The organism is Achromobacter dolens (assembly GCF_902859745.1).
Lineage (GTDB): Bacteria > Pseudomonadota > Gammaproteobacteria > Burkholderiales > Burkholderiaceae_B > Achromobacter > Achromobacter dolens.
This window is the reverse complement of record NZ_CADIJW010000048.1, coordinates 1-42848: the sequence shown is the minus strand read 5'-3', so window position 1 is coordinate 42848 and position 42848 is coordinate 1. Positions and strand designations below refer to the sequence as shown.

General features: G+C 64.9%; 39 protein-coding genes and 2 tRNA genes. 32 read left to right on the top strand and 9 right to left on the bottom strand.

The window, feature by feature from the left end:
* The first annotated feature begins 105 nt into the window (after nt 1-105).
* Nucleotides 106-897: a twin-arginine translocase subunit TatC gene (tatC, locus tag HV783_RS24095; protein ID WP_054503741.1), complete on the top strand. Its 792-nt coding sequence runs from the start codon at nt 106-108 to the stop codon at nt 895-897.
* Nucleotides 898-1002: 105 nt separating this feature from the next.
* The gene (locus HV783_RS24090; RefSeq protein WP_054503742.1) at nt 1003-1404 is read left to right on the top strand and encodes a helix-turn-helix domain-containing protein; all 402 of its coding nucleotides are present in this window, start codon (nt 1003-1005) and stop codon (nt 1402-1404) included.
* A 78-nt stretch (nt 1405-1482) separates the two neighbouring features.
* Here the strand turns inward: HV783_RS24090 and HV783_RS24085 are convergent, their stop codons facing one another.
* Nucleotides 1483-2643: a trypsin-like peptidase domain-containing protein gene (locus tag HV783_RS24085; RefSeq protein WP_116791672.1), complete on the bottom strand. Its 1161-nt coding sequence runs from the start codon at nt 2641-2643 to the stop codon at nt 1483-1485.
* A gap of 19 nt (nt 2644-2662) precedes the next feature.
* On the opposite strand from HV783_RS24085, the gene HV783_RS24080 reads away from it, so the two are divergent.
* Nucleotides 2663-3439: a Nif3-like dinuclear metal center hexameric protein gene (locus HV783_RS24080; protein ID WP_175190017.1), complete on the top strand. Its 777-nt coding sequence runs from the start codon at nt 2663-2665 to the stop codon at nt 3437-3439.
* Between the two features lie 491 nt (nt 3440-3930).
* On the opposite strand, the gene mscL is transcribed toward HV783_RS24080, so the two are convergent.
* Entirely contained in the window at nt 3931-4383 is a 453-nt protein-coding gene (mscL, locus tag HV783_RS24075; RefSeq protein WP_006388043.1) for a large conductance mechanosensitive channel protein MscL, read from the bottom strand.
* A 140-nt stretch (nt 4384-4523) separates the two neighbouring features.
* On the opposite strand from mscL, the gene petA reads away from it, so the two are divergent.
* From petA to HV783_RS24005, 14 genes are all read left to right on the top strand, one after another.
* The gene (gene petA / locus HV783_RS24070) at nt 4524-5165 is read left to right on the top strand and encodes a ubiquinol-cytochrome c reductase iron-sulfur subunit (protein WP_006388042.1); all 642 of its coding nucleotides are present in this window, start codon (nt 4524-4526) and stop codon (nt 5163-5165) included.
* Nucleotides 5166-5239: 74 nt separating this feature from the next.
* Nucleotides 5240-6628, top strand: a complete 1389-nt coding sequence (locus HV783_RS24065; RefSeq protein WP_049070550.1) for a cytochrome b — start codon at nt 5240-5242, stop codon at nt 6626-6628.
* A gap of 25 nt (nt 6629-6653) precedes the next feature.
* On the top strand, nt 6654-7508 hold the full coding sequence (locus tag HV783_RS24060; RefSeq protein ID WP_054503745.1) for a cytochrome c1: 855 nt from the start codon (nt 6654-6656) through the stop codon (nt 7506-7508).
* Nucleotides 7509-7661: 153 nt separating this feature from the next.
* The gene (locus HV783_RS24055; protein WP_006388039.1) at nt 7662-8273 is read left to right on the top strand and encodes a glutathione S-transferase N-terminal domain-containing protein; all 612 of its coding nucleotides are present in this window, start codon (nt 7662-7664) and stop codon (nt 8271-8273) included.
* A gap of 12 nt (nt 8274-8285) precedes the next feature.
* Complete coding sequence (locus HV783_RS24050; protein WP_054503746.1) at nt 8286-8729, top strand: ClpXP protease specificity-enhancing factor; 444 nt, start codon at nt 8286-8288, stop codon at nt 8727-8729.
* A 218-nt stretch (nt 8730-8947) separates the two neighbouring features.
* Nucleotides 8948-9592 carry an imm11 family protein gene (locus HV783_RS24045; RefSeq protein ID WP_054503747.1) on the top strand — a complete coding sequence of 215 codons (645 nt, stop codon included), beginning with the start codon at nt 8948-8950 and terminating at the stop codon, nt 9590-9592.
* A 73-nt stretch (nt 9593-9665) separates the two neighbouring features.
* Nucleotides 9666-9741 (top strand) — tRNA-Thr (locus HV783_RS24040).
* A gap of 121 nt (nt 9742-9862) precedes the next feature.
* Entirely contained in the window at nt 9863-10948 is a 1086-nt protein-coding gene (locus HV783_RS24035; RefSeq protein ID WP_175190016.1) for a site-specific integrase, read from the top strand.
* 593 nt (nt 10949-11541) lie between these two features.
* Nucleotides 11542-11859, top strand: coding sequence for a helix-turn-helix transcriptional regulator (locus HV783_RS24030; RefSeq protein WP_175190015.1), 318 nt, complete (start codon nt 11542-11544; stop codon nt 11857-11859).
* On the top strand, nt 11825-12937 hold the full coding sequence (locus HV783_RS24025; RefSeq protein ID WP_175190014.1) for a reverse transcriptase family protein: 1113 nt from the start codon (nt 11825-11827) through the stop codon (nt 12935-12937). Before HV783_RS24030 ends, HV783_RS24025 begins: the two co-directional genes overlap by 35 nt.
* A 538-nt stretch (nt 12938-13475) precedes the next feature.
* Nucleotides 13476-13748 carry a hypothetical protein gene (locus HV783_RS24020; RefSeq protein ID WP_175190013.1) on the top strand — a complete coding sequence of 91 codons (273 nt, stop codon included), beginning with the start codon at nt 13476-13478 and terminating at the stop codon, nt 13746-13748.
* Nucleotides 13745-16471, top strand: coding sequence for a DotA/TraY family protein (locus HV783_RS24015; RefSeq protein ID WP_175190012.1), 2727 nt, complete (start codon nt 13745-13747; stop codon nt 16469-16471). The genes HV783_RS24020 and HV783_RS24015 overlap by 4 nt, the downstream gene beginning before the upstream one ends.
* 16 nt (nt 16472-16487) lie before the next feature.
* On the top strand, nt 16488-17006 hold the full coding sequence (locus HV783_RS24010) for a hypothetical protein (protein WP_175190011.1): 519 nt from the start codon (nt 16488-16490) through the stop codon (nt 17004-17006).
* An 8-nt stretch (nt 17007-17014) separates the two neighbouring features.
* On the top strand, nt 17015-17260 hold the full coding sequence (locus HV783_RS24005) for a hypothetical protein (RefSeq protein WP_175190010.1): 246 nt from the start codon (nt 17015-17017) through the stop codon (nt 17258-17260).
* A gap of 311 nt (nt 17261-17571) precedes the next feature.
* Here the strand turns inward: HV783_RS24005 and HV783_RS24000 are convergent, their stop codons facing one another.
* The 3 genes from HV783_RS24000 to HV783_RS23990 all read right to left on the bottom strand — a co-directional run bounded on the left by HV783_RS24000 (nt 17572) and on the right by HV783_RS23990 (nt 19796).
* On the bottom strand, nt 17572-17796 hold the full coding sequence (locus HV783_RS24000) for a hypothetical protein (protein WP_175190009.1): 225 nt from the start codon (nt 17794-17796) through the stop codon (nt 17572-17574).
* A gap of 680 nt (nt 17797-18476) precedes the next feature.
* Nucleotides 18477-19427 carry a replication protein RepA gene (locus HV783_RS23995; RefSeq protein ID WP_175190008.1) on the bottom strand — a complete coding sequence of 317 codons (951 nt, stop codon included), beginning with the start codon at nt 19425-19427 and terminating at the stop codon, nt 18477-18479.
* A 3-nt stretch (nt 19428-19430) separates the two neighbouring features.
* Complete coding sequence (locus tag HV783_RS23990; RefSeq protein WP_175190007.1) at nt 19431-19796, bottom strand: helix-turn-helix domain-containing protein; 366 nt, start codon at nt 19794-19796, stop codon at nt 19431-19433.
* A 1002-nt stretch (nt 19797-20798) separates the two neighbouring features.
* On the opposite strand from HV783_RS23990, the gene HV783_RS23985 reads away from it, so the two are divergent.
* Complete coding sequence (locus tag HV783_RS23985; protein WP_054503748.1) at nt 20799-21200, top strand: VOC family protein; 402 nt, start codon at nt 20799-20801, stop codon at nt 21198-21200.
* Between the two features lie 233 nt (nt 21201-21433).
* Here the strand turns inward: HV783_RS23985 and HV783_RS23980 are convergent, their stop codons facing one another.
* The gene (locus HV783_RS23980) at nt 21434-22822 is read right to left on the bottom strand and encodes a GntP family permease (protein WP_054503749.1); all 1389 of its coding nucleotides are present in this window, start codon (nt 22820-22822) and stop codon (nt 21434-21436) included.
* A 153-nt stretch (nt 22823-22975) separates the two neighbouring features.
* Between HV783_RS23980 and HV783_RS23975 the strand changes: the two genes are divergently transcribed.
* The 5 genes from HV783_RS23975 (at nt 22976) to HV783_RS23955 (ending at nt 26449) form a co-directional block, all read left to right on the top strand.
* Nucleotides 22976-23051 (top strand) — tRNA-Asn (locus HV783_RS23975).
* A 187-nt stretch (nt 23052-23238) separates the two neighbouring features.
* A complete protein-coding gene (locus HV783_RS23970) occupies nt 23239-23652 on the top strand; it encodes a hypothetical protein (protein WP_054503750.1) in 414 nt (137 codons plus the stop codon).
* Nucleotides 23653-23716: 64 nt separating this feature from the next.
* Complete coding sequence (gene gcvA, locus HV783_RS23965) at nt 23717-24619, top strand: transcriptional regulator GcvA (RefSeq protein WP_116791554.1); 903 nt, start codon at nt 23717-23719, stop codon at nt 24617-24619.
* A 106-nt stretch (nt 24620-24725) separates the two neighbouring features.
* Nucleotides 24726-25199 carry a RidA family protein gene (locus HV783_RS23960; RefSeq protein ID WP_054503752.1) on the top strand — a complete coding sequence of 158 codons (474 nt, stop codon included), beginning with the start codon at nt 24726-24728 and terminating at the stop codon, nt 25197-25199.
* A 47-nt stretch (nt 25200-25246) separates the two neighbouring features.
* Nucleotides 25247-26449 carry an aminotransferase class V-fold PLP-dependent enzyme gene (locus tag HV783_RS23955; protein WP_175190006.1) on the top strand — a complete coding sequence of 401 codons (1203 nt, stop codon included), beginning with the start codon at nt 25247-25249 and terminating at the stop codon, nt 26447-26449.
* A gap of 42 nt (nt 26450-26491) precedes the next feature.
* Here HV783_RS23955 and HV783_RS23950 read toward each other — a convergent pair whose 3' ends face one another.
* Entirely contained in the window at nt 26492-27385 is an 894-nt protein-coding gene (locus tag HV783_RS23950) for a DMT family transporter (RefSeq protein WP_116791556.1), read from the bottom strand.
* A gap of 170 nt (nt 27386-27555) precedes the next feature.
* Here HV783_RS23950 and HV783_RS23945 point away from each other — a divergent pair, with 170 nt between their 5' ends.
* From HV783_RS23945 to HV783_RS23910, 8 genes are all read left to right on the top strand, one after another.
* Nucleotides 27556-28443, top strand: a complete 888-nt coding sequence (locus tag HV783_RS23945) for a helix-turn-helix domain-containing protein (protein ID WP_064527550.1) — start codon at nt 27556-27558, stop codon at nt 28441-28443.
* Between the two features lie 77 nt (nt 28444-28520).
* Entirely contained in the window at nt 28521-29951 is a 1431-nt protein-coding gene (locus HV783_RS23940; RefSeq protein WP_064527548.1) for a DUF2868 domain-containing protein, read from the top strand.
* Nucleotides 29944-31314 carry a GTPase/DUF3482 domain-containing protein gene (locus tag HV783_RS23935; protein WP_064527545.1) on the top strand — a complete coding sequence of 457 codons (1371 nt, stop codon included), beginning with the start codon at nt 29944-29946 and terminating at the stop codon, nt 31312-31314. Before HV783_RS23940 ends, HV783_RS23935 begins: the two co-directional genes overlap by 8 nt.
* A 210-nt stretch (nt 31315-31524) precedes the next feature.
* The gene (locus HV783_RS23930; RefSeq protein ID WP_064527542.1) at nt 31525-33132 is read left to right on the top strand and encodes an ABC transporter substrate-binding protein; all 1608 of its coding nucleotides are present in this window, start codon (nt 31525-31527) and stop codon (nt 33130-33132) included.
* 157 nt (nt 33133-33289) lie between these two features.
* Complete coding sequence (locus tag HV783_RS23925; protein ID WP_024067408.1) at nt 33290-34261, top strand: ABC transporter permease; 972 nt, start codon at nt 33290-33292, stop codon at nt 34259-34261.
* A 12-nt stretch (nt 34262-34273) separates the two neighbouring features.
* Entirely contained in the window at nt 34274-35200 is a 927-nt protein-coding gene (locus HV783_RS23920; protein ID WP_054503759.1) for an ABC transporter permease, read from the top strand.
* A 7-nt stretch (nt 35201-35207) separates the two neighbouring features.
* A complete protein-coding gene (locus HV783_RS23915) occupies nt 35208-36935 on the top strand; it encodes an ABC transporter ATP-binding protein (protein WP_054503760.1) in 1728 nt (575 codons plus the stop codon).
* Nucleotides 36936-36963: 28 nt separating this feature from the next.
* Nucleotides 36964-38172: a metal-dependent hydrolase family protein gene (locus tag HV783_RS23910; RefSeq protein ID WP_175190005.1), complete on the top strand. Its 1209-nt coding sequence runs from the start codon at nt 36964-36966 to the stop codon at nt 38170-38172.
* A 30-nt stretch (nt 38173-38202) separates the two neighbouring features.
* Here HV783_RS23910 and HV783_RS23905 read toward each other — a convergent pair whose 3' ends face one another.
* Both HV783_RS23905 and HV783_RS23900 read right to left on the bottom strand, forming a co-directional pair.
* Nucleotides 38203-39642 carry a YdgA family protein gene (locus HV783_RS23905; protein ID WP_254604014.1) on the bottom strand — a complete coding sequence of 480 codons (1440 nt, stop codon included), beginning with the start codon at nt 39640-39642 and terminating at the stop codon, nt 38203-38205.
* 151 nt (nt 39643-39793) lie between these two features.
* Entirely contained in the window at nt 39794-41266 is a 1473-nt protein-coding gene (locus HV783_RS23900) for a YdgA family protein (protein WP_054503762.1), read from the bottom strand.
* Nucleotides 41267-41570: 304 nt separating this feature from the next.
* Between HV783_RS23900 and HV783_RS23895 the strand changes: the two genes are divergently transcribed.
* Nucleotides 41571-42848, top strand: a 1278-nt coding sequence (locus tag HV783_RS23895; protein WP_175190003.1) for a DEAD/DEAH box helicase, incomplete at its 3' end; no start/stop codon positions are given.

The window sequence follows — 42848 nt, the reverse complement described above, 5'->3', positions numbered from 1 at the left end:
CGCCCAGCCCGCGCCCGCCCCGCAACCGGCGCCGGCGCCCGGCGCCCCGGCCGCCAGCGAGACCCCGCCGGCCAACAAGCCCGCCACGCCCTCCGGAACGACAACGTGACCCAGGACGCCTCCCAAGAAGACGGCCAGCAGGAAAGCTTCATCTCCCACCTGGTCGAACTGCGCACCCGCCTGCTGCGCGCCGTCGGCGCGGTGGTGGCGGTGTTCATCATCCTGTTCATCTACCCCGGCGCGTCCGCCATCTACGACGTGCTGGCCCAGCCCATGCTGGCCTCGTTGCCGCAAGGCACGCGCATGATCGCCACCGGCGTCATCACGCCCTTCATGGTGCCGGTCAAGGTCACCATGATGGCCGCCTTCATCGTCGCTTTGCCGGTGGTGCTGTACCAGGCCTGGGCCTTCGTCGCGCCCGGCCTGTACAAGCACGAGAAGCGCCTGGCGCTGCCGCTCATCATCTCCAGCACGCTGCTGTTCATCGCGGGCATGGCGTTCTGCTATTTCGTGGTGTTCCGCACGGTCTTCCACTTCATCGCCACCTTCGCGCCGCAATCGATCACGCCGGCGCCGGACATCGAGGCCTACCTGAGCTTCGTCATGACCATGTTCATGGCGTTCGGCATCACCTTCGAGGTGCCGGTGGCGGTGGTGCTGCTGGTGCGCATGGGCGTGGTGGAACTGTCCAAGCTCAAGAGCGCGCGCGGCTACGTGGTGGTCGGCGCTTTCATCATCGCCGCGGTGGTGACGCCGCCCGACGTGGTCAGCCAGTTCATGCTGGCGGTGCCGCTGTGCCTGCTGTACGAGTTGGGACTGATCTGCGCGCGCATGGTCACGCCCAAGCCCGGCGCCGACGACGCCGTGAACGACGGCTCGCTGACCGAGCGCCACTGAACCCTCGCTGCCGACCCTGACGGGGCCCCTTGCGGGCCCCGTTGTCATTGCATAAACGGACTGTTTCCGCTTGTCCGGCGGCGACTGCAAACTTACATTGCAGCCATGTCGCTCGCCCTACGCCTGCGCACCCTGATGCGGTGGCGCGGCATCAAAAGCCAGAACCAGCTTGCCCGCATCTCCGGCGTGCCGCAGTCCTGCATCCACCGTATCCTCACCCGCGATGAACACTACGCGCCCACCCGCGCCACGCTGCAACGGCTGGCGCGGGCGCTGGACACGCAGGTCCCCTGGCTGGCCGACGGCATGGTGGCGCAGGCCGGCGCGGCGCCCCTGGCCCAGGAAGACGCGCACTCCGACGCCTACAGCGCCGAAATCTGCGCGCTGCTGCGGCATCAACCCGAAGCCGTGCGCAAGCGCGTGCTGCAGGTCGTGCGCCTGGTGCTCGACGCCCCGTGCCGTCCGCGACGCGCCGCCGCGTCGCGACAGCCTCAGGCCCGACCGTAGCGGCATCGGCGGCCAGCGTGCCACCTGCGCCGCCCATCCACGGCCATCACCGGGCTGGCGTGCCAGGTGACCGCCCCGTTATCGCGGCAGCCCCGGCCGCGTGCCCACCATCACCGTCAGCTCGGCCACCTTGCCGCCGCGCAACACGCTCAGCGTCGCGCGCTGTCCCGGCGTCAGTTGCGCGATCTCGGCCAGCAGCGCCGACGTATCCATCATCGGCTTGCCGTTCACCGTCTGCACGATGTCGCCAACCCGCAGGCCGCCCTTGGCGGCCGGGCCGTCGCGCAGCACGCCGGCGATGATCACGCCGCGCGCATCGCGGTCCAACTGGAACGCGCGCGCCAGCTCGGGCGTCAGGTCCTGCGGCTCCACGCCCAGCCAGCCGCGCTTGACGCCGCCGGTCTTGACGATCTCGTCCATCACTTTGCGGGCGATGTCGATGGGCGTGGCGAAGCCGATGCCCATCGAGCCGCCCGACTCGGAATAGATCGCGGTGTTGATGCCCACCAGGTTGCCCTGCGCATCCACCAGCGCGCCGCCCGAATTGCCCGGATTGATGGCGGCATCGGTCTGGATGAAATTCTCGTAGGTATTCAGGCCCAGTCCGTTGCGGCCCAGCGCCGACACGATCCCCTGCGTGGTGGTCTGCCCCACGCCGAACGGATTGCCGATGGCCAGCACCACGTCGCCGACCCGCAGGCCGCGGTCCGGCGCCAGCGTGGCCGCGGGCAGGTTGCGCAGGCTGGCCAGCTTCAGCACCGCCAGGTCGGTGTCCGGATCGGCGCCCACGACCTTGGCCGTATCCTTGCGCCCGTCCGCCAGCGCCACCTCGATGGCGTCGGCCGCCTGCACCACGTGATAATTGGTCAGCACGTACCCGTCATGATTCACCACCACGCCCGAGCCCAGGCTGGTGCTGGCCTGGCGCCGGCTGACGCCAGGCACCTGGCCGAACAACTGGCGCAGGATCGGATCGTCCGGCAGCGGCACCAGCGGCACATCGACGTGCTTGGTGGTGTAGACATTGACCACCGAGGGCGCCGCGCGCGCCACGCCATCGGCGTAGGAAACCGCCCCCGCCAACGGCCGCACGGTCGCGGCAACCGGCTGCGGCGTCGCCGCGGGCGCGGCGTCCGGCCCGACCAGCCGCAGCAGATCCGGCCGCAAGGTGGTGACGACGAATAGAATACCCAGGCAGACCGTGACGGCCTGAGCGAAGATCAGCCAATATCGGCGCATGTTTCTGATAGGACTAGCAATGAGTAAAGTGGACTCCCACGTCCTGGCCGCCTGGCTGGACGACACCCTGCAAGCCGCCCGTTTCAAGGACTACTGCCCCAACGGGCTGCAGGTGGAAGGCCGATCCGAAGTCGGACACATTATCACCGGTGTCACCGCCAGCGAAGCCCTGTTGCGCATCGCCGTGGAACGCGGCGCCGACGCGGTGCTGGTCCACCACGGCTGGATGTGGCGCAACGAGGACCGCCGCATCATCGGCACACGCCGCACCCGCATGGCGCTGGCGCTGAAGAACGACCTCAACCTCTACGCCTACCACCTGCCCCTGGACGCCCATCCCACCCTGGGCAACAACGCCCAGTTGGCCCGCGTCCTCGGCCTCGAACCCGAACGCCGCGACGACGGCGCCCCCCGCACCTGTGGCCCCGACAACCTGGTCTGGCTCGGCGCCGCCCCCGACGTGGCCACCGTCGGCCAACTCGCCGCCCGCATCCAGCAACGCCTGGGCCGCCAACCCCTGGTCGTCGGCAATTCCGACCAGCCCGTCGCCCGCATCGCCTGGTGCACCGGCGGCGCCCAGGGCATGCTCGCCGACGCCATCGACGCCGGCGCCACCGCCTACATCACCGGCGAAGCCTCCGAATCCACCTTCCACCTCGCCCAGGAAACCGGCGTCGCCTTCCTCGGCGCCGGCCACCACGCCACCGAACGCTACGGCGTCCAGGCCCTCGGCCAGGCCGTGGCCGAACGCTTCGGCATCAAGGTGGAATTCGTGGACCTGGACAACCCGGTGTAACGGAAGAAAACAGGGCATGGCCGCAACGCTGATCCCAGGCGAAACCTTGCCCGCCGACGCGCGCCGCCTGCAAGACCACGGCGGCCACCCACAACACTCACCGCCAGCGCGCAGCGCACACCCTCCCACTCCCCAGAAGCACGTATGCCACAACCGGCTGCCCGCGCAGCCGGTTGTGGCGGGCAACCCAAGCCTCTCCCACGCCCCCTCGGTCCAGCAGCGCATGAAACCTCGAAACCGGTAGCCCGGCGCGGGTGGTCGCGGGCGGGGCGCGCCGTCAGATGCGCCCGGCGGAAACCGAAGGCAGCCGCCGGCAGGCGGCAACGAGGTTGAGCTCGGGGCAGTCCGGAGCGAACGCTCCGGACCGCAATCGCAGGCGCGCCCCGCCCGCGACCACCCGCGCCGGGCGGCCTACGAAGCCCACACCCCCGCAAGCAACCAACCACTGAACCAATAAAAAAGCGCCCCGCAGGGCGCTCTTCCATTTCAGCTCAAGGCTGCTTCTTCAACAAATCCCGAATCTCGCGCAACAACGCCACATCCTCGGGCGTCGCAGCAGGCGCCGCCGGCGCTTCCTCGGCCTTGGTCCGCGCCTTGTAGATCGCCTTCACCATCCAGAAGATCACAAACGCCAGCAACACGAAATTGATGATGATCGTGATGAAGTTCCCCCAGGCGAAAACGTTGGCTCCCGCCTTGGTCAGATCGGCATACGTCATCGGCCCGTTGTAACCGGCCGGCATCGACAGCACCAGGAACTTGTTCGAAAAATCGACGGATCCGCCAAGCACGAAGTTCACCAGCGGCATGACGATATCCTTGACCAGTGAGTCGACGATTCTGCCGAAAGCCGCCCCAATGATCACACCAACCGCCAAATCAACCGCATTGCCTTTGACAGCGAAATCTCGGAATTCTTTGACGAAACCAGTCGCTTTGCTCATAAAAGCACTCCCTTCGTGATACGCCCACCAGTAGGCTGGCGCTATAATACGCGGTTGCTATGTTGTTACATATTCCCGCGAAGCCGATGCCGCAGAAGTGATGCTACTCGTAGAGCGGGCGCATCAACAAGGATAGGAAGATGAGTCAGGATACGCTGGTGCATGATGATGACGGTGCGGTTGATCCAAATCTGCCGCCCGATCCTTCGCGACGTTTCTGGGTAACCACCGCCTGTGCTGTGGGTGGCGTAGCAGGTGTCGCAACGGCAATACCGCTTGTGAGCACGTTTTCCCCTTCTGAAAAAGCCCGCGCGGCCGGCGCCCCCGTCGAAGTCGACATCGGCGATATCCCGGTCGGCACCATGAAAACCGTGGAATGGCGTGGCAAGCCGGTCTGGATCATCCACCGGTCTCCTGAACAGATCGCCGGCCTCAAGACCCAGGACGCGCTCCTGGCGGACCCTCAATCCAAACGCCCCGGCTTCACTCCCAAATACGCAGAAAACGAAGGTCGCTCGCGCAAGCCCGAGATCTTCGTCTGTGTTGGCATCTGTACCCATCTGGGCTGCTCGCCCACCTCGCACTTCGAAACGGGCGGCGGTGGCGGCATGGGCGCCTCCTGGCAAGGCGGATTCCTCTGTCCGTGCCACGGCTCCACGTTCGACCTGGCAGGCCGGGTCTACAAGAACAAGCCCGCTCCCGATAATCTCGAAGTCCCGCCGTACCAGTATCTCACCGACTCCCGCATCATCGTGGGCGTCGATGAAGACAACAAGGCCTGACGCTCGCGTCGCGCTTTTTTCCCGAATTACGTAAGTAAAACAAATACGCCACGTATTAGAGAAGGAGCCGTTACATGGCTGGCGAGAAAACCGTCGAGACGACAGGCCTGTTGGGCTGGCTGGATCGGCGCTTCCCGGTGACCTCCACCTGGAAAGCGCATCTGTCCGAATACTACGCACCGAAAAACTTCAACTTCTGGTATTTCTTCGGCTCACTGGCGCTGTTGGTGCTGGTGCTGCAGATCGTGACCGGCATCTTCCTGGTCATGCATTACAAGCCGGACGCCGAACGCGCGTTCCAATCCGTCGAATACATCATGCGCGAAGTCCCGTGGGGCTGGCTGGTGCGCTACATGCACTCGACCGGCGCCTCGATGTTCTTCGTCGTCGTCTACCTGCACATGCTGCGCGGCCTGCTCTACGGCTCGTACCGCAAGCCGCGTGAACTGGTCTGGATCTTCGGCGTCGCGATCTTCCTCTGTCTGATGGCCGAAGCATTCTTCGGCTACCTCCTGCCGTGGGGCCAGATGTCCTACTGGGGCGCACAGGTGATCGTGAACCTGTTCGCGGCCATCCCGTTCATCGGCCCCGAGCTGTCGATCTGGATCCGCGGCGACTACGTCGTCTCCGACGCCACGCTGAACCGCTTCTTCGCCTTCCACGTCATCGCCATTCCGCTGGTGCTGGTGGGGCTGGTGGCGGCCCACCTGGTGGCGCTGCACGAAGTCGGCTCGAACAACCCGGACGGCATCGAGATCAAGGAAGGCCCGAAGGACAAGTACGGTCGCCCGAAGGACGGCATTCCGTTCCATCCGTTCTACACGGTGCACGACCTGGTCGGCGTCGCGGGCTTCCTGCTGGTGTTCGCCTTCATCGTGTTCTTCGCGCCGGAAATGGGCGGGTACTTCCTGGAGTTCAACAACTTCATCCCGGCCGACTCGCTCAAGACGCCGCCGCACATCGCCCCGGTCTGGTACTTCACGCCGTTCTACTCGATGCTGCGCGCCACCACCGACGAGTTCACGTGGGTGCTGGCCGGCGCTTCGGTGCTGGGCGCCATCGCGCTGCTCGTCAAGAGCAACCTGAAGGGCTTCATGCGCATCGCGGTGCCCGGCATCCTGATCGTCGTGGCCGTGCTGCTGCGCGTGATCGACGCCAAGTTCTGGGGCGTGGTCGCCATGGGCGGCACCGTGGTCATCCTGTTCTTCCTGCCGTGGCTGGACCATTCCCCGGTCAAGTCGATCCGCTACCGCCCCACCTGGCACAAGTGGATCTACGGCATCTTCATGGTCAACTTCCTGGTGCTCGGCTACATCGGTACGCAGCCGCCCAGTCCGCCGTTGAACATCACGTCGCAGATCGGCACGCTGCTGTACCTGGCATTCTTCTTCCTGATGCCGGTCTGGAGCCGCCTGGGCACTTTCAAGAAAGTGCCTGACCGCGTGACGTTCCACGCCCACTGAGCCCCACGAAAATAACGGACTGACCATGATCAAGAAGCTGATTGGTGCCGTGGCGTTGATGATGCTCACGTGTACCGCCACGTTCGCCGCCGAGGGCGGCTATCCGCTGGACAAGGCGCCTTACCGCGTCAACGACATGGCGTCGCTGCAAAACGGCGCCAAGCTGTTCGTCAACTACTGCCTGAACTGTCACAGCGCATCGTCGATGCGCTACAACAAGCTCAAGGACATTGGCCTGACCGACCAGCAAATCAAGGAAAGCCTGCTGTTCACCGGCGAGAAGGTCGGCGACATGATGAATGTCGCCATGACGCCCAAGGACGCCAAGAAGTGGTTTGGCACCACGCCCCCGGACCTGTCCGTGATCGCGCGCGCCAAATCCGTCAACGCCGGCCCCTCGGGTTCCGACTACATCTACACCTACCTGCGCACGTTCTACCGCGACACTTCGCGTGCCACGGGCTGGAACAACCTGGTGTTCCCGGCCGTCGGCATGCCGCACGCGCTGTGGGAACGGCAGGGTCCGCGCGAGCTGACCACGGTGGCGATGCACGAGGTCGAAGGCAAGGACGGCGCGCCGAAGTCGTGGGAACGGGTCACGACGGTGTACGATGCGCAAGGTTTTGCCACGGTCAAGGCCGAGCCGGTAGCCAGCTACCACGGCCATGCCACCTTCGAGGCCAAATTCAAGGCCGCCAACCCGGCCCAAACCGCAACATACGACAACGACGTCGCCGACCTGACCGCGTTCATGTCCTGGATGGCCGAGCCCGTCCAGACTTTCCGCGTCCAGCTGGGCGTCGGTGTCATGTTGTTCCTGCTCTTGTTCTTCCTGGTGATGTGGCGCCTGAACGCCTCTTACTGGAAACACGTGCGCTAACCGCAACGCCCCGCCAGGCTTATCCGCCCCCATTTTCGCCAGGGTGGATAATGGCGGGTTAGGGCTGTATGCCTACCCCCCGCCTGGCAATCGGGGCCAGCGCCTGCTAGATTAGGGCGCTGGCCTTTCGTTTTTCATAAAGGATTTTTCGCCATGATGGTGCTCTATTCCGGAACCACGTGTCCGTTTTCGCAACGCTGCCGCTTCGTGTTGTTCGAAAAGGGCATGGATTTCGAGATCCGCGACATCGACCTGTACAACAAGCCCGAAGACATCTCGGTGATGAATCCGTACGGTCAAGTGCCCATTCTGGTCGAGCGCGACCTGGTCCTGTACGAGTCGAACATCATCAACGAGTACATCGACGAGCGCTTCCCGCACCCGCAGCTCATGCCGGCCGATCCGGTCATGCGCGCGCGCACCCGCCTGTTCCTGTACAACTTCGAGAAAGAGCTGTTCGTCCACGTCTCGACGCTGGAAGACCGCAGCGCCAAGCCCGACGAGAAGAAGCTGGCCAACGCCCGCCAGAACATCCGCGACCGCCTGGCCCAACTGGCCCCGATGCTGCTCAAGAACAAGTACATGCTGGGCGAGGAATTCTCGATGCTCGACGTGGCCGTGGCCCCGCTGCTGTGGCGCCTGGACCACTACGGCATCGAGCTGCCCAAGAACGCGGCTCCGCTGCAAAAGTACGCCGAGCGCATCTTCTCGCGCCCGGCCTACATCGAAGCGCTGACGCCTTCGGAAAAAGTGATGCGTCGCTAAGGTTGTTGCGTGATGGGTGAAACTTCGACCAAACCGTATCTGATCCGCGCGCTGCACGAATGGTGCACCGATAACGGCTACACGCCGTACATCACCGTGCAGGTCGACGAGCACACCATGGTGCCCGTCGCCCACGTGCGCGACGGCCAGATCACCCTGAACGTGGGCACGCTGGCCACCAACCGCCTGGTGCTGGGCAACGAATTCATCGAATTCCAGGCCCGCTTCAGCGGCGTGACCGAAAACGTCTACGTGCCGGTGGGCGCCGTCAGCGCCATCTATGCGCGCGAAACCGGCGCCGGCATGGGCTTCGAAGTGCAGCCCTACGAACCGCCGGCCCCGGGCGCGCAGAACGCCTCCGAGACCGTCCCGTCCGAAGCCGAGGCGGATGCCGCCCCCGGCGATGACGGCGGCGACGACGAGCCCAAGCGTCCGCACCTGACGATCGTCAAGTAATCCGGCAGGTCCCCCGCGCCGCCCCGGCCCCAGGCCCGGGCGGCGCGGTCACGTCTGGCCGCCGCCGATGTGACGCCCGATTGCATGGCGATCTTCTGAAGCACGGGATAAGAGTGCGTATCATTTGCATATCCAGGAAAAATCCCGTCTCATACGCTTGAACCGGGTCCGCTGCGGCACGCGCCGCTCCCCGGCTTTCCAGGAGTGATGCACCGCCCATGCCGTACCTGATCGGAATGACGCCCGCCGGCGGCGTATCGACCCAGTTCATGCCGCAGATAGACCGCCAACTGGTTGCCAAGCTGTGCCTGTTCGATAGCCTGTCGGACGACGATCTCGCCCGCATCCCGCGTCAGATCCGACTGACCTTGCGCGGCACCGGCCGCGTCCCCGCGATCGTCGGATGGGACGGCGGGCCATTCCTGGTCAATGCCCGGGTGCGCGAACTCATGGAAACGCTCGAACCCGACACGCACCGCTTCCTGCCGGTCGAGGCCGAGACCATGATCGTGGGCCGCAAGAGCCGGCCGTTCCGCACCTACCACCTGCTGCTGTGCCCGCCGCGCGTGGACGCCGTCATCATCGAGAAGACCGAGTTCTCCAAAGGCATGGGCCGGGCGGGCTACGAAGCCGGCGGCTGCTTCTCGTTCCTGAAGGGCACGCCGCTGGTGCTGGACCGCGGCGCCATCCAGGACCGCTGCTTCTGGCGCCTGCCGCGGCAATTCGGCGTCCGGCCGTCATATCCGCACAGCGGCATCAGCGGCTACTTCTGCTCGGATGAATTCTGGCGCGCCCTGCGCGCCGAGCGCCTGGGCGGCTGGGAAGCCAGGCGCCGCTGCGCGACGGGCGTGCGCCCGGAATGACCCGCATGCACGCCGGAAAGAATCTCCTTTTTTCATTACAATGCAGTCCCTGCGCGCGGCCCGCGCGCGCCACGCCGGTGTAGCTCAGTTGGTAGAGCAGCTCACTTGTAATGAGAAGGTCGAGGGTTCGATTCCTTTCACCGGCACCAGTAAAATCAAGGGCTTAGCCGCTGGCCAAGCCCTTTTTCTTTGGTCGATTCGATTTATTGCGCCAATTTTGCTCCACTCTAGCCGTTAAGGCAGGTAGAGCAGCAACTTGAGGAGCAGTAAGTGGCATCGATCTCTCGACGTGGTGATCTGCAATGGCAGGCTCGGGTAAGGCGTAGGGGCTATCCCGTTCAAATCAAGACGTTCAACACGCGCGCCGATGCGGAAGCCTGGGCACGACAGGTAGAGTCTGAAATTGACCGCGGCGTCTTCGTCAGTCGCGTCGAAGCCGAATCGACCACACTGGCTGAAGCGCTCGCCCGTTACGCGCGCGAGATCTCGCCTGGCAAGAAAAGCCATACGCGCGAGCTGTCCTTGCTACGTACATGGAGCAAGACCCCATTGTCAGCGCGCTACATGGCGGCTGTACGTAGTGCCGATATCGCCAAGCTGCGTGATGAATGGCTCAAAGCGACGAATCCACCCTTGAAGCCAGCTTCGGTTTTGCGCCACCTGGCCACGCTCTCCCATGTATTCACGATTGCGCGTAAGGAATGGGGCATGGAGAGCCTGGTCAACCCAGTGGAGTTGGTGCGCAAACCCCAGGCCAACAATCTACGCACTCGCAGGATCGCTGCCGAAGAACCAGATTCTGAAGACGGCAACCGGCAGACCTCGAACAATGAGATAGATCGCGTAGTGGCCGCCAGCCACTCCAAGACACTCCCTGCGGTCATTTGGGTCGCCATTGAAACCGCAATGCGCCGCAGTGAGCTCGCAACCTTGCTGCCCGAGCACTTGGACTTGAAACGCCGAGTGGCCCATCTGCCTGAAACGAAGAATGGCAACTCGCGTGACATTCCTTTGTCCACGCGCGCCGTCCAAATTTTCGAAGATCAGCTTAAAGGCAGGCAGGGCTGCGCCTTAGTATTCGACATGACCGCAGACGCTGTCAGTCGCGCCTTTAACCGCGCGCTCAAACGCGCCAGGGCCATCTATGAACAGGAGTGCGCGACGGCAGGCAAACAGCCAGACAAGCAATTTCTGACAGACCTACGGTTCCACGACCTGCGCCATGAGGCCACGTCTCGCCTGGCGTCGATCTTCCCTATGCACGAACTAGCCAAAATCACGGGGCACCGAGACCCCCGCATGCTCATGCGCTATTACCACCCCCGAGCTGAGGATCTTGCGAAGAAATTAGGGTGACTGCAAACCGCGAGGTAAAAATTTCGCTCATAGCGAAAAAAATTGACGCAGGCTATCTGTACGGCTAGACTAGCTCCGCGGTTACGGAGATTTATGTCTCGTAGCATCGGGGGCTTCGGTCCCGCGGGGGTGTCAAAGCCCCTACCCAATCCCAGACCAGACGGACGGACGCGGCCTCACCGCCACGACTCTCCGGCAGGCAGGGGATAGCCGAGTCCGGACGAGAACCGGACTCGGGTAACTGGCTCGGGGGGAAAAGCGCGGTTTTCTCCAAGTTGTCGCCGATCATGAGCGTACGAGAGGCATCAGGCCCAAGTGGGAAAGTCCCAACAGGGTTGTTGATGTCGCAACATGAAAGGCTTATATGACACCTAATGAAACCGCAAAACCGTGCCCGTCGACGGAACGGAAGAAACCGAAGGTCGTGATCCTCAGAAGGATTCTCGGCTTGGCAGCAGCCCTCTACCGGGCATCCAACTGGGTAGATGGGCGCTGGAATTGGATCAAGGATCACTGGCAAGTGCTCCGCGACTGGTTCGGTGATCTCTGGTGATGGCGACTACTCCTGATCTTTTTACCACTAAGGCCATCTCATGTTGAATGAAGCGCTAAGGCTTGTCAGGGCCTATCACGACCTGTCGCAATCAGAGCTCTGTGCTCAGCTAGGAATCTCCAACTCCTACCTGTCGGAAATCGAGTCCGGCAAGAAGCAGCCATCGCTGGAGATGCTGAATAGATATAGTGAATATTTCGGCATCCCCGTTTCATCGTTGTTGTTCTTTTCGGAAAACCTCCATCAAACAGGTCTCACAAGCACCCTGCGCGTGGGAGCTGCAAAGAAGGTGCTGGCATTACTTCAATGGGTGGAAGCAAAGAGTGTCAGAAAATCAAAAGCCGCCCGCACCAGCTAAGCCGCGGAAGACTTATGCATTGAATCAGTGCGCCCTCTATAAAGTGGGTTCCAAAAAGAGGCTGGAAAAAATCCTTGGCGTCAATGTTGCCGACTTAATACGTCTATCAGCTGACGAGGGAAACTTCCAAGTCTTTGAGCTAGAAGCTGAAGTTTGTGAGTTCACTGGCAAGACCCGCAAAGCGCGATGGGTACAGAATCCCGTCCCCGAACTCAAGGCAATACTCGCACGCATAACCAAATTGCTTTCCCGCGTCCGTGTGCCAGACTACTGCCACGGAGCAACACCAGGTCGGTCGTATCGATCGAATGCACAGGCCCATGTCGGCGCGCAGTCAGTAGCGACGTTCGACCTCAAGGATTTCTTCCCCACTACCACATCAAAGCAGGTGTTCCAGTTCTTCAGCAAGGATCTGGAATGCGCGCCAGATGTGGCAGGCCTCTTGACGGACCTATGCACACACGGGCACGTTCTACCCACAGGAGCTCCTACCAGTCCGATCTTGGCCTATTGGGCGAATCGGCGCTTGTTCGAGACGATCGATCGGCGTGGAAAGGTATTGCGGTTGAAATTGTCAGTCTACGTCGACGACATCACCCTATCCGGCGATGCGATTCCGCGAAGTCTGGCTGACCAAATAGAAGGCATCGTCAAGAGCCACGGGCATAAGCTCTCCGGGCATAAGACCAAAATCTTCGGCCCCAGCCGTCCCAAGCATGTCACCGGCGTTGTTATCACAGGTCAGTCACTACGAGTGCCACACGCTCGTTTTCACAAGGCTCGCGCCATTCGGATCGCTCTCTACGCCGAGAAAGATAGTCGAAAACGCGTACTGCTAGCTGCAAAACTGTGTGGCCTTCTGGGGGAAGCTGCCTTCCTTGACCCTGCGTACAAGAGAATGGCGAGTGACAGCGTGAAGTTACTTGCCGCAGCGAAGGCACAAGTCGCTCCGCGCCTATCGAGATCAATAGGGGGACCACGTCGTAAGCGCGGTCGCTCAAACCCACGCACAGTGGCAACCATGGGTGGAGTGCAGCTCAGGGAGCAGCTCGACCTCTCGGATGCGCCGACGAACTAGCTACGGCCTGCCATGAGCAGGCTCCTGAGTATACCGGGGTCTCGGGGCGTAGCCCTGAGCAGGGCGAAGGCCAAAAGGTAGGGAGAGCAACGACTGGACGCTGGCCGGTTGATATAGCGCGCTTTGCGCGGTATATCAATCCCTACCCTGTCCGAAGTAAATGTTGTCACTCCGTGGACATGTCTGCATTCTCATAGGAACCTAACTGCACCGCTAGTCGCCCATGCAGTAAACACCGGGAAAAGAATCGCATAGCAGGCCAAAGGAATGGCTGCGTTGACGGCGAGCGGATATAATTCGAGAGTGGTTTTCCCTGAGGCTTGGTACAACAAGGCGCGGTAGAAAATCACCATCAATAAGGCCGTGGGGCCCCCGTCATCTGCGTAGCACGGTGAACATTCCCAAGACCTTCCTGCGGCATCGGCTGGCGAAAAATCCGATGACACGTCCGGCAACAGGCCGGTAGGTAATGCAGCAGGACGTGGTCTGCATCACATAAGGCCAGATCACCAGTCCTGCGTATTAGCAGGTGGTGGTCATGGGAAACAAAAATCTGATTGCCTTAGAGGATGACATCGCGCGTCTGCACGCAGCGCAGCGGAGGATGGCGGCCGTCAACGCAGCATTGCACCACAGGGATATCCAAGCGTTGCGGCAGCAGCAACTATCCGGTGAACACATAGCCGAGCTGCTGAAGCGCCATGCCAGGGGCCTCCCGGCCTACCCGGATTACGTGTTTCGACATAACCAGGAAGCCCTGGAGATGTTTCGGGGAGAGGCTGGTCGTGCCATGCCGGGGGTGGCAGCGTGAACACGAAGAAATGGCTCGGAATCCTTTTTCTGGATGTCCTGCTGCCCTGGCGGCCCGCGGTCAAGTCAGTCCAACTACTGGTCAACACCACGAAGCAATCCCTTTCTGGTCTCACTGAGATCAAGGCTATGGTCGATGGCTTGCGCGCCGACAGGCAAGCGCCTCAAGCTGCCGAGGATCGCTCATTCGAAGAGGTGTTCAACGACGAAATGGCCCTGCGCCTTGTCGCGCTACGGCGGCACTTCCTCATGCGCAAGCGTTTGGCGCTGGCGCTGGGCGGCCTGCTCTTGATGTTGCCCGGCATAGGGTTCCTGGCGTCGGCTGATCACGGGGATCTCGCCGGAATGGGCTTGGCGGCGATGAGCGCTGGAGCCAGTGGCGTTGCTTCGTTCTTGTGGGCGCTGTCGGCGCAGTTCCGGCTGTGGCAGCTTCGGACTCGACGGCTGTCGCGGGCGGATCGCGGCGGCTTTGAAGATTTCAGGCGGGAGGAGCGGGATTGGGCCTTGCAGGCCCTGAGCCCGGAAATCGGAATCTCGCGCGGCATGCTCCAGGTGCTACTGGCTGTGCCCCTGCTGGGCGCCCTGGCGTTTGTGGGTGCAGCCTGGGCACAGGGTATGTCGCTGGGCGAGATCAGCGCGGCCGCGAAGACGACCTCGGACCTATCCCGTCAGGCGCTGATCGGGATTTTCGGCCAGGTTGTCAACACCCCTCTGGCGACGAGCGCCAGCGGCGGCGACACGATCCTGGCCAGGATCTTCCAAATTGGGAATTCCGCATTGCTCTCGGTATCCCTGGTGCTTGGCGGCTACATGGCCTTCAAAAAGGTAGCGGCTGCAGCCCACGACGGAACAGTCTTCGAGCAGGGCCGAGGGCTGGTACACGCTCCGATACGCGTGATTATTGCGATCGCGTCGCTGGCACCCACGGCCAACGGCTGGTCGATATCCCAGTTGCTCATGCTATGGGCGGCGTCGATTATGGGCGTAGGTACGGCGAACTTGGCCACGCGCGCGGCGACCGATGCACTGGCCAGCGGGCAAACCATGGTGGCGCAGCCGGTTATGCCCAGCACGGTGGAGCTGGCGAGAAGCCTCTACCAGGCCAATCTATGCATGTACAGCATCAATCTCGGACTAGACCAGGCTAAGACGGAAGGGGGATGGGTTCTGCCGAGTAGCTATGTCCAGCCCCAAGACACCCTGACCGGCATGATTTTCAGGTCGAACACGTATGTCTGCGGCGGGGCAGATGTAACGAGCGCGCAAGACACCGCGCCAGGGGTGAAAAAGAACTCGGATTCCTTTTGGGGACCCGATATTGACGTTTCGGATATCAAAGCCGCACATCTGAATGGCCTCAAGGCTATGCAAAGCACCCTCTGGCAAGGAGCTTCGGATTTCGTCGCAAAGATTGTGGTCAGGACGAAGAACGGCGATGTCCAATTGCCCAATGCAGAGGCCACGATTCAGTCTGCCGCACAAGCCTATGAAAGCGTGGTCACGTCGCAGGCTGCAACGACAAATAGCCAAATCGCTGCGCTGTCCTCTCAGATTTCATCATCACTTCAAAGCCAAGGCTGGTGGGGCTTAGGCGGTTGGTACCAGACATTTGCACAAGCGAACACGAAGTTGAACACCGCCATGGCCGCCAAAGCCCATGTGTTCGGTGAATCGATTGTCGGAGACCCGGGTATCAAGTTCCTATACGATAAGGTGATGGTCGCCTATACGGCGCAATCCGAGCAAAGTGGCTCATCTTCTGGAGTCAGCTCGTTGTCGGCCTCTCGTTCCAACGAAACAAAGGGCTCGGAAGTCGAAAAAATCATGAGCAGCGTCATGGCTGGGCCTGGGCAACGAGCTGCGGTTGCCTTGACCAACCGGCTTCTGGGCTCGCCGGATGGTTTGACCACGAACCCGCTCATTGGCATGAAGAACATCGGAGATGACATCCTTGGGCTTGCCACGGGTGCAGTCGCCGGGTATGCAGGACTGAAATTCGCCGTGGCCATGGCGAATGGCGGTTTGCTTGGCAGTGTCGGGAACTTGGTGATTGGGATTGGAAAGGGGGTTGATGCTGTCATCAATACTGTAGAGCCCTATCTACGAATCCTGATCTTGGGGTTCATGGGTGCAGGCATTGTCCTGTCGATCTACCTGCCCATGATTCCCTTTGTTGTGTGGTTTGGCGCCGCAATCAACTGGCTAGTGGTGGTGGGCGAGGCCATCATCGCCGCGCCACTTTGGGCCATGACGCACATGAGCGGTGAAGGTGACGGCATGGGACATCGTAGCGGCCACGGCTACATCTTTCTTCTGAACATGATGGTGCGCCCGCTGCTGATGGTGGTCGGTTTCTTCATGGCTGGAGTGGCGATCGCTGCCGGCGGAAACCTGTTGAACAAGACCTTCGGCATTGCCATGGTAAATGCCCAGTTCGACTCGATGACGGGCATGGTCAGCGCCCTGGGCTTCGTTATTCTCTACTGCTCATTGTGCATGAACTTGGTACATCGCTGCTTCAATCTGATCGTGATCGTGCCGGACCAGGTGATTAACTGGGTGGGTGGGCATGCCTCGCCGCATCTTGGCACGTCTCCCAACGATGACGCGCATCGTGCAGTGGGTGCGCTATCGGCTCAGCTGAGCCCTCTCATGTACGGTCGTCACAAAGGACAATTTCCAAGCGCACTCAAGAGAAACGGGCTAAACGGCGAACGGAAGTAAACCAAGGAACCAAAAAATGCGTGTGCTACTTCTTTTCTTGTGGGGCCTCGTAAGGCCATTCTGGGTTTTCGGGTTGATTGCGGCGGTCGTCGTGCTGCTCTCCGGCCTGGCCGGCCTACGGAACAACTATGAGGGGAGCCTGACCCTGATCGTGGGTGTCGGCGTCTATGTCTTTGGTGGGGGCTGGGCGCTGTTCAAAGGGTTGCCGGAGCACTTCAAGGAATCGCTGCAGCATAGGGTGAACAAGCTCAAATCTCGTGAAGGCCTGTCGCCGAACATCGAACAATTCAGCAATGGCTGCATCCAGTACATGGGCGTCGATACGAAGGCTCAGAAGGTCATCTTCTGGCCTTACACCCTCCGAAAGCCCTGGATATTTTCGGTTTCGGATCTGCTTCGTCGTTCTGAAGAGTACAAGAACACGGCGGTGGAAACGCGATTCGTCCTTGCCGACGGACGTTCGTTTGTTTTTACCCTTGATCGAGACAAACACACGGTCTTCGATGCCCTACTGAAACAGCAGATTGGATGGTGAAGGGGGGTATGCTGTCTGCCGAAAAAATCGCTGAGCTGTTGGGACTGGCCTTGCCTCAGGCCGCCACGCCGGCCGAGCTGGATGAGTGGGCTGAGTGGTGGCGGGAATCGGCTGAACTGGCCGAAAACATGACTCCGGAGGAGATCGCCTACCGCAAGGCCGGCGGCTGGTGGCCCATCGCGACGGCGCGGCACGTGCTCGAGGGCGCGCCACCAGTTGTACGTCGTGCGCTGCGACCTAACCTCAATTCATAGCCGCCCCAGGGTGCTGACGCCTTCGGCAGGGAATAGCAGCTCTACGCGGCGTGCAGCACGCATCACCTTCCACTTCCTTGTTGGTGAAGTACGGGTCGGCATCACGCTGCTTGCATGCGATATCTGCTTTGCGACGCAAAATCATCGTATTCCTATTCGTCACGGTGGCTCTTGGCGTAGTCGCGTATCGGTTCGTTTGACACGCAAGCCTGACCTTGGCCTTTAGTTGACTTGCACCGGTGAAAGTCGGGCTTGGTCATGGCTACCATAGGCTCGAGGTGGTCCCGCTGCTACTAAGTTACCGCGCTGAGTCATTCCCAGCCCTTGATCACCCCTACCGCAACTTCGCTAAGGCCCGTGGCCTCGATCTCTGACGGATCACCATGTAAAGCATGACACTGCCGCCGCAGCGCTGCGAATTCGTCTTCGAGCGCATCGTAGGCGGCTCGAAATGCCGGCTCGGCCACGCACCTCTTCGCCGCCAACTCCTTGGGGTCGAACGGCACAGGTTGGTAACGGTCTTGGTTGTCGTGCATGTCCAAAGCTCTCAAAAACGCCAACAGGTCGAAAAGGTAAGTGGGGCTGCCAGGTCCGAAAGGTGCGCCCGTAGGTCGTTCTGAGCGATTCTAGCCCTGCCGACTGGGAACCTCGTGGTGGTCGCAGGGGGGAGCCGGCCGCGTGCGGCCGGGGGGCTGCTAGGCCCCCGGGGGGTCGAAGGGCCGGCCCAGAGGGCCGGACAGGGGGGCTGAGCCCCCGGCCCTGGGGGTGATGCGGGCAACGCCCGCACCTTATCCAGCCCCCTTGAGGGGGTCTCTTGTCCTGGACCTTCGCAATGGGTCACATCCCACCGATATCGGAATCTCGGAGAGTTCCCCACACACTGGCGCTCCCTAACTACCAGAGGGAACTACAGGGAATGTATTTACAGGAAAACCGTACCGGTTTTAGGGGGGGTCTGATTTCACGAGCAAAAGGGGGCCAATTTCACGTACGAAACTGCCCCGAAGGGGGTCTACTTTCACGTAACAGGGGGGGCCAATTTCACGGGGATAAGTTCTGTTGTCCACAAGATTCTGCGCGGTCTTTCGACGGCGACGCCATACACTTGGTCGCATCGATCGTGGCGGCTGATTTCACGAGCGACTTGATGACGTCGCCGAACTGGCCAACTCCATGCACAGGACGAAAACCTGGCCTTGGCATCTTCAGAGGCAGCCTATTTCCCAAGCCTCTTCGGAACAGGTGGCGGCGAGCCGAGCAACAACAATCCGCCTGTAACCTGCTTGACATTGGCCGTCGGATAAACAGACTGCACCTTGCGCAAGGCTGGTACGAATTTCTTCTTGAAGTCTTTGTCAGCGTTCTTTCCGGTATATTCCTGGGCGAACTGCTCGCGCAGGGACTTCCAATACAGCATGACGCCCTTGCCCTCGATACGGTGCAGACGATGTGCCAACCAGCAGTACACATCCAAAGCCAATGCTGATCCTTTCAGCGCGTGCAGGGCGCGATTATCTAGGGGAACGGCACTATCCCGCAGCTCGTTGAAGTAATGCTCTGAAAGAATCATGACACCTGGCCAGAGCGGTCTTTGCTGGGTGGCGCGGTTGGACACCCAGGCGTCAAACTGCTCGACAGGCTGCCCGTTGAAGGTGCGACCCTTGAACCCGAGCTGCAACCGACACGCGGCCAGCGCATGCATCTGCTTGCGCAAGGTCAGATAGCGGCGGCCGTCGACTTCCATACCCATCAGACGCAGAAACTCGGCTGCGCTGTCACCGATGTGAATTTGCCGCGTATTGTGACGCTTGGCATAGCTGGACACCCAGGCGAGGGCAAGCCGGGGCATTACGCCATAGGGGATGGGTTGCGGCACAGGTCCATTCCCCTCGTCCAGCCAGCCCGCTTGCACATTCACCCAAGCCTGGCCGGACTGGCGCATAAATTCGCGACCCTCGACTTCAGAGCGGGGCAATCCGACCTGACATAGCACCGCGTGGACGAATGCCATGTCATCCCCGCCCGGTGGAGTCTCCGCAATTTGAGCACCGCGCGCGATGATCTTCTGAGCATGCTTCTGCCGGTTCTCAAAACTCAACGCCGTCCGAGGATCTGAAGCAAAGCCAGCCGAACTCGACGGAATCTGAATTTGGCGAGCGGTGGACATGACTCACCCCTGCGCATCGACATCAGGACTACTTGCAACTACCGCGATGCGGTGCTGCTCGCGCATTGCACGATCTACCTTCGTCGGCCTTCCCCGCTTAGGCCGACGGAGAGATGGATGGCTAGGATCATCAAAGAAGCTCTGATCGAGAAACTGCGCCACGTCGACCAGTCGGAACACGCGCTTGCGCCCGACCTTGAACGACGGCACGTGATAGGTGCCAAGAGTCAGTCGGTTACGGATGGTCTGCGGGGATTCGCTGGTGATTTCTGCGAGCTGCTCGACGTTCAACGTCGGCGGATACTTCGTGGACAGGTAGGATAGCGAGGAAGTGGCAAAAGCCGGCTGGACGGAGTTTACGAATTGCATGGACGCACGCCTTCGCGATCGCCACATCGCCTGCCGTGCGGGTCAGGTGGCAACAGAAAGGTACGTATCCGTCAACGAACCCCCGCGCCCGGGGGCTGCACATGCGACACGCCTTGCGGTCGCCACTTAGTCGTTCCGGTCTTTCAGCTATCCTCTTCTATCAAGGGAAGCGTACCGCGCGCTGCATGTGCACTAGATCCTACTCACCCCCCGGTTCGTCGCGTACCCGAGGAGCTTTCCGTGCAGGTTTAATGTCATGAACGCGAAGCCTGCCCTTCGCTTCATTGCCTCATCCGAGGTGACCATGCTCCGCTGCTCGCACTGTCCGGAAAACATCGGTCGCACACGCAGTCGACTCTAATGGCCTGCTTACGCAGTCCGGAAAAAAACTGGCCTGATGGCAGCGGTCAAAGCTATGACCTGCGGGAAATATACCGCATAACTCCCGCGATGTACCGCAACCTCCCGCTGGCGCGATAGCAGGGCGTCGCTCACGAACCTTGCGCCAAATCTGCTCCACTTAGCGCCAAATTTTTTCGGTAAGATCAGAAATCCCGGTGCGTACTTCGATCTACCGAAATGGGGATTTGAGGCTGCGCTGTCGGCAAACCATTGATTTCTAACTGGTTTCAACATCCAGCAGAAGTGTTTGTGAAATCAAGACCTTGGTGCACAAGAGGCGCAACTGCCTCTTAGCTCACTTGTAATGAGAAGGTCGAGGGTTCGATTCCTTTCACCGGCACCATCAGCATCCCCCGGGATCCTCCCTCAGCGCACAAGGTCAGGCCGAACGTCCCAGTTCGCCAATCAATCACGCGATTTCGTCGCGAGCCGTGCCACCGGTAAATGATCGATTCGATGAAGTCCGGCCATCCGGCCAGTCTGGCGTGGCTATACTTGTCTCGGTCCCTCGCACAGGCCCCGAACGCCGCGGTAACACGACAGTCCATGGCAGCGAGGATCGCTTGCTTGTGAAGCACTTGATTTGGGAAATGCGGATCCATGTTCAGTCACATCACGGTCGGCGTCAGCGATCTGGCCCGCGCCTCGGTTTTCTACGATGCGATCCTCGCACCGCTTGGCCTGCGCCAACGGCAGGTCACACCCGACGGCGGGCCGGCAGCGCTCTGCTGGGTGGTTCCCGGCGCCACGCTGCCTCGGTTCTACGCCTACGCGCCGTTTGATGGAAAGCCCTGCTCCGCGGGTAATGGCAGCATGGTGGCGTTCCTCGCGCCCGACGAGCAGGCGGTGAGGCACGCGCATGCCCTCGGGCTTGCCGCGGGAGGCGTGGACGAGGGGGCTCCGGGCCCGCGCCCCCACTATGGCAACGGCTACTATGGCGCGTACCTGCGCGACCCCGACGGCAACAAGATCCACCTCGTCTACCGGGGCGATATCGTCTAGAACGCCGAGACGGCAACTCCCCATACGGTGCACCCATGATGCCCATGGAATCCGACACCTGCGCCAGCTCCTGCGGGTCTACGCGACCTGTCTGATCGCCACGGCGAGCCGCGCTTGCGCGTTGTCTGATGGAGTGCCGGCGTGCAGCCGACAAAAAAAACGGCCATTCGGCCGTTTTTTTCGTTTCCTTGCACGCAGGCAGCGGCCGCATTCCGGCCGGCCCGTGCCGCGGCTCACCCCAGCGCCGGCAGCATGTTGAACAGCAGCACCATCACCAGGCCGGCCACCGACACGATGGACTGCACCACCGAGATCGTCTTGGTAGCCTCGCCCATGGTCATGCCGAACGATTCCTTCACCATCCAGAAGCCGGCGTGATTGGCATAGTTGAAGAACAGCGAGCCGCAGCCGATCGACAGCGCCAGCAGCGGCAGGTTCAGCGAGGGATCGGCGCCGGCCAGCGGCGCCAGCAGGCCGGCCGCGCCAACGATGCCGACCGTGGCCGAGCCGGTGGACACCGACAGCAACATGGCGATCAGCCAGCCCAGCACCAGCGGCGGAAACGCGAACTGGTGGGTCAGGTGGACGATGGCGTCGCCGACCTTGGCGCTGGTCAGCACCTGCTGGAAGGCGCCGCCGCCAGCGATGATCAGCATGATGCCCGCGATGGGCTTGAGGCTCTTGCCGAGCCCGTCGCGCAACTTCTCGGCGTCGCCGCCGCGCGCCAGCACCAGCGCCACGGCTGCGAACAGCACGCCCAGCAACATGGCGACCAGCGGATTGCCCAGGAAGGCCGCCACGTGCATCAGGGGCGAGGTCTTGGGCAGCAGCATCTCGGCCACCGCGTGCAGCAGCATCAGCAACGCGGGCAGCAGGGCCGCCAGCACGCCCAGGCCCACGCCCGGCACCGAATGGCCGGCATCGGCCTGGCGGACGGCGGTGAATTGCTCGAGCAGGGCTTCGTCCGGGCGGGTCGTCATGCGCGGCGCGATGAAGGCGCCGTACAGCGGACCGCCCAGGATCATGGCGGGCAGGGCGGCGAGAAAGCCGTAGATCATGGTCGGGCCGACCGTGGTCTTGAGACTGGCGATAGCCGTCAGCGGGCCGGGATGCGGCGGCACCATGCCGTGCATGGCGGCCAGGGCCGAGATCACGGGCACGCCCACGTACACATAGGCCGAGCCCTTGAAGCGTTCCTGGCCTTCCAGCTTGCGCGCCACGCTGAAGATCAGCGGCAGCATCACCACCAGGCCCACCTCGAAGAACATCGGGATGCCGATGATGAATGCCACCAGCGTCATGGTCCACGGAATCATGCGCGGCGAGGTGCGGTTCAGGATCGCATTGGCCAGGCGCTCGGTGGTGCCCGAGTCCGCCAGGATCTTGCCGAGCATGGCGCCCAGCGCGATCACCACGCCCACCGCGCCCAGGGTCTTGCCGGCGCCGTCGGTCAGGTTCTTGACGATGGCGGTCGGCTCCATGCCGGTGGCGAAGCCGACGCCGATGGACACGATCAGCAGCGCCAGCAGCGGGTGCATGCGGATGCGCGAGACGATGAGTGCGACCAGCACCAGGACGCTCACCAGGGCGGTGAGCAACAATTGGATGTCGAACGAAGACATGTGTGAAACCCAGAAAAAACGTGAGAGGTCGCGAACCTTCTGGTTGCCATGATAAGGGATCGTCCTGGCGCCGAAGCGTCATAACCCCTCCAGTCATCCGGGCCGTTTTGCATTCCCCGCGAAATTTGTGCATAATTCGCCCCCTCTACCTGTTCCCCGATAGCTCAGTCGGTAGAGCGACGGACTGTTAATCCGCAGGTCGCTGGTTCGAGCCCAGCTCGGGGAGCCAAAGAATGCAGTACTGAAGGGCCCGCAACGTGTTGCGGGCCTTTTGCATGGGCGAACGCCCGCGGCACGCCGCCAAAGTCGGACGGTGTTCCGCCTCAATCGAGCGGTCCGGGCCCGAATGCGGGGTGAAATGGTTCTACGATTGGCGTCGAGTCAACCGTGATGCCCGGGTACCCGCCGCTCTCCCCATGCCTTCCCCAACGAAATCCGTCGACGCAAAGACCGCCTTTGAACTCGTGTTCGGGCTGCTGCAGAAAAATCCCTGGATCGTGCCCGGCGCCTCGGCCCCGCTGCCGGACATCGCGGTCATGAAGCGGCACCAGGCCGAGGCCGTCAATGTGATCCTGTGGATCTGTGAAACCGGCGACCTGACGGGCTGGCCCGCGCAGACGCCGCTGGACACCCAGGCCACGGCCGCGTATCTGCTGATGGATCTCACTTTCCGGCTGCTCGATCCGGCCTCGGCGCTGTCGGCAAGCACCTGGGACGTCCCGGCGGACGAGCAGGCGCAGCGCCAGGCGCTGCGGATCGTGCGGCATGAAGTGCAGCGCAGCAAGCCGATCAACGCGGCCGACCTGGCCCGATTCCCTGCCCACTCCTGATTTGCGAGAATGGGGCGCCCGCCGGATACTCCCCCAAGCCGGTCCTTCCGCCACCGCCTGCCCCATGCGATCCAATCGATCCCTGCCCGCCCTGGTCTCGCTGCGCGCCTTCGAGGCCGCCGCCCGGCGCCTGAGCTTCAGCCTGGCGGGCGAAGAGCTGTTCGTCACCCAGAGCGCCATCAGCCACCATATCCAGCGGCTGGAGGCGGAACTGGGCGTGGCGCTGTTCGAGCGCCGCACCCGTGCCGTGGCGCTGACCCCGGCCGGGCAGGCTTATTACGAGCAGGTCCACGCCGCGTTCACGCTGCTGCGCCAGGGCACCGACGCCATCCGCGCGCCGGCCCCCGCGCGCCGCGCGCTGCGCGTCGGCCTGCTGGCATCGTTCGCCACGCGATGGCTGGCGCCGCGGCTGCCGGACTTCGCCGCGGCGCATCCGGACATCGACCTGCAACTGCTGCCCGACATCGGCCTGGCCGACGTGGCGGGCGGCGAGGTCGACGTGGCCATTCGCTACGGCCGCGGCACGTGGCCCGGCGTGCGGGCGCGCCGCATCATGGCGGAGCGGCTGTCCGTGGTGTGCGCGCCCGCGCTGCTGGCGGGCCGGCGGCGTCCGCGCACGCCGGCGGACCTGCTGCGCCATTCCCTGCTGGTCTCGCATACCCGGCATCCGTTCGAGTGGGACACGTGGTCGCGCCATCATGGCCTGGATCTCGGCCGCGCCCAGACCGTGCACCTGCACGACTACAACATCGTGGTCGAAGCCGCGCTGGCGGGGCAGGGCCTGGCCATGGGCCGCCACCGCATGATCGCCGCGCAACTGGCCAGCGGCGCCCTGGTCGAGGCCCTGCCGGGCACCACCCTGGAAGATCCGCGTATCGGCTGGTGGTTCGTGAGTCCGCGCGGCAAGACCGATGCCGCCGCCCAGGCGTTCCTGGCGTGGCTGATGCGGGCCGCGGCGCAAGGCTGACGCATTACTTTTACTCATACGTCGCTCGCAATAATTGATTGGTCAGGCGCGACGCGCATCGATAGCATGGAGATCACCCTTTCTTTTCCGTTTCACAGGTGACTCCATGACCCGTACGATCTCCGGCCGCGTGGCCGAACTCGGCCTTGCGCTGGACCCCGCGGCCGCGCCCGCCGCCAATTACGTCCCCTTCGTGCAAGAGGGCAACCTGCTGTACATCTCGGGCCAGATCTCGCGCGCCGCTGGCAAGGCGACGTTCCTGGGCCAGTTGGGCAACCAGATTTCCGAAGCCGACGGGGTCGCCGCCGCGCGCCTGTCGGCGCTGGGCATCCTGGCGCAGATCGCCGCCGCCACCGACGATCGGCTCGATCGCGTGGCGCGCGTGGTGCGCCTGGGCGTATTCGTCGCCAGCACGCCGGACTTCAACCGCCAGAGCGCGGTGGCCAACGGTGCCTCGGACCTGATGGTCGAAGTGTTCGGCGACGCCGGCCGCCACGCGCGCAGCGCGGTCGGCGTGGCCTCGTTGCCGCAAGGCGTGGCGGTGGAAGTGGAAGCGGTCATCGCGCTCACCCCCGCCTGATGTCCCGACGCCGGGCCGCCGCCCGGCGCGATTTTCCTGGAATTGCCATGTCCGCCGCCCTGACCCCCGCCGCCCTGGAAGCGTTGCGCGCCGCCACGCCCGGCACGCGCACCACCGTCCATTTCAACCATGCCGGCGCCTCGCTGCCGTCCGCCGCCACCCTGGACGCCATCCAGGCCCACCTGCGGCGCGAAGCCGAGCAAGGGCCGATGGAGGCGGGCGTGGCCGCGCGCGCAACGACCGAACAGGCGCGCCAACTGGCGGCGCGCCTGCTCAACGCCCAGCCCGACGAGATTGCCCTGACCGGCGGCAATTCCCCCGGCTGGGGCGCGGCCTTCGCCGCGCTGGGCCCGTGGCGCGCGGGCGACCGCATCCTGGTGGGGCGCCACGAATGGGGCGGCAATCTCTCCGCCATGCGGCTGACGGCGCAACGCACCGGCGCCTCGATCGAGACCATCCCGTCGGACGACAGCGGTTGCGTCGATCCGGCCGCGCTGCAAGCCATGCTGGACGAACGGGTGCGGCTGATCGCGTTGACCTGGCTGCCCGCCAACGGCGGCCTGATCAACCCGGCCGCCGCCGTGGGCCGCGTGGCGCGCGCCGCCGGCGTGCCGTATTTCATCGATGCGGCGCAGGCCGTTGGGCAATTGCCGGTGGACGTGGCCGAGGTCGGCTGCGACGTGCTGAGCGGCGCCGGTCGCAAGGCCCTGCGGGGCCCGCGCGGCACCGGCCTGCTGTACGTGCGGCGCGATTTCCTGCCACGGCTGACGCCGGCGTTCGTCGACACCTATTCGGCGCCGCTGGGTGCCGACGGCCAGCCGCAAGTGCGCGCCGACGCGGCGCGCTTCGAATCCGCCGAGGCCTCGCTGGCGCTGCGCTGCGGCCAGGCCAATGCGCTGCGCGAGGCGCTCGATATCGGCCTGGAAGCGATCCGCGACCGTATCGACACGGTCGCCCAGGCCCTGCGGGCGGAACTGGCCGCGATTGCTGGCATCGAGGTCCTGGACCAGGGCCGCGAGCGCTCGGGCCTGGTGTCGTTCAACCTTGCCGGGCACGAAGCCACCGCGGTGCAGCGGGCCCTGGCGGCGCAGGGCATCATTATCGGCAGCAACGGCGTGCCGTACACGCCGCTGGACATGAACGCGCGCGGGCTGACGCAGATCGCGCGCGCCTCGGTCAGCTACCTGACGCGCGACGACGAGATCGACCGCCTGCTCGACGCGCTGCGCATGCTGGCGCGCCAGGGCTAGCGCTCGTCGCCCGGCGCCGATGCACACCGCGGCGCCATCGCCCTACGCCGCGATACGGCGTGCGAACGGCGACCACTTGGTGAAAACCAGCAGATTGCCGAACATCACCAGCGCCAGACCCAGCAACGCGGCAGGGGTCCACTGATAGCCCTCGGCAAAGGTCGACACGCTCAAGGCCACCACGGGGAACAGCACGGTGCAGTACGCCGCGCGCGCCGGCCCCATGCGACCGACCAGCGTCAGGTAGGCGGTAAAACCGATCACGGACCCCGGAATCGCCAGGTACACCAGCGCGCCAACATAGGCCGTGGAGGTGTCGAAGCGGAACGGCACGCCCGCGGCCAGGCAGCCGGCCAGCAGCACCGCCGCGCCGTACAGCATGCTGTAGGCGTTGCCGGTGAGCGGCCGCAAGCCCGCGCGCTGCTGCAGCGACGACAGCATGTTGCCGGTCGAGAAGCAGAACGTGCCGAGCAGCGCGAAGCCCAGGCCCAGCAGGGTCTCGTGGCTGGCCTGCTGGCCCGCCAGTTCGGGCCAGAACAGCAACACCAGCCCGCTGAATCCCACCACGCCGGCGACCATCACGCGCGGCGCGATGCGGGTGCCGAACCAAAGCCGCGCGTTGAGCGCGTTCCACAGCGTCGCGGCCGAGAACACCACCGACACCAGGCCGCTGGGAATCCACTGCGTAGCGGTGTAGAAACAGAGGAAGTTCAGGCAGAACAGGCACAGCCCCTGACCCAGGCACAACAGGTGCCCGCGTCGGTCCATGCGCTGCAGTTTGCGCGTCAGCAGCAGGGCGGCGAACAGCACCAGCCCGGCCAGCGCGAAGCGGTAGAAAATGGACACGGGAATGGGCACCACGCCCAACTGCAGTTTGATGGCAATCCAGGTGGTGCCCCAGATGATGACGGTCAGGAAATACAGGAAGAGATTCACTTTCGGACGCTCGACAGGGCGAAAAGAGACATGGAATCCGGGCGCGCGAAAATGCGTCGCCCTGTCGCGCAGTCTGCGCCCGCGCGGGCCACGAAAATTGCCGGTTCTTGCGGTTTTTTCTTGCTCCGCGCGATCCACGCGCGCAAGGATCGCAGTAGCATTTCGATTCCATGGGCACCATCGCATCGGCTCCGTCCGACTTCTCCGTTTTCCGCACGCTGTCCGCGTCCACCGCGACGCTGGCGCGCGCGGCCTCGCTGGGCGAGGGCATCGCCATCTCGCAATGGAGCCGCAGCGCCCATGAGACGCTTGGCTACGACATGCCCGGGCATCACACGCTGTCGCTGTACCTGCATGGCGGCGAGAAATCCTTCCGCGTGGGCAACCCGCTGCATGGCGGCGCCGGCAAGTTCTGCGTGCTGCCGGCCGAGCACTATTCCCGCTGGTGCATGAACGACACGGTGCACTTCCTGCATCTGTACATCGCGCCGGAGCGGCTGGCGCGCGAGGCGGTGATGCGGCTCGATTGCGAGCCGCGCTCGCTCGAACTGCGCGACCGCACCTATATCCACGACGACTCGCTGACCGACGTCTGCCGGGCCCTGCTCGACACCGACTGGCGCGCGCCCGCCGACCGTCTGGCCGCCAGCAGCGCGGCCGAGACCGTGCTGCATCACCTGCTGCTGCAGGGTGTGTCGCGCAAGGTCGCGCCGCCAGCGCGCGGCGGCCTGGCGCCCGCGGTGCGCCGGCGTGTCATGGACTATGTCGACGCGCATCTCGCCGAGCCCTTGACGCTGGACCAGTTGGCCGGCGTGGCCGCGTTGTCCACCTATCACTTCGCGCGCATGTTCCACGCCTCGTTCGGCGAACCGCCGCACGCCTGGGTGCGCGCCCGCCGCCTGGCGCATGCGCGCGGCCTGCTGGCCGCCGGCAAGGGCGACCTGGCGGGCATCGCGCAGGCCGCCGGGTTCGGCAACGCCAGCCACCTGTCGCGCGTCTTCCGCGACGCGGTCGGGGTGACGCCGGGCCAGTACCGCGCCGCCCGCCGCGGCCACTGAACCGCCGACCCCGCCGGCGCGCCCGGTCTACAATGGCGCACCGCCCTTCGCGGCCTTGATCGCCTGCCCCGCCCGCGATGCCATCGCCGACTTCCCGCGACGTTTCCGCTGTCCCCGACGCCTCCCGCCCCTCGCCGCTGCACGCGCATTGGCTGGCCGAGCTGGTCCGGCTGCGCGAAGCGCACTGGGGGCCGCTGGAAGACGCCGCCGTGGTGCGGCGGGTGCGCCAGTTGGACGCCGACCTGCCAGACCGCATCCTGGCCCGCGCGCAACACCTGGCGCGACGCGAAGGCCTGGCGCCGCTGGTGGACGGCTGGCGCCGCAGCGCCTGGGCCGTGCTGGCGGTGTTGCTGCTGCTGGCGCTGCTGTCGGGCGCGGGCGTGGCCGCCGGCGCGCTGGGCGACGGCGCCCGTCCCGTCAATGTGCTGTGGGCGCTGGGCGCCTTGCTTGGCCTGCACGCGCTCACTTTCCTGCTGTGGCTGGCCAGCTTCCTGCTGACGCCCGCCTCGATGACCCCGCTGGGGCGCCTCTGGCTGTGGGCCACCCGCAAGCTGGCGCGCGGCCCGGACAGCGCGCTGGTGCCGCAGGCCCTGCTCAATCTGCTGGCCCGCGCGGGCGCGCTGCGCGCGCTGTTCGGCGCCGTCAGCCACGGGCTGTGGCTGGCCGGCCTGAGCGCGGCGCTGGCGACCTTGCTGGCGCTGTTGACCACCGCCAGCTACCGCTTCATCTGGGCGACCACGCTGCTCGCGCCGGACACCTTCGTCTGGCTGACCCAGGTGGCGGGCTGGCTGCCGGCGCATCTGGGTTTTCCGCTGCCCGACGCCGCCATGGTGCGCGCCAGCGACGGCGTCCAGGCGCTGGCGGCCGACGCGCAGGTGCAGTGGTCGTGGTGGCTGATCGGCGTGCTGGTGACCTACGGCATCCTGCCGCGCCTGGTGGCGTGGCTGGCATGCGTCGCCGTCGCCCGGCGCGCCTTGCGCGGCCTGCGCATCGATCCCGCGCTGGCCGGCTACGCGGCGCTGCGCGACCGGCTGGAGCCGCCGGCCCAATCCACCGGCATCGACCGCCCGGTCGATCCGCTGCATCAGCCCCGCGTCGAGTCTGCCGTCCCGGCGAGCATGGGCGGCCAGCCCGTGCTGCTGGGGCTGGAGCTGCCGACGGATCTGGACTGGCCGCCCGCCGGCCTGCCCGACGCCATCCGCATGGCCGGCAATCTCGATACCCGCGAGCAGCGCAATCGGCTGCTCGACGCGCTGTCGCAAGCCGGCGCCTCGCGCCTGCTGATCGCCTGCGACGCGCGCCAGACGCCCGACCGCGGCACGCTGGCGCTGATCGCCGAACTGGCCGCGCACGCTGGCCAGACCCGCGTCTGGCTGCGCGCGCCCGCCGCCGCCGACACGCGCGAACCCATCTGGCGCGAGCGCCTGGCGGCCCTGGGCCTGGAGGCTGGCGCCATCATCAGCGCCGGCGGCGCGCCGCTGGACTGGCTGGAGCACGGCGATGCGTGAGCCGCTCATCAGCATCGCCGTGGTCGGCCACACCAACACCGGCAAGACCTCCCTGCTGCGCACGCTGACGCGCGACACCACTTTCGGCGAAGTGGCCGACCAGCCCGGCACCACGCGGCACGTCGAGGGCGCGCGCCTGCGGCTGGACGGCCGTCCGGTGCTGGAATGGTTCGACACGCCGGGCATGGAAGACAGCATCGCCTTGCTGGAGTATCTGGAACGCCTCGCCCAGCCTGGCGAAAGGCTCGACGGACCGGCGCGCATCCAGCGCTTTCTCGACACCCCGGAAGCGCACGGCCGCTACGAGCAGGAAGCGCGCGTGCTCAAGAAAATGCTGGACTGCGACGCCGCGCTGTACGTGGTCGACGCGCGCGACCCCGTGCTCGGCAAGCATCGCGACGAACTGGCCATCCTGGCCGCCTGCGGCCGCCCCTTGCTGCCAGTGCTGAACTTCGTCAATGCGCCCGCGCACCGCGCCGGCGAATGGCGCGACGCGTTGGCCAGGCTCGGGCTGCACGCGGCGGTCGAGTTCGACACCGTCGCACCGCCGCTCGATGGCGAACAGCAGCTATACGCCAAGCTCGGCGTGCTGCTGGACCGCCATGCCGACACCCTGGCGCAACTGGCCGACAGCCTGGCGCGCCAGCGCCGCGAGCGTCATGAGGCGGCGTGCGAACTGCTGGCCGATCTGCTGGTCGACGTCGCCGCGCTGCGCCTGACCAGCGCCAGCGACGAAGCGGCGCTGGCCGCGACCGCGCAGCAACTGCGCCAGCAGGTGCGGCAACGCGAACAGGCCTGCGTCAGCGCCTTGTTGGCGCTCTACAACTTCCGTTCATCCGATTTCGATGACGACGCGCTGCCCCTGCAGGGTGAACGCTGGGGCATGGACCTGTTCCACCCGCAGGCGCTCAAGGACATGGGCGTGCAGGTCGGCATGGGCGCAGCCGCGGGCGCCATGGCCGGCGCCGCGGTGGACCTGCTCAGCGCAGGCTTGAGCCTGGGCACTGGCATGTTGATCGGCGCCGCCGCCGGCGGCCTGTGGCAGGGCGTGGAAAAGCTCGGCAAGCGCGTCGCCGGCAAACTGCGCGGCTGGCGCGAGATCAGCGTCGACGACGCGGTGCTGCGCCTGCTGGCGTTGCGCCAGCGGCAGTTGATCGACGCGCTCGAGCGCCGCGGCCATGCGGCCCGCTCGCCGCTGCGGCTGGAACGGCCTGATAACGAGGCGCTGCGCAGCGGTCCCTTGCCCGAGGCGCTCAAGGAAGCCCGCAGTCGCCCCGAATGGTCGGCGCTGGCGCCCGGCCACGAAGACAGCGAGCGACGCAAGCAGGTGGTGCGCGAATTGGCGAAAGCAAGCAAGTACTAACCCCAACCCAAACCGATTGACGCTTAAACGAATCGATCTATAAGATTCGTTCTGCATCGGTGCGGTCCATCCCGCCATGACAATCACAAGGGGTTGGATCTACCGTGAACCGCCTTTCCTCGTAGCAGCAACGCCATGCCCCGGCTCCCCGTGGGGCCAGGGCCCTATCACTTCTGTCGCGCTATCCGCGCATTACGGAGCATGAGGGCTATGCGTACTTTCCCCCACCTGAAACAAGCGGCGCTGGCGGCTGCACTGACGGCCTCGTTGGCGTTCAGCGCCGGCGCGGCCGCCAAGACTTTCCACTGGTCTTATCAAGGCGACGCCACGTCGATGGACCCGATGGCGTTGAACGAGACGTTCACGCTGGGCTTCCAGGGCAACATCTACGAAACGCTGGCCGGTTATGACGGCAACCTGAAACTGACGCCGCTGCTGGCCGAGAGCTGGGAAAACCCGGAGCCCACCAAATGGGTCTTCAAGCTGCGCAAGGGCGTGAAGTTCCACGACGGCTCGCCGTTCACCGCCGATGACGTGATCTTCTCCTGGAAGCGCAGCCTGACGCCGGGCTCCGACATGAAGGGCTACGGCGCCAAGGCCTCCGACATCAAGAAGATCGACGACTACACCATCGAGGTCACCACCCCCACGCCCAACCCGATCCTGCCGCGCGAATGGGTGTTCCTCTACATCATGAGCAAGACGTGGTCGGAGAAGAACAAGACCACCGAGGCCACCAACGTCAAGGGCGACAACCAGGGCAACTACGCCAATCTCAACGCCAACGGCACCGGCCCGTTCATGCTGGTGTCGCGCCAGCCGGACGTAAAGACCGTGCTCAAGCGCTACGACGGCTACTGGAACAAGGACATCAAGACCAACGTCGACGAGGTCATCTTCCAGCCGATCACGCAGGAGGCCACGCGCGTGGCCGCGCTGATCTCGGGCGAGATGGACCTGGTGCAGCCGGTACCGGTGCAGGACTGGAAGCGCCTGGAAGACGCCAAGGGCGTCAAGCCGCTGACCGCGCCCGAGGCCCGCGCCATCTTCATCGGCATGGACCAGGACCGCGACGAACTGCTGTTCTCGGACGTGAAGGGCAAGAACCCCTTCAAGGATCCCAAGGTGCGCGAAGCGGTGGTGCTGGCCGTGGACACCAAGGCCATCAACGAGAAGATCATGCGCAACGCGGCCAAGCCGCTGGGTTCGCTGATCGCCACTGCCATCAACGGCTACGACGAATCGTTCGGCGCGCCCTACAAGCCGGATCCGGAGCGCGCCAAGAAACTGCTGGCCGAGGCCGGTTATCCGAAGGGCTTCACCGTCACCATGGACTGCCCCAACGACCGCTACGTCAATGACGAGAAGGTCTGCCAGGCGGTGGCCGGCATGCTGGCGCGCGTCGGCATCAAGATCAACCTGCTGGCGCAGACCAAGTCCAAGTACTTCGGCAAGATCCTGCTGCAGGCCGGCAACCAGACCAGCATGTACATGCTCGGATGGACGCCTAGCTCGACGGACGCGCACAACACGCTGCTGAACCTGGCCGCGTGCCGCGACGCCAAGACGGCGGCAGGCCAGTTCAACCTGGGTGGCTACTGCAACAAGAAGGTCGACGAGCTCACCGCCAAGATCGGCGTCGAGACCGACCAGGCCAAGCGCAACGCGATGATCAAGGAAGCCTTCGGCATCGTGCGCAGCGATTTCGGCTACCTGCCGCTGCACCAGCAGCCGATGTCGTGGGGCGTGAAGGACAACATCAAGGTCATCCAGCGCGCCGACGACGTGCTCGACCTGCGCGACGTGGTCCTGCCGTAGTCCCCGGGCGCCGCGCCACGCCGCAGGGCGTGCACGGCGCCGTGTTTGATGCGACCCCCGCGACGGCGCCAGCCGTCCGGGCGCGCCCGGCCCAGCCCCGCTTGCCGCGACCGGCAACGCGCGGCCCGGCGTTATCCGACCAAGAGGGCATCCAACCATGCTTTCCTTTATTGCGCAGCGGCTGATCCAGTCGGTGCTGGTGATGTTGACGGTGGCGCTGATCGCGTTCTCCATGTTCCGCTATGTCGGCGATCCGATCGCCAGCATGGTGGGGCAGGACACCACGCCCGAGCAGCGCGAACAGTTGCGTGAACAGTTGGGCCTGAACGATCCCTTCGTGGTGCAGTACGCGCATTTCGTCGCCAACGCGGTGCGCGGCGACTTCGGCATTTCCTATCGCCATCGCCGGCCGGTCAGCGAACTGCTCGAAGAGCGCCTGCCGGCCACGCTGGAGCTGTCGTTCGTCTCCGCCGTGATGGCGCTGGCGCTCGGCATCCCCATGGGCATCTACACCGCGCTCAAGCGCCACGGCGTGCTGTCCAAGACCTTCATGGCGATCTCGCTGGCCGGGATCTCGCTGCCCACCTTCCTCATCGGCATCCTGCTGATCCTGTTCTTCGGCGTGCAGTTGCGATGGCTGCCCAGCTTCGGGCGCGGCGACGTGGTCGGGCTGGGCTGGTGGACCACGGGCTTCCTGACCAAATCCGGCCTGCTGGCGCTGATCATGCCGGCCATCACGCTGGCGCTGTTCCAGATGACCCTGATCATGCGGCTGGTGCGCGCCGAGATGCTGGAGGTGCTGCGCGCCGACTTCATCAAGTTCGCGCGCGCCCGCGGCCTGCCGGAGCGGCTGATCAATTTCCGCCATGCGCTCAAGAACACCATGGTGCCCGTCATTACCATCACCGGCCTGCAGCTCGGTTCCATCATCGCCTTCGCCATCATCACCGAGACGGTGTTCCAGTGGCCCGGCATGGGCCTGCTGTTCATCCAGGCCATCAGCATGGTGGACATCCCGGTGATGGCCGCCTACCTGGTGCTGATCGCCTTCATGTTCGTCGTCATCAACCTGGTGGTCGATCTGCTGTATTTCGCCGTCGACCCGCGCCTGCGCGTGCAGAGCAAATAAGGGAACCGCCTCATGAACGCCCGCATCGCTCCCTTCTTCGCGCGCGCCGCCGACAGCGACCTCTGGCACAGCTTCAAGCGCTCGCCCGGCGCCATCGTCGCCGCCGCCGTCACGCTGGCCATCCTGCTGGGCGCGCTGTTCGCGCCGGTGGTGGCGCCGCACAATCCGTTCGACCTGGCTTCCCTGAACATCATGGACGCCAACACCCCGCCAGCATGGCAGGAGGGCGGCAGCCCCGACTTCCTGCTCGGCACCGATGACCAGGGCCGCGACATCCTCTCGGCCGTGCTGTATGGCTCGCGCGTGTCGCTGCTGGTGGGCTTCGCCTCGGTGCTGTTCTCGATGGTGCTGGGCGTCACGCTGGGCCTGATCAGCGGCTACGCCGGTGGCCGAGTCGACAGCTTCATCATGCGTATCGCCGACGTGCAGCTATCGTTCCCCGCCATCCTGGTGGCGCTGCTGATCGACGGCGTGGCGCGCGGCCTTCTGCCGCGCGACATGCACGACGAACTGGCCCTGTACGTGCTGATCTTCGCCATCGGCATCTCGGGCTGGGTCCAGTATGCCCGCACCGTGCGCGGCTCGACGCTGGTGGAACGCAACAAGGAATACGTGCAGGCAGCGCGGCTGATCGGCATCGGCCCGGTCACCATCCTGCGCCGCCACATCCTGCCCAACGTCATGGGGCCGGTGCTGGTGATCGCCACCATCCACCTGGCGATCGCCATCATCACCGAAGCCACGCTGTCGTTCCTGGGCGTGGGCGTGCCGCCGACCGCGCCGTCGCTGGGCACGCTGATCCGCATCGGCAACAGCTACCTGTTCTCGGGCATGTGGTGGATCTCGATCTTCCCTGGCATCGCGCTGGTCGCGCTGGTGCTGTCGGTCAACCTGCTGGGCGACTGGCTGCGCGACGCGCTCAACCCCAAGCTGCGCTGAGGATGCCATGGCCCTGTTGAACATCGAAGACATCCGCATCGAATTCCCCAGCCGCCGCGGCACGCTGGTGGCGGTGGACGGCGTGTCGCTGTCGCTGGAGAAAGGCGAGATCCTGGGCGTGGTCGGCGAGTCCGGCGCCGGCAAGTCGACCATCGGCAACGCCGTGATCGGCCTGCTCGAAGCGCCCGGCCGTCTGGCCGGCGGCGCGGTGCTGCTGGATGGCGAACGCATCGACACCCTTACCCCGGCGCAGAAGCGCAAGGTGCGCGGACGCCGCATCGGCATGATCTTCCAGGATCCGCTGACCTCGCTCGACCCGCTGCAGACCGTGGAAAGCCAACTGGTCGAAACCATGCTGGTGCACCTGGACCTGACGCACGACCAGGCCAGGCAGCGCGCGGTGCAATTGCTGGCGCAGGTCGGCATCGACCAGCCCGAGCTGCGCGTTCAACAGTATCCGCACCAGTTCTCGGGCGGCATGCGGCAGCGCGTGGTGATCGCGCTGGCGCTGTGCTGCGAACCCGAGGTCATCATTGCCGACGAACCTACCACCGCGCTCGACGTGTCGATCCAGGCGCAGATCCTGGAGCTGCTGAAAAAGCTCTGCCGCCAGGAGCAGGTCGGCATGATCATCATCACCCACGACATGGGCGTGATCGCGGACGTCACCGACCGGGTGGCGGTGCTGTACCACGGCAAGCTGGTCGAACAGGGCCCCACCGCCAAGATCCTGGGCGATCCCGATCATCCCTATACCCGCAGCCTGATCTCGGCCGTGCCGCGCCCGGACATCAAGCTCAAGCGCTTTCCGCTGGTCACCTACATCGAGGACGTCAAGACACCGGCCAAGCCGCTCGACCTGGCCACCCACTGGCTCGGCCAGCGGCGCGACTTCGGCGCACGCGGCGAAGGCCCGCTGGTGCAGGTCCGAGACCTGAGCATGCGCTTCGTGCTCAAGAGCGCCTTGTTCAAGCGCAACCAGCGCACGCTGGATGCCGTCAAGCGCGTCAACTTCTCGATCGGCGAAGGCGAGGTATTCGGCCTGGTGGGCGAATCCGGTTCGGGCAAGTCGACCGTGGCGCGGCTGATCTCGGGCCTGTACACGCCCAGCGGCGGTTCGGTCACGTTCGGCGGCACCGACCTGACCGCGCTCAAGGGCGAAAAGCAGCTCAACCCGTTCCGGCGCCAGATCCAGATGATCTTCCAGGATCCGTTCTCGTCGCTCAACCCGCGGATGCGGGTGCTGGACATCGTGGCCGAGCCGATCCGCTTTCACAAGCTGGCGGCCAGCGAGGCCGAAACGCGCCGCGTGGTGGCGGACCTGCTCGACGTGGTCGGGCTGGGCGAGCGCGCCGCCGAGCGCTTCCCGCACGAGTTTTCCGGCGGCCAGCGCCAGCGCATCTGCATCGCGCGGGCGCTGGCCACGCGGCCGCGCTTCCTGATCTGCGACGAACCCACGTCGGCGCTGGACGTGTCGATCCAGGCCCAGATCCTGAACCTGCTCAAGGACCTGCAGGAACAACTCGGCCTGACCATGCTGTTCATCAGCCACGACCTGCCCGTGATCCGCCAGATGTGCGACCGCGTTGGCGTGATGCGCTACGGCGAACTGCTGGAGGTGGCGGACACCGAGGCGCTGTTCGAGCATCCGCAGCATCCCTACAGCCAGCACCTGCTGGGGCTGATGCCCCGCTTGCAATCCATGTCCCGCGAGGGACTGGAGGTGGAAGGCTGAGCCTCACCCACACGACAAGGAGCGAGACATGAGTGCGTTGCCACAGACCCTCTTCATCGGCGGCAAGGTGTTCGACGGACATGGCGCAATGCTGCCGGGCCATGGCGTGCTGGTCGAGGGCAGGCAGGTCACGCGGGTGGCGCCGGCCGCCGAATTCAACGGCTTCGCCGGGCGGCGCATCGACACCACGGGCATGACGCTGATGCCCGGCATGGCCGACTGCCACGTGCACCTGGTCTACACCGGCGGCGCCGACCCGCAGACGCAGATGTCGAAACAAGGCCCGGCCCAGATTACGCTGACCGCGCTGGAGAACGCGCAAGCCGCGCTGCGCGGCGGCTTCACGGCGCTGCGCGATTGCGGCGGCAAGGACTACCTGGAATTCGGCGTGCGCGACGCCATTGCGCGCGGCGTGTTCCCGGGCCCGACCATCAAGGCCTCGGGGCGCATCATCTGCATGACGGGCGGCCACGGCAACCGCATCGGCCGCGTCGCCGACGGCTGCGAAGAAGTGGTGAAGGCGGTGCGCGAGCAGGTCCACGCCGGCTGCGACCTGGTCAAGATCATGGCCACCGGCGGCGTCATGACGCCGGGCGTGAGCCCGATGGATGCGCACTACAGCTTCGACGAAATGAAGGCGGGCGTGCACGAAGCCAAGCGCTTTCGCAAGAGCACCGCCAGCCATGCGCAAGGCACGCAGGGCATCCTGAACGCGGTGCGCGCCGGCATCGACTCGATCGAGCACGGCATCTTCATGGACGCGCAGTGCCTGGAGGAAATGCTCGCGGCCGAAACCTACCTGGTGCCGACCATCGCGGCCGTGCGCAACATCGTCGCCAACGCCGACAACGGCATTCCCGCCTATGCCGTGGAAAAGGCGCGCGCGGTGGAGCAGCGCCATCGCGAATCGATCCAGATGTACTACAGGGCCGGCGGACGCATCGCGCTGGGCACGGATGCCGGCACGCCGTTCAACCTGCATGGCGAGAACGCGATGGAGCTGGCCTACATGGTGGAATTCGGCATGACACCGGTCGACGCCCTTATTGCCGCCACCTCGCGCGGCCATGACCTGATGGGCATGGACGGCCATGGCGTGGTGCAGCAGGGCGCCGTGGCGGACCTGCTGCTGGTGCGCGGCGACCCGACCGAGGACATCATGCGGGCCGCCGACAAGCGCTTCCATGTGGCGGTACTGCGCAACGGCGACGTGGTGGCGGGCGCCTTGCCGGCCTGACGCGCTGCGCCCGCGAGTCGGGCGCAGGCTTTACTTCACGCCCCGCGACATCAGCCAGGCCAGGAAGGTCTCGAGCGACATGCGCTCTCCATTGAAATCGACCTGGCCGCCCGCGTAGCTCAGGCTCGCCAGCAGCTTGCCGTCTTCCAGGCGCCCCCATTGACTGCCCACGATGCGGTCGCGCACGCCATCGGCCTGCCGGCGCGCGGCGTCGCGGGCGGCGGCCTCGGCCATGCCGTCGGCCTGCAGGCGCACGGCGATGAGGTCGGCCACGCTGGCAACCGGCACCGACAGCCGCGCGTCGAACTTGCGCACGGTCTCCTTGACCACCGCGGCCGGCGAGTGATTCCACAGCGTCGGCGCGGCCAGGCCCACCGCCAGTTGCAGCGTGGCGCTGCCGTTGGCGGTATCGATCTGCAACGGCGCCAGCGAGAAGCCAGGTTCGGCCAACAGAAACTTCATCACATGACCTGCCCCCACCATCTTGTCGCTCATACTGCCGCCGCCATCTTTCGTGGCCTCCATGGTGTCGCGGAACCCGCGAAACGACACCAGGTCCAGGTTGTGCGCCTCAGCCGCCAGGCGCAGGTTGGCCACCTGTCCGGCGCGGGTGTCGATGCCCGCCACCTGCACGGCCAGCTTGCCTTGCATGGCGCTGTCGGCGCCGCTGGCGTCAAGGTTCACCGCGACGTCACGCAGGGTGACCGGCTCGCCGTCGATCTCGGCGGTCCATTGCTTGAGGGTCGCACGGGTCGTGGCCACGCCCGTCTCGTCGCTGGCGCGGGTCGCGTCGTACCTTATCGCCAGGTCACGCATGGCCAACCGGCGCGTGTGGTTCGCGCCGTCTTTGATGAACGGCTCGAACAGGTCGGCCCGGTCCGAGCGGATCGTCACGACGGTGTGTTTGCCGCCGGCGGCAACGTCGGTCTGCAGCGTCAGGCCCGAGAAACTGAAGCGGGACTCGTCGCGCGCGCGCTCGACAGGCGCCAACGCCAGGGAAGCCGCGATGTCGCGGCCATACCCCGCCACGGCCTCGGCCGTCATCGGCACGCCGCCCTGCGCGGCGGCGAACCAGGTTTCCAGCGACGGCGTGGGCGCCAACTCGGCGCGGGCTGCGGCCATGGCCGGAAACAGATGGCCCTGCAACAGGCGGTACCGCGGGAACGGCCCGTGATCCAGGCACACCACTATCTCGTAGTCGCGTCCCGTCGCGCCGGGGCCATCCTTGGCCAAGGGCTGCGCCTTCAGCCGATAGCGCGCTTGCGACGTGAACACGCCGCGTTCGTACGACAGTTGTTCGAACGACAGCGTCTCGCCCAGCTTCGCGCCGATCAGCCGCGCCTGCGCGTCGGCGCTTTCGGCCAACTGCGCCATGCCGCTCTCGAGCTGCTTGCCGGTGTACCAGGCCGTGCCTGTCCAGATCGCGCCCAATGCCAGCACGGTGCAACCCACCGCCACCCATTTCCGCATGATGTCCTTCCCGCTTCCCAATTGCGCCGGTCCCGCATGAACCGAAGCCGCCAGCATACGCCGCGCATGAAAAACGGGCTGCCGCGCCCTAAGGCGCCGCAGCCCGCGTGGGGCGCCGGCATCATGCCGGCGCCGGGGTCTTGCCCGCGCCTTAGCGCATGCCGCCCATCGCGCCGCTCATGACCATCATCATGAACTGCTGCAGCGGCATCTTCTTGCCGTTGAAGTCCACTTGGCCGTCGGCGTAGTTGAGGTAGGAAACGATGTTGTCGTTTTCCGCCTTGGCCACGCCCATCGCCACCGCCATGGTGCCGACCATTTCGGCCTGGCCCTTGGCGGTCTGGACGGCGCGGTCGGCCGGCACGCCGCGCGTCTGCGGCTCGATCGCCATCAGGTCGGCCAGATTGGCCTTGGACAGGATCAGTTTGGCGTTGAGCTTGCGAATGGCTTCCATGGCCAGGTCGCTTGCCGGCTTGTCGGTCGAGGCCGGCTTGGCCAGGTCCACGTCCAGGTTGAAGGTCGAGGTGCCGTTGGCGGTGCGCACCTGCAGCGGCGACACCGACAGGCTGGGATTGCCGGCCAGCAGCAGTTCGACGTTGGTCTTCAGGATCTGCTGTTCTTCGGGCGTGAACTCGGAAGAACCCTCCTGGCCGCCGCTTTGCATCATGCGGCGCGACGAAGACTCGTACACGTCGTTCAGGGCCTTGAGCGCCTTGGGGTCCATGTTCTTCATGCCGATGGCCAACTGCAGGCCCGCCATGTCCTTTGCCTGGACGTTGATCATGCCAAAGTCCAGCACCATCTTGGCATTCACGCCGGTATCGGCCTCGGACAGGTCCACGGCAACGCTGGTGTCCTTGAGCAGCACCGGCGGCTTGGTCTGGGACGTGATGGTCCATTCCTTGAGGACCAGCTTCTGGCTGCCCATGGCCATGTCGTTCTTGCCCGGGGTCAGGTCGCTGTTGAGCGTGATGCCCTTGACCGCCATGCCCACGATATCGCTATCGCCGGCGGGGCCGGCCAGCGTCACGCCATCGCTCTTGAGCGCCAGCACGCCGTGCTTGGTGTTGGTGTCGAAGTCGACATCGGCCGCCATGCCGGCGAAGGTCAGCTTGGTCTTGTCGGTCGAGGCTTCGGCCGGGGCCAGGTTGAACGTGCCGGTGACCTGCTTGCCGTAGCTGACGCTATAGGCGCCCGTCAGCGGCGTGGCGCCCTTGGTGGCGGCGAACCAGCCCTTGACGGCCGGGGTCTCCTCGATCTGGAAGCGGCTCGCGACCATGGCCGGGGCCAGCTTGCCCGAGGCCAGGTTCGAGAACGGGAACGGGCCGTGCGACAGGTGTTCGACGAACTGGAGTTCACGCTCCTCGGCCGGCTTGCCATCCTTGGCGGGCAGCGTGAACTTGACGCGGTAGCGCTCGGTGGACGAAAACACGCCGCGCTCGAACGACATCAGTTCGATCACCGGCGTCACGCCCCACTTTTCACCGAACTTGCGCAGTTCGACGTTGCCGTCTTCGATCGACTGCTTCACGAACGCTTCGGCCTTCTGGCCGGTGTACCAGGCCGTGCCGGTCCAAATCGCACCCAGTGCAACGACCAGACCCGCTATTGCCGCCTTTTTCATAGCAACCCTTAATTCTTGTGTGATGGAGGTAAGCGATCGGATTATAGGGAGGCCGGCTTAGGGATTACACTAATTTCGTACACGATTAGTGCAAAATGTTACGCAGCTATACCGCAGACCGTGTGCGCCACATGCCGCGGCGCCGCATCGGCTACAATGGCTTTGCGTGCTTTGCCAATCTGCACGCGTCCGCTAGGCACTTCGCCGCCAAGCTTCGCCCTCCGGGGCGCTTCCCTTTTCTCCTTATTCGTCCGCCTGGATTGGAGTCTCTCAACTTGAGCGACGGGCTGCCGCTGGAGTTGTTTTGACTACCTCTTCCTCTTTCGCCGACCTCGGGCTGGCCGATTCCCTGTTGCGCGCCATTGCCGATACCGGCTACACCGCGCCCACCCCCATCCAGGCCCAGGCGATTCCGCAGGTCCTCAAGGGCGGCGACCTGCTGGCCGCCGCCCAGACCGGCACCGGCAAGACCGCCGGCTTCACGCTGCCCATCCTGCATCTGCTGATGCAGCGCAAGCCGGAAGCCCGCAAGGCCGGCCGCCCGCGCTGCCTGATCCTGACGCCGACGCGCGAACTGACCGCGCAGGTGGCCGAATCGGTGCAGACCTACGGCAAGCACACCTCGCTGACGTCCATGGTGATGTTCGGCGGCGTCAACATCAACCCCCAGATCTCCGCCCTGCGCAAGCCGCTGGACATCCTGGTGGCCACCCCCGGCCGCCTGCTGGACCACTGCGGCCAGAAGACGGTCGACCTGTCCGGCGTCGAGATCCTGGTGCTGGACGAAGCCGACCGCATGCTCGACATGGGCTTCATCCGCGACATCCGCAAGATCCTGGCCCTGCTGCCCAAGCAGCGCCAGAACCTGCTGTTCTCGGCCACCTTCTCGGATGAGATCCGCGCGCTGGCGCGCGGCGTGCTGAACAACCCGGGCGAAGTCTCGGTCACCCCGCGCAACACCGCCACCGAACTGGTCACCCAGACGGTGCACCTGGTCGAACAGCACCACAAGCGCGACCTCATCAGCCACATCATCCGCGAAAGCGGCTGGCACCAGGTGCTGGTGTTCACGCGCACCAAGCACGGCGCCAACCGCCTGGCCGAAAAGCTGGTCAAGGACGGCCTGACCGCCGCCGCGATCCACGGCAATAAGAGCCAGTCGGCCCGCACCCGCGCGCTGGCCGGCTTCAAGGACGGCACCGTGACGGTGCTGGTGGCCACCGACATCGCCGCCCGCGGCCTGGACATCGACCAACTGCCCCAGGTGGTGAACTTCGAACTGCCCAACGTGCCGGAAGACTACGTGCACCGCATCGGCCGCACCGGCCGCGCGGGCGCCACCGGCGCCGCGGTCTCGCTGGTGGACAACAGCGAGATCAAGCTGCTCAAGGACATCGAGCGCCTGATCAAGAAGACCATCGAGCGCAAGCCGGTGGCCGACTGGACCCCGCCCGCCACCAGCGCCGCCGCCTTCGAACGCCAGGAACGCGACGAAGACTCGCGCCAGCCGCGTGGCGGCGGCGGCCGTAACGGCGGCCGCGGCGGCAACGCCGGCGCGCCCCGTTCGCGCCCGGCCAACGCC

What these genes read in the sequence shown, in the direction of transcription:
- HV783_RS23970 (WP_054503750.1), top strand. Translation starts at nt 23,239, where the DNA reads ATGCCTTCCCCAACGAAATCCGTCGACGCAAAGACCGCCTTTGAACTC.
- HV783_RS24010 (WP_175190011.1), top strand. Translation starts at nt 16,488, where the DNA reads ATGCGTGTGCTACTTCTTTTCTTGTGGGGCCTCGTAAGGCCATTCTGG.
- HV783_RS23925 (WP_024067408.1), top strand. Translation starts at nt 33,290, where the DNA reads ATGCTTTCCTTTATTGCGCAGCGGCTGATCCAGTCGGTGCTGGTGATG.
- mscL (WP_006388043.1), bottom strand. Translation starts at nt 4,383, where the DNA reads ATGAGCAAAGCGACTGGTTTCGTCAAAGAATTCCGAGATTTCGCTGTC.
- HV783_RS24065 (WP_049070550.1), top strand. Translation starts at nt 5,240, where the DNA reads ATGGCTGGCGAGAAAACCGTCGAGACGACAGGCCTGTTGGGCTGGCTG.
- HV783_RS24045 (WP_054503747.1), top strand. Translation starts at nt 8,948, where the DNA reads ATGCCGTACCTGATCGGAATGACGCCCGCCGGCGGCGTATCGACCCAG.
- HV783_RS24060 (WP_054503745.1), top strand. Translation starts at nt 6,654, where the DNA reads ATGATCAAGAAGCTGATTGGTGCCGTGGCGTTGATGATGCTCACGTGT.
- HV783_RS23955 (WP_175190006.1), top strand. Translation starts at nt 25,247, where the DNA reads ATGTCCGCCGCCCTGACCCCCGCCGCCCTGGAAGCGTTGCGCGCCGCC.
- HV783_RS24020 (WP_175190013.1), top strand. Translation starts at nt 13,476, where the DNA reads ATGGGAAACAAAAATCTGATTGCCTTAGAGGATGACATCGCGCGTCTG.
- HV783_RS23940 (WP_064527548.1), top strand. Translation starts at nt 28,521, where the DNA reads ATGCCATCGCCGACTTCCCGCGACGTTTCCGCTGTCCCCGACGCCTCC.
- HV783_RS24085 (WP_116791672.1), bottom strand. Translation starts at nt 2,643, where the DNA reads ATGCGCCGATATTGGCTGATCTTCGCTCAGGCCGTCACGGTCTGCCTG.
- HV783_RS24000 (WP_175190009.1), bottom strand. Translation starts at nt 17,796, where the DNA reads ATGCACGACAACCAAGACCGTTACCAACCTGTGCCGTTCGACCCCAAG.
- HV783_RS23935 (WP_064527545.1), top strand. Translation starts at nt 29,944, where the DNA reads ATGCGTGAGCCGCTCATCAGCATCGCCGTGGTCGGCCACACCAACACC.
- HV783_RS24055 (WP_006388039.1), top strand. Translation starts at nt 7,662, where the DNA reads ATGATGGTGCTCTATTCCGGAACCACGTGTCCGTTTTCGCAACGCTGC.
- HV783_RS23980 (WP_054503749.1), bottom strand. Translation starts at nt 22,822, where the DNA reads ATGTCTTCGTTCGACATCCAATTGTTGCTCACCGCCCTGGTGAGCGTC.
- HV783_RS23905 (WP_254604014.1), bottom strand. Translation starts at nt 39,642, where the DNA reads ATGCGGAAATGGGTGGCGGTGGGTTGCACCGTGCTGGCATTGGGCGCG.
- HV783_RS23995 (WP_175190008.1), bottom strand. Translation starts at nt 19,427, where the DNA reads ATGTCCACCGCTCGCCAAATTCAGATTCCGTCGAGTTCGGCTGGCTTT.
- petA (WP_006388042.1), top strand. Translation starts at nt 4,524, where the DNA reads ATGAGTCAGGATACGCTGGTGCATGATGATGACGGTGCGGTTGATCCA.
- HV783_RS23915 (WP_054503760.1), top strand. Translation starts at nt 35,208, where the DNA reads ATGGCCCTGTTGAACATCGAAGACATCCGCATCGAATTCCCCAGCCGC.
- HV783_RS23910 (WP_175190005.1), top strand. Translation starts at nt 36,964, where the DNA reads ATGAGTGCGTTGCCACAGACCCTCTTCATCGGCGGCAAGGTGTTCGAC.
- HV783_RS23930 (WP_064527542.1), top strand. Translation starts at nt 31,525, where the DNA reads ATGCGTACTTTCCCCCACCTGAAACAAGCGGCGCTGGCGGCTGCACTG.
- HV783_RS23990 (WP_175190007.1), bottom strand. Translation starts at nt 19,796, where the DNA reads ATGCAATTCGTAAACTCCGTCCAGCCGGCTTTTGCCACTTCCTCGCTA.
- HV783_RS23960 (WP_054503752.1), top strand. Translation starts at nt 24,726, where the DNA reads ATGACCCGTACGATCTCCGGCCGCGTGGCCGAACTCGGCCTTGCGCTG.
- HV783_RS24050 (WP_054503746.1), top strand. Translation starts at nt 8,286, where the DNA reads ATGGGTGAAACTTCGACCAAACCGTATCTGATCCGCGCGCTGCACGAA.
- HV783_RS24005 (WP_175190010.1), top strand. Translation starts at nt 17,015, where the DNA reads ATGCTGTCTGCCGAAAAAATCGCTGAGCTGTTGGGACTGGCCTTGCCT.
- HV783_RS24090 (WP_054503742.1), top strand. Translation starts at nt 1,003, where the DNA reads ATGTCGCTCGCCCTACGCCTGCGCACCCTGATGCGGTGGCGCGGCATC.
- HV783_RS24030 (WP_175190015.1), top strand. Translation starts at nt 11,542, where the DNA reads ATGTTGAATGAAGCGCTAAGGCTTGTCAGGGCCTATCACGACCTGTCG.
- HV783_RS23945 (WP_064527550.1), top strand. Translation starts at nt 27,556, where the DNA reads ATGGGCACCATCGCATCGGCTCCGTCCGACTTCTCCGTTTTCCGCACG.
- HV783_RS24080 (WP_175190017.1), top strand. Translation starts at nt 2,663, where the DNA reads ATGAGTAAAGTGGACTCCCACGTCCTGGCCGCCTGGCTGGACGACACC.
- HV783_RS23900 (WP_054503762.1), bottom strand. Translation starts at nt 41,266, where the DNA reads ATGAAAAAGGCGGCAATAGCGGGTCTGGTCGTTGCACTGGGTGCGATT.
- HV783_RS23920 (WP_054503759.1), top strand. Translation starts at nt 34,274, where the DNA reads ATGAACGCCCGCATCGCTCCCTTCTTCGCGCGCGCCGCCGACAGCGAC.
- gcvA (WP_116791554.1), top strand. Translation starts at nt 23,717, where the DNA reads ATGCGATCCAATCGATCCCTGCCCGCCCTGGTCTCGCTGCGCGCCTTC.
- HV783_RS23985 (WP_054503748.1), top strand. Translation starts at nt 20,799, where the DNA reads ATGTTCAGTCACATCACGGTCGGCGTCAGCGATCTGGCCCGCGCCTCG.